This window comes from Myroides sp. C4067 (genome assembly GCF_038039665.1).
In the GTDB taxonomy this organism is placed as follows: domain Bacteria; phylum Bacteroidota; class Bacteroidia; order Flavobacteriales; family Flavobacteriaceae; genus Flavobacterium; species Flavobacterium odoratimimum.
The window spans coordinates 57672-115342 of the sequence record NZ_JBBPHJ010000008.1 but is presented as its reverse complement, the minus strand read 5'-3'; the positions used below and the strand labels follow the sequence as shown (position 1 = coordinate 115342).

The window sequence follows — 57671 nt, the reverse complement described above, 5'->3', positions numbered from 1 at the left end:
GAGCGTGTACGTTTTGCACAAGGGGCTTTTGCTCCTAAAGGACAAATCTATTATCCTATAGAACTACCTCAATCCATAGATTGGGAAAAAGCAATCAAAAAAGCGATCAGAAAGACTTGTACAGATATGCTTGCTCCTGTACCTATTGTTGGTGTAAAGGGAATGCGTATGGTAGCAAGAGCTATTGTGAAGTGGCCTAAGAAGGTCGGTGGAGCTAAAGCAAATCATTACTTAGCGCAAATGGTGCGTATGCAAGAAGAAATTGGTACTGGAGGAGGAGGTTTTAGATTTATCTATGCTGCCTTTTTACAAGAAGCAGGGAACAAAATCAGCAATACTAGATTAATAGAATTGTCTCAAGAGATGACTGCTATCGGTGATAGTTGGCGTGACTTTGCAGTTAATGCTGCTCGGGTATACAAGAAGAGAAAGAATGGAGATGATGTATATATCGCGCTATCTAAAGAACTATTAAGTTTAGCAGATAGAGAAGAACAATTCTTTAAAAAATTGAAAAAAGCAATATAATGCAACAGAAGATAATAGATATCGAATGCCTCTATAAGAAATATGAAGGGAGTGAGTTCTTTTCTGTAAAGGACTTGACACTTTGTATTGATAAAGGAACATTCTTTGGTTTCTTAGGGCCTAATGGTGCTGGGAAGACCACATTGATATCTATGTTATGTGGTTTGATTAAACCTACATCAGGTAAGTTACTAGTTAATGAATTGTCATATCGTACACATGCTAGTATTATCAAACAACAGATAGGTGTAGTCCCTCAGGAGTATGCCTTATACCCTACCCTCACTGCTTACGAGAACTTGTGTTTCTTGGGGAGTATGTACGGACTTAAAGGGAAGGCACTCAAAGAAAGAATTAATTACTACCTTGATTATTTAGGACTAGAAGCTTTTAAACACAAAAGAGTTGATACATTCTCTGGTGGAATGAAGCGACGTGTTAATCTAATAGCAGGAATATTGCATAAACCGAGTATCTTGTTTTTGGATGAACCAACAGTAGGTGTAGACTTACAATCAAGACTCGTTATTGTTGACTTCTTAAAGCAACTGCACCAAGGAGGAACGACAATATTATATACTTCACATCATCTGGCTGAGGTAGAAGAATTGTGTACAGAGATTGCTATTATTGACAAGGGAACTATCTATGCACTAGGTACCAGTGAAGAATTAAAAGAACAAACCAATACAGAGACTTTAGAGCAAGCTTTTTTATCTCTAACAGGAACGAATTTAAGAGATGATGTATAAACTGTGGATGACCATACGCAAGGAATTCTTGTTGTTGATTCGCGACTTTGGTGGATTGGCAATACTCTTTGTGATGCCTGTATTTTTGGTAATTACAGTTACCTTAATTCAGAATAACACCTATGAGAACATCACTAACCAAAAGATGGAAATTCTATTGGTTGATAATGATAAAGGCGAGATATCTAATAAGCTAATCACTGAAGTAAAACAGTCTGGTACATTTGAGTTTATTAGTGAGATGAACAATAGGCCTTTGACAGAACAAGGAGCAAGAGAAGCTGTACTTAAAGGGCAATATCAGTTGGCTATCGTAATTCCTGAGCATCTAAGTAGTAGTTTAACAGAACGCATAGATAGTAATGTTAATCGCGTAGTCGCACACTTTATGGATGGAGATTCGCTTAGTACGCAAGAGACATTCACACCGAAGGAAGTTAAATTATACTTTGACCCTGCTCTACAGACTTCTTTTAAGGAAGGGATTAAAGGAGCAATTGATAAGATAGTTGCTACGATAGAGAATAAGACGATATACAGTGCTTTTGCAACTCAGTTGAGCGAGAGTTCAGAACCACAAGAATTATTCGCTCAGGAGAGCTTAATTAGCTTCAAAGAAATAGCGCCTAAAGATGAGGAGTTTAATAAAATCCCAAATGCAGTACAACACAATGTACCTGCATGGAGTCTATTTGCTATTTTCTTTATCATCGTACCCTTAGCGATGAATATTGTCAAAGAAAAGAATCAAGGAACAAATATTAGATTATATACCATGCCTACCTCACCTATCGTTACTTTAGGAGGAAAGGTATTTACTTATTTAACCATATGTTTATTGCAGTTTTACCTTATCATTTTAGTAGGTAAGTATTTCTTTCCGATGATAGGTTTAGCTTCATTTGAGTTTAGTAATACTCTATTTGGACTTACTATTGTTACACTGTTTTCAGGATTAGCTGCAGTGTCCCTAGGTGTATTGTTAGGGATAATAGCTAAGACACAAGAGCAGTCCTCTCCTTTTGGAGCTACATTTGTAGTTATACTTGCAGCAGTGAGTGGTGTATGGGTACCTACATTTGTGATGCCAAGTTTTATGCAGTATATCGCTAGTGCCTCACCTATGAATTGGGCATTAGAAGGGTACTATACTATCCTACTAAGGGATGGAGGCTTATGGCAAGCACGCTATATGATTATTTTGCTACTTTTGTTCTCATTATTAATACTTTTAATTGCTCTGTTTTATGATAAGAAAAAAAGATCTTTATAACGAGGTATCTCCGTTAGTGGAGATAACAGAAGTAAGGGTTCGTTTTAATGAGACGGATGCTTTAGGTATTGTGTGGCATGGAAACTATCTAACCTATTTTGAGGATGGTCGAGAAGCATTCGGTCGCAAGTATAAGATATCGTACTTAGACGCTATTGATAATGGGTATGTGACACCTATTGTATCTTCATCTTGTTCACATAAGCTAACAGTAAAGTATGGGGATGTATTGCGTATAGAAACGAGTTATATCAATACACAGGCGGCTAAGATTATATTCAGATTTAAGATATTTAATCAGAAGGATGAAATAGTCTGTACAGGCGAAACCGTACAGGTATTTTTAGATAAAGAAGGGAACTTGTCTTTGCAGTTGCCTGCTTTTTATGAGGAGTGGAAAAGAACAGTAGGTTTGTTGTAATATGAAGAAAGTATATATCACATCTACTTCTTGTCTGAGTAGTGTAGGCGCTGATAAGCAATTAACATGGCAAGGAATACAAGAAGGTCGATCAGGAATAAAGAAAGTCAAACAACTTGGCTTTATAGAGGATATCTATGCAGGTCAGATAGAGGATACTAGTATAGAAGTACAGTGGAGTAAGCTGAATATATCAGGTGTATATACACGCTTAGAGAAGATGCTTATCCTTGCACTTAAGCCTATTATAGACAAAAAAAAACCTTCTGCTAAGTCACAGCTGATTCTAGCTACGACTAAAGGTAATATTAGCGACCTAGCTCATACAGGTGCTACAGGTGCAGATATCAATGTGATGATACAGCGCATAGCAGATTTGTTTGGATTTAGTACACTACCTATTGTCGTTTGTAATGCTTGTGTATCGGGTATCTTGGCAGTGTCAGTCGGTAAGAGAATGATACAGATGGGAGAATGCGACGATGCTTATATTCTAGCAGGGGATGAATTAACGCCATTTGTAGTATCTGGCTTCAATAGTTTTCAGGCGATGAGTGATGAGCCATGTAGACCTTTTGATGTTACTCGAAAAGGAGTTACACTAGGTGAAGCTACAGCAGCGATACATTTATCATCAGAGCACAAGGAGCACACAGTAGCATTCGAAGTGATAGGAGAAGCTTCTATAGCAGATGCAAACCATATATCAGGCCCTTCACGTACAGGAGAAGGACTGTATCTAAGTATACAAGGAGCATTGCGAGAAGCGGGTATTACAGCTGAGCAAGTTGATTTAGTATCTGCTCATGGTACAGCGACTAACTATAACGATGAGATGGAGTCTATCGCTTTTGATAGATGTGCTTTGGCTACTACACCTATTCATAGTCTGAAAGGGTATTTTGGACATACACTAGGAGCTGCAGGACTGTTAGAACTTGTGATGGTGATAGAAAGTATGCTGCACAATCAATTGGTTGTCTCTAGAGGTTATGAAGTATCAGGTGTATCTAGAGTCTTGAATATGATTACGACGAAGAGTACATTACCTTTAAATATTGCCTTGAAGACAGCGTCTGGTTTTGGGGGGTCTAATACTGCTTTATTAATTGCTAAACGAAATTAAATATGACTGAACAATATAAATATAGCATCAGCAAATGGTGTACTGTATCAGACGAAGTAGTTAGCCTTAATGATAAAGTCGTATTTACTGGAGATAAAGGTGACTTTGCTGCCTTTGTTAAGGCATATTATAAAGCAAATGAAATAGATTATTCGAAGTTTTTCAAAATGGATCCGATGAGTAAGCTAGCGTTTATTGGAGCAGAATGTTTATTGATGGATGAGGTATTTGAAAAACCGACCCATGATATTGCACTGTTGTTTAGCAATGCTAGTTCTAGTCTAGATACAGACTTGAAACACAGTGAGACTATAGTTGACAGAGATAACTTCTATCCTAGCCCTGCCGTATTTGTCTATACATTGGCTAATATATGTTTGGCAGAGGTTAGTATAAGACATAAACTACAGTCAGAGAACACGTTTTTTATTTCGCCTCGTTTCGATATTGATTTGATGTATGCACAAGCATCGTATTTACTAGAGACTAATAGAGCGAAGAAGGTTGTCTGTTCTTGGGTAGAGTATTTAGAAGGAACGTATCAGTTCTTTGGGTATGTCGTAGAACCTCAACAAGAAGGAAAAATAGAACACACAAAAGAGAATATTAAAGAAATATATAAGATATAATGAAAGATTTAAAGATTGAATTAAAAGGAAAAATCATTGAAGTATTAAACTTAGAAGATATTGCAGTGGAAGATATCCAAGATAACGATCCACTATTTGGTGATGGTCTAGGGTTAGACTCTATTGATGCTTTGGAATTAATTGTATTAATGGACAAAGATTACGGGATTAAGTTAAGTGATCCAAAAGAAGGACGCAGTATCTTCCAGTCAGTTGAAACAATGGCAACATATATTGCTGCTAACAGAACTAAATAATTTGCTATGCAGAAGCGTATCGTTATTACAGGTATGGGAATTATCTCTGCGATAGGTAATACTGTCGAAGAGAACTACAATGCCCTTATTTCAGGTCAATCTGGTATAGATGAACTGACTTTATTCGATTCTATTCACCGTGGAGTAATTAAAGTAGGTGAAGTCAAAATGACTACTGAAGAATTAATTACTGCATTAGGATTGAGCAGTGATAATAATTATACGCGCACAGCTTTACTAGGAGCGTATGCAGCTAGAGAGGCTATTGCCAATGCAGGAATACGAGATATCAATGACCGTAAGACGGGATTGATATCTTCTACTTCTGTGGGGGGGATGGATTATACAGAGAAGTTCTTTCACGAATTTGAGACTAAAGTAGAGAGTAGAAAGTATATTGATACGCAGGGTGCTGGAGATTCCACAGAGAAGATAGCAGATTATTTAGGACTTCACGGATTAGTGACTACGATTAGTACTGCGTGTTCTTCTGCTGCGAATGCGATTATGCAAGGATCTAGATTGCTCAAAGCTGGTAAGCTAGACCGTGTCATCGTAGGAGGTACTGATGCATTGTCTAAGTTTACAGTCAATGGGTTTAATACTTTGATGATTCTTACGGATGGATACAATACGCCATTTGATCAGAATCGAAAAGGATTAAATCTTGGAGAAGCTGCGGCTTATTTAGTACTAGAGTGTGAAGATATCGCTATAGCAGACGGTAGAACTATACTAGGTGTAGTAAGTGGATATGCTAATGCCAATGATGCATACCATCAGACAGCCTCATCAGAGAATGGTGAAGGTGCTTACTTAGCGATGCAAAAGGCATTAAAAATGGCTAATCTATCTCCTAAACAAATAGACTATATCAATGCTCATGGCACGGCTACTCCGAACAACGATTTATCAGAAGGAAGAGCGATGCAACGCATATTCGAAGATGATATGCCTATGTTTAGCTCTACAAAGCCCTATACAGGGCATACTCTTGCAGCAGCAGGAGCTATAGAATCGGTATATAGTATACTTGCAATGACACATGGTGTAGTATTTCCGAACCAAAACTTCGTTACTCCAATGGAAGAACTTTCGATAAGACCACAGACTACTCTAATGCACAAAGAGATTAATACTGTATTATCAAATTCTTTTGGTTTTGGAGGTAATTGTTCGACTGTTATATTCTCTAAAATCTAAGCTATGAAAGTGTATGTAAATGGACTAGGGTCTGTCTCTTGTCAAGAGGGATCTAGAAACTTTAAAGCTACATCTTTAACACAGGTGTCTCAGGGTATTAATCTAGCGAAACAACCTTCTTATAGAGATCTTATCCCTGCTGGGATGATTAGACGTATGGCTAAGGGGGTGAAGATGGGGATATTCGCTTCACATACCGCATTAGAAGAGGCTAATATAACGATACCTGATGCTGTGATTACTGGCACAGGATTAGGGTGTCTGATAGACTCTGAGAAGTTTTTATCTACGATGTTAGAGAACAACGAGAGTTACCTTACTCCTACTTCGTTTATTCAATCTACCCATAATACAGTAGGTGGGCAGATAGCTCTACAGCTACAGTGTATGGGATATAACTTTACTTATGTACATCAAAATACTTCTTTTGAGTCTGCTCTTTTGGACGGTATTTTACAGATACAGTCAGGTGAGTTAAATAATGCTTTAATCGGAGGTGTAGATGAGATAGGAGATATTACGATGAGATTTCTTCAATTGGCGAAGAAGATAAATACACCAGAAGAGATATTCTCTAAAGGGGTTAACTATGGGGAGGGAGCTACTTTCTTAGTATTAGATAAGCAGCAGTCTGAGCAGTCTTATGCGGAGATTGTCGACACAGATATTTGCAACAGAATAGATTCAGTACAAGACTTTATCGAAAGCTTCTTGTCTCGAAATAACTTAACTACTGAGCAGATTGACGTTTTAGTACTGGGTAGTAATCTGACTTCGAACGATGGAGATTATTACTTACATGCGCAAACTACGTGTGCAAATAGCGCCGTAGAGACGTTCAAAGAGTTTAGTGGAGAGTATCATACTGCTTCGGCATTTGGTCTTTTAAATGCCTGCGAAATGCTTAAATACCAACAACTATTTAGCACAGGTGAGTCCAAGTCGATAACGTATGTTTTAGTGTATAATCAGTTTGACGGAAAAGACCACAGTTTAACTTTACTTAGAAAATGCTGAGATTTAAACGTATCAACTTCTTTGGAATCTTGTATTCCACAGTAGTTGTTATTCTTATTTTTACAGATTCAGTTCGCAGTTGGTGGTTTATCTTAGGTGGAGTGCTTTGGATAGGCTTACTTGCTTGGGGTGCATTTGATATGAGATTAAACGTGTTTACAAAGGCTGTATCTCATCAAAAACAGGAGAAGCGCAAGCGCATAGCCCTTACCTTTGATGATGGTCCTACCCTATTCACTCCTAAAGTACTTGAATTATTGACACAGTATAAGGCAAAAGCAACTTTCTTTTGCATTGGCAATCAAGTAGCACAGCATCCTGACATTCTTCTACAGGTGTTAGCACAAGGTCATCTTATTGGCAACCATACCCAGACACACACTACACGTATGGGGTTTCTCTCAGCAGATGAGGTTTATCAAGAGATAATAACAGCAGAACAGACGATAGTAGATACCACCGGTATTAGACCGAGGTGGTACAGACCTCCTTTTGGGGTGACTAATCCTAATATCGCCAAAGCCTTGGCTAGAACAACTTATAAAATAGCAGGATGGAATATTCGGTCTTTAGATACCGTTATTGAAACAGAACAACGTATTTTTGAACGTATAAAACACAAGATTAGACCTGGAGCTATTATCTTACTACACGATACGACAGATAAGAGTGTACAGGCGCTAGAGCTACTGCTTATCGAACTGACTAAACAGGGATATGAGATGGTCACTCTAGACCAATTATTAAATGATTAAACGTATGAAAAAGGTATTAAGTACATTGTTTTTACTGGTGATGACAACAGTCTCATTGGCACAAGAAAAAGCAATGAGTCAAGCTGAGATTGCTTCATTTAAGAAAGAGGTTGTCTCTAAAACCAAAGAAATAACAAGCTTATCTACAGACTTTACGCAGTATAAGCACATGAGCTTTATGTCAAAAGACATCGAGTCAAAAGGTGAAATGCTATTACAAGTGCCTAATAAGCTACTGTGGAAATACAGTACGCCGTTTGAGTACAGCATTGCCTTTAAAGACAATAAAATAAGCATCAATGATCAAGGCAAGAAAAACAAGGTAGATATAGGAAATAACAAGAAGTTCGCTAAGATCAATAACCTTATTGTAGGCAGTATCAGTGGGAATATGTTTGATGAAAAGGAGTTTAAAATTTCTTATTTCAGAGATAATAAACGCAGTATAGCGAAGCTTATCCCTCTAAGTAAAGATATATCTCAGTATATCTCACAAATCGTTTTATACTTCGATGAAGGGCAGAGTACTGTATCTGAAGTGAAGTTAGTGGAGCCTTCGGATGACTACACACGCATCGTATTTAAGAATAAGAAAACGAATATCAAACTAAATGATTCGAGTTTTACTAATTAGTCTGTGTAGCCTTTTAGCGGTATCGTGTAAGAGTATTAAGCTCGATGGTATTTATACAGATAGCTTTATTACTCAGGAGAGTGTTATCGAGAATAACTATTTTGCTACCCTAGGTGAAGAACACATCTTTAGGGCAAATATGACAGTGTTTAAACACGAACTAAGTGGGCTCTTAGTGGTTAAGCGCATGGATGAGAATCAGCACAGAGTGGTTATGACTTCTGATTTTGGAAACACATTATTTGATTTTTCTATTTATTCGGATAAATATGCTGTTAATTATGTGATGAGTGATATAAATAAGAAGCTAATATTAAATATCTTAGCTAAAGATTTTCAGTTGTTTACTGCTGTTCAGTTACCTGTGAAGAAACTTAGTCTAAGAGAAGGCGATACAGTCTTCTTAGGAAGGTATAATAAGTTAGAGACTGTCGTGTTTTGGGACAATGCCTTAGGCAGAGTTTCTCGCCTAGTCTATGGTACACCGAAGAAAGCTAAAGTATCATATAATTATGTACAATCAGAGAATGATAAGCCTATCTTATCGATAGAACATTACAATTTTCCGATGCGTATAATACTTACCCCTATGACTGATGAGTAAATAAGAAGTATGAACCACACAGATACTATAATTATGAAAAAACTATTACTTACACTTTTATTAATCATGGGTATAAGTCAGTCTTATGCACAAAAGAAACAAAGAATACTAACGCCTGGTGTTCGTGGAGGATGGAACTTTAGCAGTGTTGTAAACTCTGGGGGGGACTCCCGTACAAACTTCTATGTAGGGGTGCAACTTCCTATACGCTTAGCTAAGTTTTATTCGCTTCAACCAGAATTAGTGTACTCTCGTCAAGGGGCAGATAATATCGTTGACAGAATCTATTATGAGAATGGACATGGTCGTTCAGTTGATTTAAAAATGGGGTATATTGATATCAATGTGATTAATAAGTTTCACTTTGGTCGATTGAATCTTCAGGTAGGACCAGGTATTGCCATCCAAGCTCATAATAACGTATCAGAAATGACCCCAGTAGACCTAACTATTAATTTAGGTGTCGGTATTGATATTACCAAGCGCATCGGGATAGAAGCTCGCTGGATGCCTGGTCTGATTGGTATTAATGATTATTACTATGATAGTGATAATGGCGAAATGCGCAACAATATACTTCAAGTAGGAGCTTACTTTAGATTCTAATCTCTTTTGGCTACTATAAACACACTATAATTATGAAAAAACTATTACTTACACTTTTAATAGTCATGGGGGTAAGTCAGTCTTATGCTAAAGAGAAAAGAAAGATACTTAATCCCGGTATACGCGGTGGTTGGAGTATTAGTAATGTAACTAATATAGGTGGAGATTATCGCACTGATTTTTACGCAGGGATACAATTGCCTATTCGTTTTGCTAGATTTTATGAATTACAACCTGAGCTGATATACTCACGTCAAGGAGTGAAAGGAACAAATAATAATCCACATTATGATCCGTATCAGCGAGATGCAGATGAATTAAAACTTAGTTACATAGACATTAACGTGATTAATAAATTCTATTTTGGTAAGATTAATTTACAAGCAGGACCTGGTTTAGCTATAGCAACAAATAGCAGTAAGTATAATGTCACTCCTATTGACTTAACACTTAACCTCGGTATCGGTATCGATATTACCAAGCGCATCGGGATAGAAGCTCGCTGGATGCCTGGTATAGTGAGTATTAATGCATCTGCTGATGAGTATCACTATAGTAGTCGATATGATGATTCGGATTATATGCGTAATAATACATTTCAGATAGGAGCCTATTTGAAGTTCTAGTACACAGTATATAAATATATTCAAAGTCGATTAAACGCAATAACATTGCGTTTAATCGACTTTTTTTATGGCTGTTTTTTCATGATTATTTACTCGATATACAGAGCTAATAGTATTTGTAGTTTTTGAAATTTCGTTCGTATTAGGAAGCCTAGTGTGACATTGTATAAGGGAGGATCACATCCTAAAATTAGGAGAACAGATCATAAAATCGTTTTATTCAGACAGATACTAGTATTACATTATTTTAGTGTTTGCCTCCTTTCTAGACAGTTTAGCGTGTCAATTTTATCCCTTTTTTAAGTATATAATTTTCTTGATTACCTACTTTTTATTTACAGATAAGTAGTGCAATGTGTGCTATTTAAGATACAATAGGTGTAAAATACGATATGTTTAGCTCACTATGTTTCCAGTATGCTAGGCTAGTGCTGGGTATGTGGTCGGCTTAAAACAATATTTTTAAGCCGACCAAATGCCTATCATATGCCGACCACAAGCCGACGACCCCGATTTTGTATACTCGGAAAAATAGAGAAATTAGGGCGAAATATGAATTTTAGTCTGTTTTTTACCTTTGTGTTTCTAGTCTGCATTGTGGAGTGTTGTTATTTCTGTGATGAATATTGGGTGATGCAGTCAGTAGAGAAGTAGCTACGTATTGTTTTGAAAGGAGGAGTTTTAGTGTGTTAATCGTTTTGTAATTAATGTGTTATATTCTGTATAGGAGTGGTGAAAGGATGAATAGAGGTGATATAATGAGTTTCTATTATATATTTATTTCTTTTGTGTATAATTAAAAATTAACCTAATATGCAGGGAAATTTTATTGTTATTTGCTGAAGAATATAGATTAAATAAGAAAATAAATGCTAGAACTTCTGTTTTTTTTGTGAAGAAGTTAAATGGCGTTTAAATAACAGTATGTTTTTTTTAATTAGTTTTGCATTAAAGTTTTTTTAAGAAATAATATAGGTATTTATGCTTATCGACAATTTTTATGAAGTAGTTAATTTAGAAGAGACTACAGCGAATCAATATACTGCCTTAGTACGATTAAATACCACGCATGATGTATTTAAAGGACATTTTCCAAATAATCCTGTAATGCCTGGTATATGTATGATGCAGATCATTAAAGAATTGTCTGAATCAATCTCGAAGTGTGAACTTTTTATGGAACAGGTAATCAATGTGAAGTTTATGGCCTTGATTAATCCTGAGAAGTGTAATGAACTAACGTTTTCGCTACAGGTAGATGAGGTAGACGAAATCGTAAAGGTGAAGAGTACTATCGACTTTGTAGGTACTATCGCTTTAAAAATGAGTAGTACTTATAGCAAGAAATAGATATGAAATTCTTAACTGTTATTTTCATTAGTGCAATGATGCTGTTTCAGACTTCGACGACTAGTATCAGAGAACGTTTTGAACACGCGGGAGAGTCTGTAGAACTAGCAGAAGCGTTCTATAATCAGACTCTAAAATTAGATAACACAGATTTGGGCAATGCTTACAAAGGAAGTGCGCTAATCACGAAAGCTAAATTCGAGAAAGGTATTAAGAATAAAAAAGCGCTAATCGTACAGGGGGCTGCACTGCTAGATGGAGCAGTAGCTAGTAAGCCAAAGGATGTAGAAATAAGATTAATCAGGCTCATTATACAAGAACACGTACCGAATATCGTGAAGTATAAAGCGAATATACAAGAAGATAAACTGGTAATACTAGAGAACTATAGCAATCAGTCTGCTGATGTAAAGAAATGGATTAGTAGTTATGCGAAACAATCAAAAGCATTTACTACTGATGACAGAAATAAACTTCTGTAATGGAAGATGAATAAATGAAAGAAGACCTTACCTTACCTAACATACATAATACCATAGGCGAATTGGGCATTTGTGTCTTGATTCCCACTTATAATAACCACAAGACTTTACGGCGTGTTATCGATGGAGTATTGTCTTATACGAATAAGATAATTGTCATTAACGATGGCTCTACAGATGATACCTCAGCTATTTTAGCAGATTATAACAGAGAGTTGCATACTATTCATTTACCAGAGAATAAGGGGAAAGGAAATGCACTGACTGTTGGGTTTAGAGAAGCTATACGCCAAGGGTATCAATATGCTATCACAATAGATAGTGATGGACAACATTATCCGAGTGATATTCCTGTGTTTGTCCAGGCGTTGATGGAGAGTGAAGAGAAGAAACTATTGCTTATTGGTTCTCGCAATATGGAGCAAGAGGGTGTACCGAAGAAGAGTAGCTTTGGCAACCGATTTTCTAACTTTTGGTTTTGGTTTGAGACGGGTATTACTTTGACAGATACTCAATCAGGGTATCGCTTATATCCTTTGCAGTCTTTGGCAAAGAAATATTACACAAATAAATTTGAATTCGAAATAGAGGTTATTGTGCGAGCAGCATGGAATGATGTAGCTGTGCGCAATGTACCTGTACAAGTACTCTATGATGAGTCTGAGCGGGTATCTCACTTTAGACCATTTAAGGACTTTACGCGTATTAGTATACTGAATACAGTTTTGGTAACCTTACTGTTGGTCTATATTATCCCAAGGAATTTTTTTAGACGTTTCAAAAAAAAAAGGTTTAAAGATTTTTTGAGAGAAGATATACTAGGAAGTGATGATTCGAATAGGGTCAAAGCGATATCTATAGGACTAGGGGTATTTATCGGTATAGCGCCACTGTGGGGACTACAGTCGTTCTTATCTATTTTTTTAGCTATCACATTCAGGTTGAATAAAGTGTTGGCATTTACGTTTTCGAATGTGAGTATACCACCGATGATACCTATTATCGTATTTGCATCTTTGCAGCTAGGATATTATTTGGTTCCACATGGGACGAAAGATATTATCTTAGATGAGTATTCTATAACCTCTATGTCTGCACACTTAGTACAGTATCTAGTGGGAAGTATCGTCCTAGCAAGTGTAATGAGTGTACTGTTCGGAACAGTGAGTTATGTATTATTATCTGTATTCAATAAAAAAAGGAAGTAATGTCAAGTGTATTTTATCATATTTATAAATGGGGAGAGAAGAAGAAAGTAATGTTCTTTATACTATCCTTACTTTTTGTGGTATTAACAGCTTATGGGGCTTTAAATATTAAGTTTGAAGAGGATATCACTCGTATATTACCAAAGAATGAAAAGACAAGCATTACTTCGAAAGTACTTAGTCAGCTGCGTTTCTCAGATAAGATATCAGTTATCATAGAGAAACAACAAGAGGGAACTACAGAAGACTTAGTGACGTTAGCTGATCAGTTCTTAGATTCTCTAGCGGTGAAGAACGAATATGTCAAGTCTATACAAGGCAAGGTAGATGATGAGAATATCAATGAAGCAATTAACTTTGTCTATGCACACTTGCCCCTGTTTTTAGAAGAAAGTGACTATGAAAAAATAGCTGTCAAACTGAATAATGATAGTTTAAAGCAAGTCGTAGAAGCCAACTATAAGACACTAATCTCTCCTACGGGAATGGTAGCGAAGCAGTTCATACAGCGAGACCCAATGGGGATAGGCTTTATGGCACTACAGAAGCTGCAACAACTCAATATCGGTGATGACTTCCACCTTGTGGATGGGTATATCATGAACAAAGATGAGGATAAGCTACTCTTGTTCATTGATCCTGTATATGACGGTACAGAGACGGAGCACAATACTATTTTTATCAACTATTTAGAAGAGGTAAAAGAGAGCTTGAATGGAACGTATGCTGATAAAGTAAGTGTAGATTATTTCGGAGCTTCTTTTGTAGCTGTAGCTAATGCTAAGCAGATCAAGAGTGATATACAGAAGACCGTAGCTATATCTGTGACAGTGCTCATGGTTCTATTAGTAGCCTTTTATCGCAAACTATTTATTCCAGTCATACTGTTTATCCCGACTATATGTGCTGCATTAGTAGCCTTGTTTGTCTTGTATTTTATCAAGGATTCTATATCTGCTATATCGTTGAGTGTAGGGGCTATATTGATAGGAATTACGATAGACTACGCCCTGCATATTATGACACACTACAAGCATAGTGGAGATATAAAAGAAGTGTATAGAGAGATCACTAGACCTATCATAATGAGTTGTGCTACGACAGCCATTGCTTTTTTATGTCTAGTATTTGTGCATTCAGAAGCCTTAAAAGATTTGGGAATATTTGCGTCTATTACAGTGATGGCAGCAGGTCTATTCTCCTTGCTATTCATACCTCATCTGTATAAACCGTCTGAGAAAGATTTGGTAGGCAAGTCGAATACACTAATAGATAAAGTAGCTAAGTTTCCCTTTGATAAGAGTAAGTGGTTGTTTGGACTATGTCTTTTAGCGATTGTAGTAAGTTGTTTTACTTTTGACAAGACTACTTTCGATAAGGATTTGTCTTCGATGAACTACTTTCCAGAAGAATTAAAACAAGCAGAAGAAAAGCTCAATAGTACCTTAGATAGCAATAGTAAATCCTTGTATATAACGTGCTATGGAGAATCTGTAGATGATGTGGTAGAAGATAATGCACGACTAGCTCAGCACTTAAAGAGTGAGAAAGCAGATGGACATATCTTGCAGTATAGTTCACTAGGCAATATTGTATTATCTAAGAGTCAACAAGAGCAGAAGATTAAGCTTTGGGACACATTCTGGGCAAAGCAAAATATATCAAGTATAAAGCATACACTGATCAGAGAAGGACAGCGATATGACTTTATGGAAAGTACGTATGAGGGGTTCTATGATTTATTAGATACGAGCTTTGGTGTTATTCCAATTCAAGAATATACAAAGTTGAATCCTCAGATTATGGATGAGTTCTTCATAGAGAAGGATGGATTCTATACAATTAATACGTTGGTCAAAGTACAAGAAAACAATAGAGTTGCATTTGTCGATGAGTTAAAAGGGCCAGAAGAGTATTTGGTGATTGATAGGAAGGCTATTAATGAGACTTTCTTGAGTAATCTGGTGAAAGACTTTACGAGTTTGGTCAATTATTCTTTGATTGCTGTATTGTTGATTCTATGGTTTTTCTTTAGACGTATAGAGATGGTACTAGTGAGTATGGTACCGATCATTATTACCGGATTTATTACTACAGGTCTGATGGGACTGTTTCACATAGAGTTTAATATCTTTAGTTCGATCGTGTGTACCTTGATATTCGGTCAGGGAGTGGACTTCACTATATTTATGACCAGTGCCTTACAGAAAGAATATACAACGGGTAAGAATGAGAGTGTGATGTATCGTTCGTCTATTATCTTGGCTGTATTGACAACACTATTAGCTATAGGTACACTGATATTTGCGAAGCATCCAGCCTTGCGTTCTATCTCTGTAGTGTCTTTGATAGGATTGTCTGTATCGGCTATTTCGGCATTTGTATTATATCCTCGTTTATATCGCTTCTGTTTTACAAATAGACAGCAGAAAGGAAAGTCACCTATTACGTTGCGTTTATTATTGTTTAGTATTGTATCATTTACCTATTTTGGGGTATGTGGTGTATTGTACTCTTTTATTGCAAGGATATTGATGTTCATATTGCCTATGCGAAAAGTAGTTAAGTTGAGGTTGTTTGGCAAGGGAATGTCTTTGTATATGGCTTCTGTATTATACTTAAACCCATTTGTGAAAAAAGGGATTATCAATAAGCAAAAAGAAGACTTCAAGAAGCCAGCAGTTATTATAGCTAATCATACGTCATTCTTAGATTCATTGACGATAGGAATGGTTAACTCAAATATAGTCTATCTAGTGAATGACTGGGTGTATAAGTCACCTATCTTTGGTAGAGCGGTACAGATGGCTGGGTTCTATCCTGTATCTAATGGGGTAGATAATAGTGTAGAGCACTTAGAGGAACGTGTGAAACAAGGATTCTCGTTGATGATATTTCCTGAAGGAACACGCTCATTGACCAATGATGTACAGCGCTTCCACAAAGGAGCTTTCTTCTTAGCAGAGACCTTGAAGTTAGATATTATACCTATGTATATACATGGGAATGCTGAGGTTAATGGAAAGAGAGATTATATCATATATGGAGGGCACATTATTACTACAGTAGGAGAACGCATTACTTATGAAGATAGATCGTATGGTGAGGATTACTCAGAGCGAACAAAGAAGATAAGTAAATTCTACAAAGAACAGTTTAGAGCTATTAGAAGACAACTAGAGGATAAGAATTACTTTAGACGTAAATTGTTCTTAGGATATTTCTATAAAGAAGGCAGTATATTGAAAGAGGTGAAAGATGATTTTAAGCATTATGCAGAGGACTATTATGAATTGGATAATCACTTGTCTGACAAAGAGAAGATATTGCATGTGGGAGAGGACTATGGACAGATTAATTTCTTGTTAACTTTACAACAGAGCAAGCGCAAAGTGTATGCTTATATTCAAGATGATTACAAGCGTAGCGTAGCACAAACCAATTATGTAACAAAGTGTAGAACGGTAGAATATATAACTGATGTATTTGAAATAGATGGTAGTGTCAATACGCTGTTAGTATCTACAATAGTAAGTAGTGAAGTACCTACTACTATCCATAAGATAGTAGTGTTACATAGAAAAGTAAAGGAGTATGTACCTGATAGAAGTTTCAAATTATCTGTACAGAATGAATATATCAGTGTGTATCTAAGAGAATAAAAGTTATGGAGAAGAAGTATGATGTAGTTGTGATAGGAAGCGGTCTGGGGGGATTAGCTTCTGCTGTAATATTAGCAAAAGAAGGAAAGAAAGTCTGCGTACTGGAGAAGAACACACAGTATGGAGGTAACCTACAGACGTTCGCTCGTGATAAGTCTGTGTTCGATACAGGGGTACACTATATCGGAGGTTTAGATGTCGGTGAGAATCTGTATAAGTATTTCTCTTATCTAGAGATTATGGATAAGTTGAAACTATATCGCTTAGATGAGAATGGATATGACTTTATCTCCTTTGAAGATGAAAATATTGACTATCCACATGCCCAAGGGTATGAAAACTTTGTGCAACAATTACTTGTGTTCTTCCCTGAAGAAGAAGAGGCACTGCGCAAGTATTGTGATACTATCAATGATATCTGTCACCGCTTCCCGATGTATTACCTCGAAGGAGGGAAAGGATATGACGAGAATATCGTAAGTATTAAGTTGATCGATTTCTTAGATGAAATAACAAGTAATGAAAAGTTAAAAGCAGTGCTTATAGGTTCTAACTTTTTATACGTAGCAGATAAGGAGAAAACGCCACTGTATGTACATGCCTTGACAGTCAATTCTTACATACAGAGCGCATGGAGATGTGTGAATGGAGGAAGTCAAATCAGTAGAGCGCTTATTAAAGTGCTGAAGAACTATGGAGGAGAGATCTACAAGAATAAAGAAGTTGTAAGTTTTGTTTTTGACAACCAACAAATAGCTTTGTGTAAAACGGCAGATGGAATGCAGTATGCAGCAGATCAGTTCGTCTCTAATATTAACTTGAAACACACGATACGCATGGTGGGTGCAGAGAGGTTTTCTAAACCATTTGTAAAGCGTATTATGAGTCTAGAGGAGGTACCTTCGGTATTCTCACTTTATATTGTATTTAAAAAAGAGTGCTATCCTTATCAGAATAGCAACATATACTATTATAACAGTATAGATGATGTATGGGATACACATCAAAAAGCTGAAGGTAGATGGCCTAATTTGTTAGTAGCTTCTATGAACTGTACTTCTCCTGCACAAGAATGGGCAGATAGTATGACAGTGATGACCTATATGGATTTCGAGGAAGTCAAACAATGGGGAGAGACATACAATGTATCGACTATTAAGAATCTAGGAACTAGAGGAAATAGCTATGAGGATTTCAAACGAGAAAAAGAGCAACTTCTATTAGCTAAGTTAGAGTCTAAATATCCTGGTATCTGCAGGGCTATAAAGAGTGTTCATTCCTCTTCGCCCTTGACTTATAGAGATTTTATAGGGTCAGAACGAGGAAATATGTACGGATTTATCAAGGATGCTAATAGCCCTATGAAGACATTTATCTCTCCGAGATCGAAGATAGGCAACTTATTCTTCTCAGGGCAGAATGTGCGTATGCACGGAGTAATGGGAGTGACTATAGGTGCATTTGTAACTTGTCTAGAGATGGTAGATAAAGATTCTTTGCTAACGAAACTCAATAAGTATAGAGATGATGAAGCATTGGTATAGATATATTGGGACTCTAATTATATGTGCCTTATTAGGAAGTTGTGGTGTAAAGAAAGGATTGAAAGATATTCCTATTCTTGAAGGATGGGATGCCGCTACGCCAGAAGTTAGTATCATACAGGATAGTATTCGCATAACTGATAAAGGCTTTTTAAGTAAGAATAAACAACAATTATGGGAATTGTATGTTAGTGGTGATCCTTATCAAATTGGATTAAATACAGGAGCTCTAACAAAGGATTTGTATCAAAAGCAAGAAACAATCTTCTTCTCAAAAGTAGAGGAGTTTGTACCACCTGGATTTAAACAGAGGATGTTGATCAAGCTATTGAAATATTACAATAGAGACTTGTATCAATATATCCCGAATGAAAACAAAGCTGAAATATACGGGCTAAGTAAGTATGCTACTACTCGATTTGACTTCTTAGGACCAGCTTACCAGCGCAATCTTTATCTTCACGGAGCACATGATATTGGACATGCTTTTCAGGATCTTGCTTTAGTAGGTTGTACATCGCTTGCAGTATGGGATGAGAACTCTGCTGACGGTGGTTTGTTGATAGGGAGAAACTTTGACTTTTATGTAGGAGATGATTTTGCAGAGAATAAGATTATTGCTTTTATACAACCTGATAAAGGAAATGCGTTTATGTCTGTGACATGGGGAGGTATGACAGGTGTGGTATCAGGAATGAATGAAAAGGGACTTACTGTAACACTAAATGCTGGAAAGTCTTCTATCCCACTGAAGGCAAAAACACCTATCTCTGTAGTAGCTCGTGAAATATTACAATATGCTGATAATATAGAACAAGCGATCGCCATTGCTAAGACAAAGAAAGTATTTGTATCTGAGTCTATCATGGTGGGAAGTGCGGCAGATAGAAAGGCAATATTGATAGAGATAGCACCTAAGAACTTTGGGGTATATGACGTAGTGAATAGCAGTGCATTAATCTGCTCGAATCACTTCCAGAGTGACGCCTTTAAAAAGGATAAGCGAAATACCAAACAAATTGAGAAGAGTCACTCGCAATACAGATGGGATAAGGTCAATGAGTATGTACATAATGCTGAGGTGTTGACTCCTCAGAAGATGGTAGAGATACTCAGAGATACAAAAGGACTAAATGGAAAGGAAATAGGATATGGAAATGAGAAGGCATTGAATCAACTCTTAGCACACCATGGTATTGTCTTTCAACCTGAGAAAAGACTCGTATGGATATCTTCTAATCCTTATCAACTAGGAGAGTTCGTTGCGTATGATTTGAATGAGATTTTTAGTAAAGAAAATAGAGGTTATCATTTAGGGATTGATAGTTTAACGATAGCCAAAGACCAGTTTATCGATAGTAATGCGTTTAAAGATTATGAACGCTTTAGAGTAGAAGACCAAGTCTTTCAGCAAGTGATAAAGGATAAGGAAAAAGTCTCAGAGGAATACATTAAAACGTATCAGGCGTTGAATCCTGAGTATTGGTTAGTCTATTACCGTACAGCATTGTATTATATGCAAAAGAAGCAGTATTCTTTAGCTCGTGAGGAGTTTAATACAGCGCTGACTAAAGAAGTGACAACCTTACCTGCCGAACAGAAAATAAAGAAGTATTTAAAGAAAATAAGAAATAAGTAATGGAAAGTTCTCGTATAGATTATCAACCTAAAGAAGATATTCTGAAATATCAAGAGCAAAGGCTACAAGAAGTCTTAGCTTATGTCAATGAATACTCTCCTTTCTATAAAACTTTGTTTAAAGAGAAAGGTATTGATATAGCTACTATTAAAACAATAGAAGATTTACAGCAATTACCTTTGACAGCTAAAGATGATTTGCAGAGACAGAATGATGCTTTCTTCTGTGTACCTAAAACTTCTATTATTGATTATGCCACTACTTCGGGAACATTGGGAGACCCTGTTACATTTGGGTTGACCGATGGTGATTTGGAGCGATTAGCAGAGAATGAGTATCAATCCTTTAAGTGTGCAGGGGTACAACAGGGGGATGTGGTACAGCTGATGACAACAATCGATAGACGGTTTATGGCAGGATTAGCTTATTTCTTAGGGTTGAGAAAGCTAGGGGCTGGAGTTATTCGTGTAGGAGCTGGTATCCCACAACTACAATGGGACTCTATCTTACAGTATCAACCAAAGTATTTAATAGCTGTTCCTTCATTTTTATTGAAGTTGATAGACTATGCCGAGAAGAATGACATAGACTATAATAAAAGTAGTGTAAAAGGCGTAATCTGTATTGGAGAAGCGCTTCGTAAGGATGATTTGACACCTTCTGTTTTGGCTCAGCGAATCACAGAGAAGTGGGATATTAAATTATATTCAACATATGCTTCTACAGAGATGGGAGCGGCATTTACAGAATGTGAGTTTACACAAGGAGGACATGTGAATCCGGAGTTGATTATCACTGAAGTATTAGATGACGAGAATCATGTAGTAGCAGATGGAGAATTAGGAGAGTTGACGGTGACTACATTGGGGGTTGAGGCGCTGCCTTTAATCCGTTTTAAGACAGGTGACATGGTGCGTAAACATGTATCTCCTTGTCGTTGTGGTAGACATACTTATCGCTTAGGACCTGTAGAAGGACGCAAGAGACATATGATAAAATATAAAGGGACGACATTATATCCACCTGCAATAGTAGATTTGTTGAATTCTTTTCCTCAGATTAAGTTACATCTTATAGAAGTTTCTACAAATGATATCGGAACAGATGAGATAGTAATTCGCATTGTGACTGAAGATACGAGTCAAGAATTCTCTAAGAATATCAAAGATACCTTTAGAGCTAAACTACGTGTAGCACCTAAAGTAGTCTTTGAAGCATTTGATACACTGCAACCTATCGTGTTTAATCCAATGAGTCGTAAACCTATTACATTTATTGATAAACGCGTTTGATCTATTTAGAAATAGATAGAGTAGTAAAATATTATACTAAATATCAGTAGATAAATGGCCTTAGTATTTATCTTTGTAAAAAATTTTAAACAAAATGGCTAAGCAAGTTCGCGTGCGTTTTGCACCAAGTCCAACTGGACCATTACACATTGGTGGCGTAAGAACCGCATTATTCAATTATTTATTCGCTAAAAAGCACAACGGAGTATTCTATATCAGAATAGAGGATACTGACCAAAATCGTTTTGTACCAGGAGCTGAGGCTTATATATTAGAAGCTTTAGAATGGTTAGGGATTTCACCTGATGAGACTATCGGTAAGAATGAAAAGTTCGGACCTTATAGACAGAGTGAACGCAAGGAATTGTACAAACAATATGCTGATCAACTAATCGAGAGTGGATGGGCATACTACGCTTTTGATACTGCTGAAGAATTAGACGAATTAAGAAAAGTAGCTGAAGCTGAAGGAAAGACATTTATATATAATCATACGAATAGAGAGCAGCTGAGTACTTCTCTTAAATTAAGTAAAGAAGAAGTGGATACTAAGATAGCTAATGGTGAGGCTTATGTTATCCGCTTTAAGACTCCTGTAGGTGAGACTTTACATCTAAAAGATATTATCAGAGGTGATATCAAGTTCGAAACGAGCTTATTAGATGATAAGGTGTTGTATAAAAGTGATGGGATGCCGACATATCACTTAGCTAATATCGTGGATGACCACCTAATGGAGACATCACACGTGATTAGAGGTGAAGAGTGGTTACCTTCTCTTCCACTACACGAGTTGTTATACAAAGCATTCGGATGGGAAGCTCCTGAGTTCGCTCACCTTCCTCTAATCCTTAAGCCAGTAGGTAACGGTAAGTTATCTAAGCGTGATGGAGATAAACTAGGATTCCCTGTGTTCCCATTAGATTGGCAAGATCCTACATCTGGAGAGAAGTCTTCTGGATATAGAGAGAGAGGATTCTACCCTGAGACAGTGGTAAACTTCCTTGCTTTATTAGGATGGAATGACGGTACAGATCAAGAGATTTTCTCTTTAGAAGAGCTAGTAGAGAAGTTCGATTTAACACGTGTACACAAGGCAGGTGCTAAGTTTGACCCAGAGAAGAACAAATGGTTTAACCAACACTATCTGAAACTACAGAGCGATGCTGACTTAGCTAAGGCATACCAAGTAATCTTAAAAGATAACGGTATCGAAGCGACAGATGCTTATGTAGAGAAAGTAGTAGGATTAATCAAAGAGAGAGCAACATTCGTAGCTGATTTCTATGAGCTGAGTGATTTCTTCTTTGTAAAACCAACAGCATACGATGCTAAGGCATTAAAGAATTGGAAAGAAGATACATCTGATATTATGACACAAGTGTCTGAAGTAATAAAAGGTATCGAGACATTCGAAGCGAAGAATATAGAGTCTATCGTGAAGGATTGGATCAATGAGCAAGGCATCGGAATGGGGAAAGTGATGCAACCACTTCGCCTTAGTCTAGTAGGTGCTGTGAAGGGACCAGACTTATTTGACATCATCGAGATGATCAGTAAAGAGGAGACTATAGAGAGAATAGCTATCGCTGTAGAAGCGAATAAATAAGATATAGAAGAGGTATGAACATCGTTCAAACCTCTTTTTTTATTATTACATATTCTGTGATATTTTGGATATAAATGCCTAAATTTAGGTGTGTATTAAAACGTAATGCTATGAAAAAGGTCGGTTATATTATTTTATTTCTATTCACAGGTTTAGTATTTAATGGATGTTCTAGTGATGATAATGGTGGCTCTAGCGCTGAGAGTGAATGGATAAAATTTGTTCAAAAGCACTTGATTGGGGAATGGACACCTCAGCAGATAGAGGTAAAACCCATTATAGGACAGGCAGTATTTAGCTCTCCTTATCCTCATACTCCTAACTGTAACAAAGATCTATTAGTCCTTCAAAAGGACTTTACAGGTAACTTCGATCACTATGTACAGGGCTGTCAGGTGAGCAAAACCAACTTCAAATGGAATCACAGATTAGGCGAATTGAGTTTTACACTAGATAACGGTAGTGAGATACCGATGATCTTATTAAAAAAGTCAGAGAAGGCTCTCGTACTTGCAGTTCCGGCTAAGGCTGTAAAAGAGTATCTTATCCCTTTATTTCCAGACATAGAGTATATAGAGGATAGTCAATTGAACCTGCTTTTTGCTAATATTATACTGACAAAGTAATAAATAATGAATTATTCTTTTAAATAAGGATATAAATATTTATTTTAACAGAATAATTCATAAAAATTGCACTATGACACCAATGTACTTTATAGTCGGAGCGGTAATTATACTATTACTTCTTGGCTTTTTTACGGTGAAGCAGCAGTCAGCTGTGATCATTGAACGATTCGGAAGATTTAATAGTATTAGACATTCTGGATTACAAATTAAGATACCTTTTGTGGATAGAAAGGCAGGAGTGGTAAATCTTCGTATCCAACAATTAGATGTATTAATCGAGACTAAAACGAAAGATAACGTATTCGTTAAACTGAAAGTTTCTATTCAGTTTAAGGTTATCCAAGATAGAGTAGAAGATGCGTTCTACAAGCTAGAATATCCTCATGATCAGATTACTTCGTATGTATTTGACGTAGTACGTGCAGAAGTACCTAAACTGATCTTAGATGATGTGTTCGAGCGAAAAGATAATATCGCTATCGCGGTGAAACGCGAATTAAATGAAGCAATGACAACATACGGATATGATATCATCAATACACTAATCACGGATATCGACCCTGATATCCAGGTAAAAAATGCGATGAATCGTATTAATGCGGCGGATAGAGAGAAAGTAGCTGCAGAATATGAAGCAGAAGCAAGTAGAATCCGTATCGTAGCAAAAGCAAAAGCTGAGGCTGAATCTAAGCGCTTACAAGGACAAGGTATCGCTGATCAACGTAGAGAGATCGCACAAGGGCTAGTAGAGAGTGTGGATGTATTAAATAAAGTAGGTATTAACTCACAAGAAGCTTCTGCGCTAATCGTGGTTACGCAACACTATGATACGTTACAGTCTGTAGGTGCAGATAGCCGTTCTAACTTAATCCTATTACCAAATGCACCATCAGCAGCGAGCGATATGCTTACGAATATGGTAGCTTCATTTGCAGCTAGTAGCAAGATAAAAGAAATGAGTACTGTAGAAGGTGTTCCTAAGCGTTCTGAGGACTTTTCTTCTAAAGAATATAATGATTACTCATCAAGCTATGAAGATGGCTTAGAAGATGAATAAATACAAAAAGGGCTCCATCTACATGGAGCCCTTTCTTATTAAAAAAACTATTTGTTTTTAGTTCTATTCTTAAAGAAGTATTTTAAAGCAGTTGTTATTAAAAACGCTTGAATATTACTCGAACCTTTTACATAAGATGTAACTGAGCCTAATGTATTTCTAACGACTCTATCAGGTGATAATTCTGTTTTTATATTATCTACTGCTCTAAAGACTTTGTGATAGTGTATATCTTTTTTCAGTTTTAGAACTTCTAGATCATATTTGATTTCTTCAAAAGAAGAATAAGACTTTCTCATCGTACCAGTTTTAATCGTTAAATATTATCTCAGATAACTTTCTAAGAAATGGTTTCTCTACTAGAGGTTTTCTAAATAGATAAGCTAATACAGCTATCAGCATATAGAATGCTGCTACTAGTAAAAAACCTAGAGCTGTACTCTCAAGACAAGCTGCTAAAGCATAAGCTGCAAATAAAGATAAGAAAAGTAGAGACATCATAACAAACAGACATACTAGAAGTAAAGTCATAAACTTACTCCCAGCTTTGGCTGTAATTTTAAACCCCCATAAGCGATAGTAATCTAAACTTGTATTGATAAACTCTTCAGAGTTACTCTTAATGTCGTCTAGATTCTCTTTTATATCCTTAAATGCCATTTCTTATATACTACTTGATTACTTCTTAGCGTTTTCAGCTATACTGTTGCCTTTAGACTTTAACTCTGCTAATTTTTTTTCTAAAGCAGCGATTACGTCATCTTTTTTGTCTTCTGTATGAGCTAAAAATTCATCAAATCCAGCTTCGAAATCTTGTTTCTTTTTTGCTACAGTTTGACGTACTTGTTTTTTTAATTCATCAATTTTATCACTTAAATCATCTTTTGACTCATTAAATGTTTTTTTGATTTTTTTACGTGTTTTTTTTCCTTCGTCAGGTGCAAATAATATTCCTAAACCTGCTCCTACTACTACTCCAGCTAATACTGCGATAGCTGTATTTCCTAAACGATTTGACATAGCTTTTAATTTTTAAAATGATTAATACTCTAAGATATAAAAAAAGCAGTGTTTTAACCGTTAATTTTTAGTTAAAACACTGCTTTTGTGTAATTTTTATAGAAGTATTACTTTTGTTCTACTTTTGCCCAAGTATCTCTTAAACCTACGGTTTTATTGAATACTAGCGCTTCTGGAGTACTGTTTTTATCTACACAGAAATAGCCTAAACGTTGGAATTGGAATTTATCTCCTTCTACCGCTGTACTTAGACTTGGTTCTAGATATCCTTTCACTACCTCTAATGAGTTAGGATTGATAAAATCTAAGAAGTCTACCTCCTTATTACCATCAGGGTTTTCATCTACGAATAGACGGTCATAGATACGCACTTCTGCTTCTACTGCATGAGGTACAGATACCCAGTGTATAGTTCCTTTTACTTTTCGCTTGCTCGCTTCAGATCCACTACCACTTCTACTGTCAGCATCATAAGTAGCGTGTATCTCAGTAATGTTGCCATTCTCATCTTTTACTACGCTTTCACCTTTGATGATATAAGCATTTTTAAGGCGTACTTCTTTTCCTAAAGTCAATCTAAAGAATTTGCTATTCGCTTCTTCTTTGAAGTCTTCTCTTTCGATATAAAGCTCTTTAGAGAAAGGTACTTTGCGGAAAGTCATTACTTCTTCTTCAGGGTTATTCTCTGCATCTAGCCACTCTTCTTGTCCTTCTGGATAGTTAGTGATTACTAGTTTTACAGGATCTAATACTGCCATCACACGAGGAGCTATCTTATTAAGGTCTTCTCTAATGCAGAATTCTAATAGAGATACATCGATAAGGTTATCACGCTTAGCGATACCTATCGTATCAGCGTAGTTTCTAATAGAAGCTGCTGTGTATCCTCTTCTTCTCAGTCCTGATATCGTAGACATACGTGGGTCATCCCATCCTGTCACGTGTCCTTCGCTTACTAGACGAGCTAGCTTACGCTTACTTACTACTGTATGTGATAAGTTTCTTCTAGCGAATTCGCGTTGTTTAGGTCTGATATTATTCTCATCTACCACTTGATCTAAGAACCAATCATATAACTCTCTATGAGGTAAGAACTCTAATGTACAGAATGAATGTGAGATGCTCTCTAAGTAGTCACTCTCTCCATGAGCCCAGTCATACATAGGATATATACACCAGTCATTATTCGTTCTGTGGTGTGCTTTTTTCATGATTCTATACATGATAGGATCACGCATAAGCATATTCGTATGTGCCATGTCTATCTTAGCACGTAAAATATGAGTTCCTTCTTCAAATTCGCCATTCTTCATTCTCTCGAATAAATCAAGGTTCTCTTCTACAGATCTATTTCTATATGGACTATCTACACCTACTGTAGATGGAGTACCTTTTTGCTGAGCCATTTCTTCTGAAGTTTGGCTATCAACATAAGCTTTACCGTCCTTAATCATTTGGACAGCCCAGTCGTATAGCTGTTGGAAATAGTCAGATGCATAAACTTCATTTGCCCATTTGTACCCTAGCCACTCTACGTCTTGCTTGATTGCGTCAACAAACTCCTGTTCTTCTTTAGAAGGATTGGTATCATCAAAGCGCAAGTTCACAGGCGCATTGTATTTAAGACCTAATCCAAAGTTTAAACAAATAGAACTCGCGTGACCTAAATGCAAATAACCATTAGGCTCAGGCGGAAAACGGAAATGAAGTTTTTCTGTTGGCAAACCATTCTTGATATCTTCTTCAATGATTTGCTCAATAAAGTTTAATGATTTCTCTTTTGTTGACATGGAAATAATTATTATAACTACAAAGGTATCAAAAAACTAATCAAAAGCTGATAGTCTTTTAGCATATTATGAATTATAGGAGGCAAATAATTTGTACTTTTAGCCATTATTAAACAAACAAATGTGTTATGGGAATAATTAGATTAAACAATATTAGAACGTTTTCTTTTCATGGATGTATGGATGAAGAGGCAAAAATAGGTTCGGATTACCGAGTAGATTTAATTGCGAAAGGAGATTTTACGATGGCTGCTTCTACAGATGATTTGAAACATTCTATAGACTATGTTCACTTAAATACAATCGTGAAGGAAGAGATGGCTATTCGATCTAAGTTATTAGAGCATGTAGCACAACGAATCATCGATAGAGTAATCCTAGAAATAAGAATGGTAGAAGAAATAACAGTATTAGTTTCTAAAATAAACCCTCCTGTAGGTGGTGATGTAGAATATGTAACGGTTGAAATGCAAGGAGTTAGATAATATCGTCTTGAATTGTTGTAAAAAAGTACATTAATTGGTTTTGAAATATCAAAATATTTAGTAAGTTTGCAATCCAATTCAAGGACAAGGCTTCGTGTCCGAGTGGCTAGGAAGCGGTCTGCAAAACCGTCTACAGCGGTTCGAATCCGCTCGAAGCCTCAACTAAAGGATAGTGATTTCACTATCCTTTTTTTATGCATTATAGTTAACGTTATATCTTATTATAAAAACAAAGGGATTAGTAATTCACTAAGCCCTTTGCTTTATCTCTTACTCTCTAGATTAGGGAGAGGGAGATTAATATGATTATCTGCAGATTTTGGAAGTATTCCTTTAATCATAATGACTAGCCCGAATACCATAATAACGATACTGCTTATTTTTTTTATCTTTAAGATATTGGTTGCTGTGAGCTTTTCGCGTAGTTTCTTTGCTAAGAATATTTTGAAAAGATCTGTAACGAAGTACGCTAGAATAGTGAACCCAAAGAAGGTAAACATCTTATTAGGATTCATATCCATCTGCGGGCCTAATGTTATAATAATCCCTAACCAAAAACCGAGTACTCCTACATTGATAAAATTAAGTAGGAACCCTTTTGCAAATAAGTTTAAGTATTCTCGTCTTAGATTAGGTGGGGCTATTTGTAAGGTTTGTACTTGTACCTTTTTTAGTTTGATAAAAGAGATAATCCCATAAGTAAGCATAATCATTCCCCCAAAGAGGAATAGTGCAGGGTCATCCTTTATCGCATTGATTAATTTAAAGCTACTAAAGAACGCTATAGCGAAGAATACCGCATCAGCTAATATAACACCTATATCGAAGGCTATAGCTGCCTTAAACCCTCTTGTAATACTTGTCTCAATAAGAATAAAAAAAACAGGTCCGATCATAAAACTCAGAAAGAATCCAAGAGTGACACCTGTTAATAAATCATCAAACATCTTATATAATTAAAAAATGCCAATTCTAGAATTGGCATTTATTCATAATCTTTTGCAAGATACATTTTTTTGTATAAAAACGTATTATTACTAATCTACTTTTTTAATTACTCCACCTAGAACATTCTTTTCACTAATTGTTTTAGGGGTTCCATGAACTCTGATTTCTCCACCTGCTCTCACCTTTGCTTCTACGAGTTCAGTAGCTCTTACTTCTGCAATACCACCAGCATTTACAGTAACGATAGTTTGATTTGTTTCTAAGTCTTGACTCTTTACTTTAGCACCAGAACTATTCAGTACATCTTGTACATTTGCTTTTCCTTTTAGTGTAATAACTGAACCCGCACTTGACTTAACAATTGCTTTGTCTACATCTATATTTAGATTAATCATTCCACCAGTCTTCGCATTTATAATTAGTGTAGTTGCCTTGATAGGAGTTTCTCCTTTTATGCTAGCCCCTTCGCCTGCTACTACTTCAGATAGCTTGTTGTAGTATAGTTTTACTTTGATATCATCTCCTTGAAAACTATTAATGAAGTTCATCTTTATTTTTAGAACTCCGTTCTTGTTTACTACGTTTACATAGTCTTCTTTATCTCCTTCAATTTCTATTTTACCTTCTTCTCCAGGAACTAAAGTTACTGCAATTTGATCAAAAACATTAACTTTTGAAAAGTCTCCTATTGATTTCGTTTTTTGTGCAAAAGAAATTGTACTTGCCATTACGGCAATGAATAAAACGATTTTTTTCATCTTAGTTTACCTTTTTAATATAGTTGAAATCTAATTGTTTTTTTACAAGATCTGCATTCTTAACAGTAACGATAACTTCATCACCTAGTTGAAGCATCTTTTTCGTTGCTTGTCCTACTAATGCATATTGTTTCTCTTCGAATACGTAATAGTCTTCTTTTATTTCTCTAATACGCACCATACCTTCACACTTGTTATCTACTATCTCTACATAGATACCCCATTCTGTAACACCTGAGATAACACCCAAGAACTCTGTACCTTGTTGATCTTGCATGTATTTCACTTGCATATATTTGATACTATCTCTTTCTGCGTTGGCAGCTAGATTCTCTCTAGAAGAACAGTGTGAACATTTTACTTCATATAACTCCGGATTTACATTATCACCATGGTCTAGATAGTGTTGTAATAATCTATGAGCCATTACGTCAGGATAACGACGAATAGGTGAAGTAAAGTGAGAATAGTAATCAAACGCTAATCCATAGTGCCCGATATTGTTCGTAGAATAACTCGCTTTACTCATACATCTAATCGCTAGAGTATCTACTAAGTTTTGTTCTTTTTTACCTTCTACATCTTTTAGAAGTTTGTTGATAGACTTAGAGATACTAGACTTAGACTTGAAGTTAATATTATGTCCAAAGCGTGCAATCACAGTCTGTAGACCAAATAACTTCTCTTGATCTGGTTCGTCGTGTATACGGTATACGAATGTTTTCTTTTGTTTACCAATAAACTCAGATACTTTTCTATTCGCTAATAACATGAATTCCTCAATCAAATGATTAGCTTCTTTTGATTGTTTGAAGAATACACCTACTGGCTCAGCTGCTTCGTTTAGGTTAAACTTAACCTCTACTTTATCAAAAGAAATAGCACCATCTGACATACGGTTCTTACGCATGATCATTGCTAATTCATTTAGCTTTAATACTGCATCAGCTACTTCTTCACTTACTTCTTGATCTTCTCCTGTAAGCGAGATATCAGCAGGAATAACTCTGTCTTTAGAGTCAATGATATACTGAGCTTCTTCGTAAGCCATACGTTGGTCAGAATGCGTTACAGTACGACCAAACCATTTGTTTCTGATTTCTGCTTTATCGTCTAATTCAAATACGGCAGAGAAAGTATATTTATCTTCATTAGGTCTTAACGAACAAGCAAAGTTAGATAACACCTCAGGTAGCATAGGTACAGTTCTATCTACTAGATATACAGAAGTAGCTCTGTTATAAGCCTCTTCATCTAGGATAGTTCCTTCTTTTACATAGTGAGATACGTCAGCAATGTGAATACCTATTTCGTAGAATCCATTTTCTAACTGACGGAATGATAAGGCATCATCGAAGTCTTTTGCATCTTTAGGGTCAATCGTGAACGTAAGAATATCACGCATATCTCTACGCTTCGCTATTTCCTCTTCAGTGATAGAAGTATCTAAGTGATTAGCATATTCATCTACTTCTTTAGGGAATTCAGCTGTTAATCCATATTCAGCTAAAATAGCGTGTATTTCAGTATTGTGCTCTCCTTGTTTACCAAGTACTTTCATCACTTTACCGAATGGGCTATCTGCTTTCTCTGGCCAATCTTCTATTTCTACTACGACTACATCTCCATCGCGTGCCTCTCCTACTTTTTCTTTAGGAACGAATATATCTGTGTACATCTTAGCATCTGCAGTAGATACGAAAGCAAAGTTTTTTTGAATCTCGATAACTCCCACAAATTGTTTTTTGTGTCTTTCTAAGATTTCTACTACTTCTCCTTCAGGTTTTTTACCTTTTCGTTTGTTGTAGATATATGCTTTAACGAAGTCACCATCTAAAGCCTTGTTTAGGTTATTTGTTGGGATAAATACATCATCCTCTACTCCTTCTACTACTAGATAAGCAGTCTTACGAGAAGTCATATCGATATAACCTTCAACATAGTTTGCTTTAGGAATGAATCTGTATTTACCAGTTTCAATCTCTTCTATTTTTCCTTTCGAGATAAGGTGTTTAAGCTCTTTGATAATCTCATTTCTACCTTGAGTATCGTTTATTTCTAATTGGGCAGCGATCTGTTTATAGTTATACGTTTTAGTCGTATTCTTTGATAAGAATTTTAATATTTTTGGAGCAAAGTCAAATGATTTACTCTTTTTATGTTTAATTTTTTTTGCCATTTTCTAATTCATTATGTTTACCTAAAATAGGGTTGGTAATTATCCTTAAATGTACGAATTACTAACTGTTTTATCCTATTTTTAGTAATATTTTAATTTGATTGTTTTAATCAGCGATAGTATTTCTTCTTTTGTAGCTAAGTTTTTGAAGAAATAGGTCGAGAAATAACTCTTTTAGAGAAAGGAAGGTAGAGTTATTTAATACTTATATTTTATCGTTGATCAGTACACTGTACTTTCATTTCATGAAGTACGTTTGATCCTGCAAATTTATAATGTTCTAGTTTATTTTCCAAAAACTCCCTAAAAAGAGAGATAAAATAATACAAAAAGCAAGAATAAGGTACTTCAGTATCCTATTCTTGCTTTACAATTTATTCCTTTAACGTAGTGTAAAAGTGGATTAGTCAAAGTTTAACCCATGTGAGAACTTCCCATTTTCGTAATAGTCTATTTTGATTACTTTTCTATTTTTATAGTAACTTCTTTGATCAAGTTTTCCTCTAGTTGTAAACTTATCTTCTTGTGTAATAATACCTTCTACATAGGTTGTTGTATATTTTATTTTACCGTTGTCATAAAAGCGGTGGTGTAATTCTTTCTTATCGTTTCTGAATAATGTCTCATATTCTATCTTTCCATCATCATCATAGAACTTACTTATCCCCTCTTTTAATCCTTCTTGATAGGCATATATTCCCTTTGTTTTACCATTCTCATAATAGGTTCTGTATTCTCCTTCTAGCTTACCTAGTACATATTTGCCTTCAGAAAAAAGCACTCCATTGCGATAGTAAGTTTTTCTAATCCCAGTACGCATGCCTCCTTTATAAGTGACATCCTCTACTTTTATATCATAATCATTGTATTGTTGTATTCTGCCATCTAGTGGTTTACCATCTAGTTGATACAATACAGCTTCTTCTTGTCCATATACAGTTGTTATTGAGCAAGTAAGCAAAGTACATAAAATTGAAAATAGAGCTTTATTATTCATCTTCATCAGGATTAAAGGTTTGCATTGCTTTTATAACTAGTGGTTCATATACCTTCTTATAGATGATATCAGATTGATCTATTAGCTTACCTTTCCCATTGTGTAGAGTAGGTCTATCTACTTCATATCCGTTTTGGAATGTTCTTCTAATGTATAGATCAGCAGCAACATATTGTTTGTACTCCCCATCTAGCAGACCGTTGATATAGTTCATTTCTTTGACAGGATTACCTTTAGTATCTGTCACTTTTCTTAAACCACTCCTCTTACCATTTAGATAATAATTGTCTTCTAGTAACGTTCCTGCTGGAGCGTATATCTTCTCAGGTCCATCTTTTTTATCATTCTTATAAAGTGTTTTAATCTTTACTTTGCCATTAGGGTGATAATAGAAGAATTCTCCATCGAGCTTATTCTGGATATAGGTAGATTTCTGAAGAAGTTTACCATCTAAGTAATCTTTAGAGATACCATTAAGTACTCCGTTTTTATAATTGTACTCATCTTCTAGCATTCCATTTTCTGAGTAAGACTGAGCTAAACCTTCTCTATCTCCATTAACGTAGGTTGCAGAATAGGTTAGTTTTCCATTAGTATAGTATTCTTTAAAAGTTCCGTTTAGCTTATTGTCTTTGTAGGTACATTCTTTTTTTAGCTTTCCATTATCGTAGTAACTTTTATTAATACCTTCTTTTTTACCATTTACTAAGGTTGCTTCTTCCGCTAATTGGTTGTTGGCATAAAAGCATTTTAGTTTCCCATTTAAGGGCTTATTTGTATCCGCATATTTGTAAGTACCATCGTCTATTTGTGCATATATACTTATAGAACAGAAGACTGTGCATAGTATTGCTATTAATTTAAGAGGTCTCATATTCAGCTGTTTTAATTATACATATAGGTGTACTATAAAGTTACTGATTTATAGTCTATTAGTCGTTTTAGCGATGCCTCTATTTATGGTAGTAATTACTTGTTTGTTTGACTAAAAGAAGGGAGTTAGAGAATAGGATAATTTTTTGAGGATAATGATGCCTTTTATCTAGTATAGCTAAGATTCTTTATAGCAATTAATTATATAAACCGAATTGTATTTAAAATTTCGTACTTTAGAAAAACCAACAAAAAACTATATTTATGAATACTATTTCTTATGTGCATGGTGCATCTGATACACCATTGTTAGGAGAAACCATAGGACAGAATCTAAAAAAGATAACAGATCAATACCCCAAAAATGAGGCATTAGTCAGCGTTCATCAAGGATTCAGAGCAACGTATCAAGAGTTCTATCACTTGACGACTCAAGTTGCAAAATCATTATTAGCTCACAATATACAGAAAGGAGATCGTGTAGGGATATGGGCACCCAATTGTTATGAGTGGGTGCTTATGCAGTATGCTACGGCTCGTATAGGCGTGATATTAGTTAATATTAACCCTGCTTATCGAGCACATGAGATCGAGTTTGCGGTTAATCAATCTGAAATATCCCTTATTGTATCTGCTCCAAGTTTTAAAAGTAGTGATTACCGAAAGATTATCTCCTTGATTTTTGAAGATTGTCCTTCGTTAAAAGAAGTTGTTTTCTTAGGAGAAGAATGGGATACTTTCTTATCAGATAGCGATCAGATAACAGATGGAGAACTAGCCATCATAGAAGACTCTGTACAGTTCGGAGAAGCTGTTAATATACAATATACTTCAGGGACTACAGGTTTCCCTAAGGGAGTAACCCTTACACATCACAATATCCTAAACAACGGTTATTTTATTGGTAAGCGTTTAAAGTACACTACTACAGATAGAGTCTGTATTCCTGTGCCTTTTTATCACTGTTTCGGTATGGTTATAGGCAATCTGTGTTGTACTTCTCATGGAGCTACGATCGTGATTCCAAATGACGGATTTGACCCTGCTAAGACCCTTCAGGTAGTACAAGACGAGAAATGTACTTCCTTATATGGAGTGCCTACTATGTTTATTGCAGAACTACAGTTGCCTAACTTTAAAGAGTATGACCTTACCTCTTTGAGAACGGGAGTGATGGCTGGCTCATTGTGTCCTGAGCAAGTGATGCGTCGCGTGAAGACAGAGATGAATATGGAGGAAGTGAGTATCTGTTATGGTATGACAGAGACTTCACCTGTATCTACCCAAACACATATCGGTATTGATATTGTCAAACAGACCACGACAGTAGGAACTGTACAAGACCACCTAGAAATCAAAATTATAGATCCAGAAACAGGTAGAATAGTTCCTAGAGGAGAAGCAGGCGAACTGTGTACACGTGGGTATTCAGTGATGTTGAAATATTGGAATAACCGCACATTGACCTCTGAGGTATTAGATGAGAATAGATGGATGCATACAGGAGACTTGGCTACTATGGATGATCAAGGGTATATTTCGATTACAGGACGTATTAAAGACCTTATTATTCGTGGAGGGGAGAATATATCTCCGAAGTGGATAGAAGACTTCTTATACACTCATCCCTCTATTGCAGATGTGCAGGTTATCGGGGTTCCAGATGAGAAATATGGAGAAGAGATTATGGCTTGGGTAATCTTAAAACCTGGAATAACCTTGACAGGTGAAGAATTAAAAGGCTTCTGTACCGAGAAGATAGCCCACTTCAGAATACCGAAGTATTGGAAGTTCGTATCGGAATTCCCAATGACCATATCAGGTAAGGTAAGAAAAGTAGAGATGAGACAAATAGCAGTGGAAGAATTAGGGCTGTAGAAAAGATTTATTCTTAACTTTGTACAAAATTATTCAACACAACACACAATGAAAATAGCAATCGGAAATGATCACGCGGGACCTGAATACAAAAAGGCTATCGTTAAGTATCTAGAAGAAAAAGGATTTACAGTAACTAACTATGGGACAGATGATTTTTCGTCTGTTGACTATCCAGATTTTGGACATAAAGTAGCTACAGATGTAGAAGAAGGTAAAGTTGATTTTGGTATCGTAATCTGTGGAAGCGGAAACGGTATAGCTATGACTGCTAATAAACATCAAGGTGTGCGTTGTGCCCTTTGTTGGACAAAAGAGATTGCTGAGTTAGCAAGACTGCACAATGATGCTAATGTGATCAGTATACCTGCTCGTTATACTTCTATAGAGCAAGCTGTAGCGATGGTAGAGACTTTCTTAAACACAGCTTTCGAAGGTGGAAGACACCAGAATAGAGTGAACAAGATTACTTGTGCCTAAACAAGTAAATACTATAATGTAAAAAGAACAAAAGCACGTAGTCTCTAGATTACGTGCTTTTTTATTTTATAACAGTCTTGTTTTTTATTATCAGTAGTAAGTTATTGAATAACTATTCTTGTGCTTTTTTTTCTGCTCTATTTCTTTCTAACATTTCATTAAAACGTTGCCATTCTCCAGAAGCTTTTAGTTCATTGATTAAAGCAATTGTACCTTCTAGCTTCCCTGTATTATCAATAATAACCTCTTCTCTATCAGAGTATGTAACTTTATGTAAGATAGGTTCTTCGTTTTTATTAAAATCAATTTCTTTTTTCATAATGCATTACTTTATACTGTTCATATTAGGTGTGATTAGAAAGCCTTGATATTCTTTATTCTTAGCAAAGAATATTAACTTTCCTTCTATATCAAATCCATAGATATTAAAATATTTAGACAGTTCCTCATAGTTATTTGATATAGCTATTCTGTATAATCGTGTTCGTGAAGGGGTACTACCTCTAAAGACTATTTTATAAACTTCTTTGTCTTGCGTGAATAGTAAAATTGCTTGAAATAGTGTAGCTAATATCTTAACCATATCACCATTATTACTAACGACTTTGTCATCTATAGCATTACTATTTACTAGGTCTTTGTTCTTATCTCCAAAACTTAGATTATATAATTCGTCTTCTATATCTAATAGTGTAAAGTTAATTATTTTTTCGATTACTTGAGTATCAGAGATACTTGTAAATTCATAACTGTAATTCCTGTTAAAAGCTGTAAGTGAATAAGATGGATACTGCATATCTAACCTATTAGCGTGTTAGAAATGACAAGTTAGGGATTATCTATAAGACGAAATAACAGTATTCAAAGACTGTGTATATCCAGAGAAGATAGATAGTAGATTAGTTAGTGATCAGAAGTATTATTAGGCGAAATAGTGAGAACTAAAAGTCCTTAGTTATTGTTGAAGGAATATTAAGATTCCTTTTGTGCCTTTTCGTATTCTTCTTTTCGTATTCTTTCTCTTTCTTCGAAAATGTCTAATTCCCCTGAAGCTCTTAGCTGTGCAAATAGATTATTTGCATATTCTATTTTACCTGATTCGTCAATGACTCTTAGGTTGTTATTAATAGTAATAATTTTAGGTTTAGTATCAGTCTTTACTTCGTTTGAATCAATCTTTTTTTTCATAATGCCTTATTTTATACTGTTTGTATTTGGTGTGATTAAGAAACCTTGATAGTTTGTATTCTTTGCAAAGAACACTACTTTTCCTTCCATATCAAATCCGTATATACTGAAATGTTTAGATAGTTCAGCATAGTTATTAGATACAGCCATTCTGTATAATCGTGTGCGTGAAGGAGTACTACCAGTAAAGTATATTTTATAAAAATCTTTGCCTTCCGTAAATTTGAGTACAGCTCTAAATATAGTAGCCAATACTTTATTCATATCACCATTATTACTGACAATTCTATCGTTTATACGCAATAAATCACCATCGTAATTGGTTCTATCTCCAAAGCTTAAGTTATAAACTTTATACTCACCTTCGACAGGTGTAAAGATAATTAATTTTTTGATTGCTTGGTTTTTGCCTATGCTTGTAAACTCATAGATTGAGTTTTCTCTATCTGTTGTAAATGAATAAGATGGATACTGCATGTCTAACCTATTAGCATGTTAGAAATGACAAGTTAGGGATTATCTATAAGACGAAATAACAGTATTCAAACACCTTTTTTGATTACTCTATCTCGAAGATAGCTTGTATCTCTACCGCAGAGTTGACAGGTACAGAAGTAGCACCTAGAGTACCTCTAGCATGTTTACCTTTTTCTCCAAATATTGCTACAGATAGATCTGATGCCACATTCATTAGATTAGCGTGTTGAGAGTAGTCAGGAGTCGTGTTGAATATACCTGTTAGTTGTACGGTTTTCTTTACTCTGTTGAGGTCACCATCAACAGCTAGTTTAAGCACTGCGATTACATTCAACATTGTCTGTTCAGTCGCTTGCTTTGCTTGTTCTTCTGTAACATCTACCCCTACCTTACCAGGATATAATATTTTACCATCCTTTAAGGCTACCTGATTGATGAATACTAGATTTCCACTGCGTGAGTAAGGCGTGTAGTTCCCCACAGGATTTGGTGCTACAGGTAGTATGATGTTTTTTTGTTTAAGCGTAGTTTCTACATCAGTGACTACTTGTTTAGGTGTACTTTCCTCTTTCTTCTGAAAAGTTCCTTTTAAGGCTTTGGCAACTTTGGCGAAGTTTTGACCTTGCGTATAAGCGATCAGCAGTTCACTTTCGCTAGGACGTTGCACCGTTTTGTTTGAAGCAAGACTACTTGTACCTAGTACACTATTGCCTTGAGGGATGCTATTATCTAGCTTCTCCGTAGCTCTGATGCCATTCGATACGAGTATCATCCCATGTACTGCTAGACTGTTCCAGAACGACTGTAAGGCTAGCTCCTTCCCTGCTCCACTACCAGCAGACATAAATACCGCCGTAGGCATTCCCTCTAGAGCATGAGTAGTCCATAGATCTACTGTCTTCGCAAGAAAGGCACTCGTCGGAGTACTGATATTGCCAAAATATACAGGAGACCCCCATACGATGCCATCATAAGTCGGTAGCTCCTCAGGAGTAGCTATCTGTAGATCATGTAACAGTGCGTTTTTTGTAGGTTGTACTAGTTTTATAGTCGCCTCTGTGTGAGGATTGTTTTCTATTCCTTTAGCGATTTCTTGCGCCATTTTATACGTACCTCCCGTATCAGAATGGATAAGTACTAATATTTTGGTTAAGGTATCTTTTGCCATAATCTGTGATGTTGTGAAGAGTAGTGCACAAGTGATTAGTGCAGTATATAATGTTTTCATATTATTTATTTTAAGTATAATCACAAAGGTATGCTTGCAGTTTATATTATATTTGTCAAAAAATATATGCAAAACGCCAATATCAAATGTGGATTGACCGAGAAACTCTTAGGAGTATATGATGATACTAATGAGGTACAGGCGTATGTATGGTATGAGGACAACTTTGTTCACGATGAGTATCAGCACGCTCATCAGCGATATCAGCTCACTTATGTAGAACAGGGCTATCAGTACCTTCATGTAGATAACTGTATCTATCTAGTCCCTCAGTATCACGTAGCATGGATACCTTCAGGACAGCAACACGCAACTACCTCTACAGCGAAGGATATCAACCTAAAAGTACTGTTGTATAAAGATGTGCCAGCTGACTCATTCTATAATCAAGTACATATCTTCCCTGCTCCTACTGTGCTGAGGGAGATGCTACAGTATGCGACGAAGTGGAATAGAGTAATCCAACTAGAGCTAGAGAAAGAACAGTTCTTACAAGCTATTCTCATTAGTTTAAAATCGTTCTGTGAAGAGAATCAATCGCTTCAATTACCTATCCCTACTGATCATAGGTTAATACCTGTATGTGCTTATATCAACGATCATTTTACCTCAACGCTCGACTTAGATGAACTAGCCAGTATCTCTACCATGTCTGTGCGCAATCTACAGCGCCTATTCAAACTAGAGACGGGTATCACTCTACAGAAGTACCTTCAGATTATCCGTATCTTGAAGAGTATAGAGCTAGTAGATACAGGAGAATTTACCTTGAGTGAAATCGCTTTTAAAGTAGGTTATAAGAGCTTAGTTGCTTTTAGGAACTCCTACTTCGACATTATGAAAGTGTATCCTAAAATTAAAAAATAAGCGTATACACCCCTGACAAAAGGTTGTAACTACCCTATTCTACTTTTGCTCCACAATCTTAACAATAGAAAGTATGATACGCTTAAGTAATGCTCCAGTGTGTGCGATGGAGTTCACCAGTTTTAGAAAGAAAACCACAGTAAGTGACGACGAATTATTATTTGCAGTAGCTCGATTTGAGCGACAGCTGACCCAAGTAGAAGGGCTAGTATATCATTGCTTAGTGCGCAACTATGATAACGAGTATGCTAATGTGCTGTTTGCTAATTCTATGGAGGTGATTAAGACATTAGAAGCAGTGATAGGAAACACAAAAGAAACCCAAGATTTCTTCAGTATGGTAAATATGAGTACAGTGCAGGTGGAGTATCACGAGATAAGCAAGTCTAACTTCACAGTGCCTTCCTACTTTGGTTGTATAGAGAATGGTAAGTTTTCTCTTAAAGATACTGCCCAAGCCTCTACTCTATTATCTGCTTCGGATGCTGTAGAAGAATCTTATCTCAATGCTTTTGACAATACGAAAGGACACTTTATCTCTGTGCGTAACGAGAATGAGTATTCAGAAATAGTTTTGGGTCATACCTTAGGCAATACGAAGGAGATTTGCTATGGTTATTTTGGGAACGAGGCTTGTCTTTCTCTTCTAGGTTTAATAGACGAGAGCAGTATGCATTTAGGTTTTTGGTATGTAGTGGGATAAGTGAACTTTAACTACTTTATTATTTGAATTTTAACTGACATTGAGTTATTTAGCTGTCGCTGACTAAATGAGGTTGTCACTGTCAATATCAGTTCAATAGCAACTAAAATGAACGGATGTGTTCAGTAATTGTACAGGTACAGATTGTCTTAAATTAGGGGTTACCTCTCTTTTTTGTGCTATTATTATTTGGGTGGTCGGCTTTTGGTCGGCTAGTGATGGGCATTTGATCGGCTTAAAACATCGCAAAATAGCCTATCACTACCCTATCACCTACTAATCATATACCGATAAGGTGGAATAGTCTTTGTGCAACTTTAGAATACCAACCTATAAAATTAAAAGTTATGGCAAAGATGTCACCAAAAGGAAAAATTACAGGAGTAAGTGGGCCTGTGTATTTTCGGTCTTTAAACAATGTACAGATCGTGCAAAGCAGGCCTAATCGCTCAAAGCAAGATAAGGGCAAGAACCCTTCAGCTAGGCTGTTTAAGCACACAGCACAGAGCCTGAAACATATACGTAAGCATGTCGAATATTTCTTAGGGATGAGGTATGAGTCTACTGCTCATCTGCGATTAATGGGGCTAGTGATGACGGCCTTGCGCAAGAATACTGTACTGCCGATAGCAGAGACTACACTGTACAATACTTCTATTGCTGAGGTAGTCGGATTTGAATGGAATACAACCAAACTATTTACAGATACCTTCTTGGTAGATATAGCTGTAGATGTGTTGGAAAATAAGGAGATAACTGTATCAGTGGCGCCATTTATCCCGATAGAACAGGTAGACTTCCCTCCTATGTGTACACATGCTAGTTTGCGCATAGAAGGTTTCTTCATGACGGATACAGATGAGATGCTCGGTAAGCAAACCAGCACATTATCTATTGATTTCAAAAAGAGTGATGAGGTGATCAGTCCTCACCCGCTATCTGTCCTGATACCTCATCGAGATTGTCTAAAGATGGTGGTGGCAGAGATACAGTTCTTCTATCCAATTAATAACAATCCTGATCAGTTGACACTGTACAATTCTAAGGTGTATAATCCTAGTGTGGTGGTGTATGTGGGGAGGTAATTATTGAATAAAAATTTACTGTATATTTATAGTAATTGTTTTGATAATAAATGGTTTATTAGAATAGTAGCTAAAAATAAAAGAGTAAGTCATGAATAGACTAATAGTTATGCTGATACTAGTTTTCGGCTTGAATGCTTGTGGACAACAGCCAAATAAGGTTCAAGATAAATTGAATCCAAGCTTTGTAGAGAAGACAAAAGAGCTGTTTAAAGAAGTAAAAGTGTATGATGATGAGTTAGAGTACATTCTTGAGGTTAAAGAATCACACGGTTGTACTTATGAAGTATTAGTGAATGGTTTTCCTGTTTTGAGTCATTATGCATCAGGAGTTTTTACTGGTAATATTCCTATTAATCAAGCTATAGTAAAGAGTGGTGTACAGAAAGTAGAAGTAATAGTCACTCCATCTGTAGATGTAAACTATGTTAGTGAGAAGAGCTTAGATCTAAGTAAGACTAAATTTGATTTTAATATTGTCTGTCAAAATAAAAACAGAGAATCTACTACTGTTCATACCTATTCTTTACCAAAGCATGAGAGCTCTTTAATGGTATTTGAAGACAGTTTTGTTTTTGATGCTCCTTATGTTTATTACGAACACGATGTACAACATTGGATGAATAGTGTTGATCTTCAGCCAGAGGACAGGGGTAAGTTATTAAAGGAGGTAGAAATCTTTTACAACGAGATTATAGAACTTCTTAGTAAAGGGGAAGCGGAACATTTGGCGCGTATTGCCTATCAAAGCCAACGGGATTATCATCGCTATTCTTATCTAAAAAGTAGTAGTTATGCTAGTTTCTTAATTGATTTTTGGAAAAATAGCTATAAAACCAAAGAGATAGAACCTTTAAAAGATTATGAAATGAGGTTCTATGCCAATGGTCGTATAGTAAGGTTAGTAAGGATAGATAAGGAGAATTATAATAAATCACCCTTGATATTGGTAACTCGTGAAGGTGGTGGAACTAGTTTTTATGAGATTAGTTTACATAGACCTAAAGAAGGAGGTGCTTTAGAAGTGATTAGATGATAAGAAAAATAGAAGGTTTTAAAATATGAAGAAGTTAAATTACTTTGTTTGTGCAAATAGGGGATATTATATTGAGTTAGATTGGAGCTGGGAAGTAAGCCATAGTTTTAAAGATTTTGAATCAGGCTTAATATATGTACATACAGTAGATCAAAATGAAGATAGATGGGTATCTGGTGCAGGTATGATTAGACAACCACAAAAGAGTTATATCCTTGAACCAAAGTATGGTAAAATAATGACATATAAAGAAAGGAAGGCTTTCTTTAATTATGATATGCAAACTATTTATACTGAAGACGGGATGTTTAAATACACAAGACAGCGTAAATATGATGATAAAGTAGATTGTGATTATATAGATGAAACGTTAGTCTTTTTAAAAGGAGGTCATGTGACTACAAGTCAAGGTGTTGCTTTTTATGGAGAAAAAAAGGATACTTTATTAGAAAGTACGATTAAAGAAATAGAGGAACGAATTAGAATTAAACAGGAGTATGCTAATAGACCATCTATAGTTGATTTTAGTAAGGGATATGAGGATAAGTTAGAGGATTATGACATATTATTTGCTTATTATAAGCAGACTAATGTTGTTCTGAATATTTTTGATAAGGGCGTTTATAAGGTTTATGAATTAAATAAATCGAAACAATTTGATTTTAGAGAGTTAGTGAGAGCTGGAACAATAAGTCCTATTATTGAATTTTCAAGTATTAAGAACTTATGGGAATCTTTTGTACAAGATGAAGATTGGTACCTAAAGTATATTCGTTGTTATAATATTAAAACAAGTCCATTTGCTTTAGCGAGTGTTGTGTTGGGGACTATAAATGAACTACATAGGCAACAAAGTTTTACCTTTAAAGAATATGAACAAATAAACAGTTGGATAAATTTAGTTTATAGTGATGAATATAGAGGAGAAGAAATAAAACAGTGGTGCTCTAACTGTCATAGTTTAGTTAAGTTTTATAGTAGGTATCCTAAACATATCTGTAGAGAATGTTCAGATAAAAAGATGTATGATAAGGATGGATTACTTTTAGACATTGTTTATTTAGGATATGATGGAATAGAAGTAAAACATTTAAAGAGTAATAATGTAGTTGAGAAAACAGAGACTACTTTTTATTTTGATGATTGTCATTTAGATGGAAAAATATTTACAGCACAGCCTGCTAGATTTGGAGGTATAGTTTTTCAATTGAGAGAAGACTCAATATGAAGTTGCTTTGGCTTAAAACTGCAGAAGAGTAATATACAAGAGACTTATGACTGCGGTTATAGGTCTTTTTTTATGGATATTATCGTTTAAAGACGATAAAGAATAAGGCTACCTGTATGGCTAGGATGGCATAAAACTTTAGTTTAAAAGAGTCTTTAGAGATTTTATGTCTAAGTTTCTTCATCGCAATCCATGCACCTAGTGTTCCTCCAAAAAAGCAAAGAGACAGGAGGTTCTTCTCAGAAACACGTCTTTTGTTTTTAATCGCTTGTTCTTTGTCAAAGGCAAACATGGAGAAAGCTAAATAGTTTATTATAAGTAGATATAGGAATAAAAACTTCATGAGATTTATTTATTGTGACAAAGGTAGTATTTTAGCTATTCTTAAAATAATAAAATATGACGTTGATAGAGTTTATTCAACAGGCTGTGAGTGCTAGTGCAAAAAGTATAGAGAATACGCTGTCTCTGTTAGGAGAGGGATGTACTATACCGTTTATCGCTAGATATAGAAAAGATAGAACTGGTAATCTAGATGAGGTGATTATCGAAAAAATAGCAAAGTATAGCGAGCTGTACGAAGGGATAGTGAAGAGAAAGGAGTCTATATTAGGTTCTATAGAAGAACAGGGGAAGCTAACAGATGAATTGCGCAATAAGATTACAAATAGCTTTGATCTAATAGAGATAGAGGATTTATACTTGCCCTATAAGAAGACTCGTAAGACGAAGGCTGATACGGCTAGAGAGAATGGTTTAGAACCATTGGCTAAAGTGATTATGGCTCAGAATGCTCATGATATAGAGTCTATCGCTGCTAAATATCTTAATGATAAGGTAGGAAGTGAAGAAGAGGCTATACAGGGGGCATCTGATATCATTGCTGAATGGATTAATGAAAATATGTATGTGAGAAAATCACTGAGAAGAAAGTTCCAACGCAGTGGGGTGATCAGTACTAAGGTAGTAAAGGCAAAAAAAGAAGAAGAGCATGCGCAGAAGTTTGAGCAATATTTTGATTGGGCAGAACCTGTGTATAAGATACCTGCACATCGATTATTAGCTATTCTAAGAGCAGAGAAAGAAGGTTTTATCAAGTTTAATGTAGGTATTGATAAGAGTGAGGCTATTAGCTTCATAGAAGATAATGTAGTTAAAGGTAAGAATGAGTGTGGTAAGATAGTAGAGAAGGCAGTAGCGGATAGTTATAAACGTCTGTTAGAACCTGCATTGTCTAATGAGGCCTTGGTAGAAGCGAAGGAGAAGGCAGATTTAAACTCTATACAGGTATTTGCGGATAACCTTACTCAGTTGTTATTAGGTTCGCCATTAGGAGAGAAACGCATATTAGCTATCGACCCAGGGTTTAAGACTGGGTGTAAGGTGGTTTGTTTAGATGAGCAAGGTGATTTGTTATACAACGAGACTATATTTCCTCATGCTCCTCAGAAGGATACTACTATGGCGATGAAGAAGATTCGCTCTATGGTCAATGCATACAATGTAGAAGCTATCGCTATCGGTAATGGTACAGCCTCTAGAGAGACGGAGTTCTTTATTAAGAAAATAGCTTTTGATAAGCCTGTACAAGTATTCGTAGTGAATGAGGCTGGAGCATCTGTGTACTCTGCGTCTAAGATAGCGAGAGAAGAGTTTCCTACTTATGATGTGACAGTGAGAGGTGCTGTGTCTATCGGGCGTCGTCTGTCTGATCCATTAGCAGAGCTAGTGAAGATAGATCCTAAGTCTATCGGAGTAGGACAGTATCAGCACGATGTAGATCAGTCTATGCTTAAAAAAGAGCTAGATAATGTGGTGATGAAGTGTGTGAACTCAGTAGGAGTTAACCTAAATACTGCTAGTAAATCGTTATTGAGCTATGTGTCTGGGATAGGTGAGAAGATGGCTGAGAATATAGTGCAATACAGAACTGAGAATGGACCATTTGAGAGCAGAACAGAACTTAAGAAAGTACCTCGACTAGGAGATAAAGCCTTCCAACAGGCAGCTGCATTTGTGCGTATTAAGAACGCTAAGAATCCATTAGACGACTCTGCTGTACATCCAGAGGCTTATGGTGTAGTAGAGAAGATCGCTAAAGATATGAAGGTGTCTATAGGGGATATGATCTCTAATAAAGAGCTTATCGCTAAAGTAGATGCTAATAAATATACTACGGGTGAGGTAGGAGCATTAGCGCTTCAAGATATCTTAAAAGAATTAGAGAAGCCTGGTCTAGATCCTAGACGTAGTGCTAAGGTATTTGAGTTTGATCCTAGTGTGAAACAAATTACAGACTTAAAAATAGGTCAAGTATTACCTGGTATTATCAATAATATTACCAACTTTGGTTGTTTCGTTGATGTAGGGATTAAGGAGAGTGGTCTAGTGCATATCTCTCAACTTAAGGCAGGCTTTGTATCAGACGTGAATGAAGTAGTGAAGTTACACCAGCATGTACAAGTGAAGGTGACGGATGTAGATGTTGCTAAAAAGAGAATACAGCTGTCTATGATATTAGATTAAACCTAGATTCCGCATTCGCTTAATACTACGATAAATACTACTTCACATCTCTTTCATTTCTTCTAAAACTATACTATAGTATGCTTTTTTGATAAGTTGAGAGCTGTTTTTGTAGAATTTACTCTATCGCGTATTCTAGGCTGAAAAAATAAATAAAAAAACATTTCTAAATCTTGTTTTTGGCACGATACTTGTTTTTAAATTGGTACTTGAGTTTGAAAACAATAATGTTGTTATTGAAAAAGAAAACAAGCAGGTAAGTAGTGTTTTTATTATGTTTTATAAGTGAAGTGCCTATCTTTTATTGTCAAGATAGGTACTTTTTTTTGAGCTATAGTGATGTATAGAAACAAAAAAAGCGTTATACGGCAAGCCATATAACGCGTAAAATATATAAGTTTAGAACAGAATTATTCTGTCTTAGAGTTATCTTGTGTATTCTCTTTTTTAGTTGTCTGTTGAGCGTTTTCGTCTCTAGTAGCATCTTTAAATTCTTTGATACCAGAACCAAGTCCTCTCATTAATTCAGGGATTTTTTTACCTCCGAATAACAATAGAATGATAGCTACAATAACTATAATTTGCCATGGCCCAACCATTCCTAAAAATATGTGTAATGAGTTCATAATAATCTTTTTGAAACATTAAGTAGCGACAAATATAGTAAGAAAAATGTAAAACGTTTATTCGTAATAGGTTTTATTTAACTTTTAACGTTTATGTAGTAAGGAATTTTCTTTTAAACTGTGAATATTTAGGTAAAGTGATAGAGTCAAATTTTATAATTATTATATTTGTGTAGTAAAATAGGTACAGATGTTAGGAAAGGGACATAAAAGAAAAAAGTGGAAAAATACACTTTTAAGTAAATACCGTATTGTTATCGTTAATGATAAGACGTTCGAAGATGTAAAGTCTTTTAAGCTTAATTTACTTAATGTTTTTGGTGCCAGTACTACATTGGTATTTTTATTTATTCTATCAACTGTTTTGATGTTGGTATTAACTCCGTTAAAGGAATATATACCTGGGTATTCTTCTGCTGAGCTAAAACAAAAGGCAGTTGAATTAGCTCTGAAAGTAGATTCGCTAGAGAATGAGTCTAGACAGAATCAACAGTATCTAAGTGCAATCAAAAGTGCCTTGTTAGGAGAAATACAGGTGACAGAGGCTAGTATAGACTCTTTAAAGTTAACTCAGAAACCATTAAATCAAATCGAGCATAAAGATCCTAGTGAAACAGATATGAAGCTAAGAGAAATGGTTCGACTAGAGGATAAGTATAATCTCTTCGAAGAGAGTAAACCTAAAGTTAGCCAAGTCCTGTTTAGCCCAATTAATGCAGAAATAGTTAGAAAATACGATAGTAGAGCAATGCACTTCGGTGTGGACTTTAGAGCCCCTGCTAATACACCTGTAAAAGCGATTAGTAAAGGCACAGTGTTATTCGTAGACTGGACTATAAAAGATGGTTATACAATCATCTTGCTACACGATGAAGGTTTAATATCTGTATATAAACACTTAACTTCTCTTACTAAAGGAGAATATGAAAGTGTAAGGTCAGGAGAAGTAATCGGTCTTTTTGATGGAAGTAGTGAGGCTACCGCATTAAATGCTTCTACAAAATACTTCCACTTCGAATTATGGAAAGATGCCTATCCATTAGATAGCTCATTATTTATAGATTTAGAATAAGAGAATATGTCAATAAAATCATTTGGGGCTAAAGTATTTGCTTCAATTATACATAAGAAAACACAGAAGTGGGTCAATGATCCTATTAATACGCAAAAGAAGGTTTTTGAACAATTGTTAGAGGATGCTAAGCATACGGCATTTGGAAAAGACCATAATTTTGCTTATATTAATAGCTACGAAGATTTCGTAAAACATGTACCCATCAGAGATTATGAAGGATTAAGACCTTATGTAGATAGAGTAGTAGCTGGTGAGAGTGATGTGTTGTGGAAAGGTAAACCTTTATATTTCGCAAAGACTTCGGGTACAACTTCGGGGGCTAAGTATATCCCATTAACCAAAGAGTCTATGCCGTATCATATAGAAGCTGCTCGTAATGCAATATTAGCTTATGTATATGAGACAGGTAAAGCGGACTTCGTAAATGGTAAAATGATCTTCTTACAAGGGAGCCCTATACTAGATGAGAAAAATGGTATAAAATTAGGTAGATTATCAGGGATAGTAGCTCACTATGTTCCTGCTTATTTACAGAAGAATAGACTGCCTAGTCTAGAAACAAACTGTATAGAGGACTGGGAGACTAAAGTAGATGCTATCGTGGAAGAGACAGTAGATCAGAATATGAGTGTGATCTCTGGTATTCCGAGCTGGGTACAGATGTACTTCGAAAAACTAAAGGAGAAAAAAGGTAAACCTGTAGGGGATATATTTCCTAACTTTAATTTGTTCATTTATGGAGGTGTAAACTATGAGCCTTATAGAGGTAAATTTGAACAAATGATCGGACGTAAGGTACCATCTATAGAGTTGTTCCCTGCTTCTGAAGGATTCTTCGCTTATCAAGATACACAGACAGAGAAAGGGATGTTATTGTTGCTAAATGCAGGTATCTTCTATGAGTTTATAAAAGTAGAGGAGTTCTTTAATGAGAATGCTAGAAGATATACGATAGGAGAGGTAGAGCTAGGTGTGAATTATGTATTAATTATCTCTACCAACGCTGGACTATGGGGATATAATATCGGTGATACGGTACAGTTCGTTAACCTGAAACCTTATAGAGTAGTGGTATCTGGGCGTATAAAGCATTTTATCTCTGCATTCGGAGAACATGTGATCGGTAAGGAGGTAGAGTCTGCTATACAAGAAGCAATGGAAGGTACGTCAGTAACGGTTAATGAGTTTACTGTAGCACCACAGATTAGTCCAGAAGAGGGATTGCCTTACCATGAATGGTTGATAGAGTTCGGCAATGAACCTGAGGATTTAGAAGCTTTTGCTTTAAAGATAGATAATGCTCTAAGAAAGCAGAATATGTATTATGATGATCTAATTGTAGGAAAGGTGTTGAAGACATTAGTCATCTCTAAAGTAAAACAAGAAGGCTTTAATAATTATATGAAAAGTATAGGAAAGCTAGGAGGGCAAAATAAGTTGCCTAGATTAAGCAATGATAGAATCATCGCTGATCAATTAAAATTATATTAGTAAAAAGAAATAATAAGACGTAAAAAGGAGAAGTATATGAAAGAGATAAAGAATATATCTAGAACGAGAGCGCAAGTGTCGTCTGCAGCTGTGGAGCGTATGTATATTACAATGCGCCATTTGTTTAACAGAGGTTTTTATAAACCGATGGGAGTGTCAGGAGATACATTAAGAGAAGCGCTATTAGAATTGCGTCCAGAAATATATGGTACTATCGCAGAAGAAAAAGTAGAGTTAAACGGATTGTTATATGTTATCGAACGCCTTCCGATTGGAATAGAGGAGTGTCGTTATATTAACTTGACATCTGATGAGGGGTATTCATTCTCTCACTTTACAGCTATAGTACCACCTAAGAGAAGAAGAAACTGTTATCGAATAGATGAGGAACAGATGAATATCGAGATCACTAGAGGTAGATCTGATATCTATGATGTTTTGACTCACTTGACATTTATATTCATCGAATCGCATAAAATTAAAGATCGTGTATTGATAGGAGAAGATGGTAAGGTAACTCGCGATTGGAAAAAGATAGAAACTGCAGCTAAAAAAGAAGAGTTTTTAGAATTAGAGGAGAAAGAGGTAATCATGTCTCACCTAGCTAATGTATTAGGACGTTCTTTTGCTGAGGTTCTAGATGTATATGAGAAATTCGCTATTCCTGAGAATCCAGACCGTTTCTTAGACGTGATTTACTGGTTAGGAAAGTTAGCGATAGAAGAGGATGTGTATAACGATAAACGTACAATCACTTTTAGCCCACTACTTAGAGAACGTCTAGGACACCATATCTATGGAGAAATGTGGTCTGATAGAATTAAAGAGGTGCTCACAGCTAAAGGATTATTAGAACGTCCAATCCATATCATCAGTGCGAATATGCACAGTGTTATGAATTCTATCTTTGCTCCTTCAGTTGTAAAGAGTGAAGTAGAGGTAAGTTCTGAGCTAGAGGTATACGAAGAGCTTAGCAAGCCTGAGAACAAACACCTTAGAGATTTGGTTAATGAACGCGCTGAAAATGAAGGAATGACTTTCTTAAGAGATGAGTCAGGAACGAACATTGACGTACAAATCTTCGATACTGCTAAGATAGATTTCGCTACTACAAACTTTAAGGCTCAGCAAATAGAAGGAGAGTATCCTGTGATTATCGTTATGGATTACGCTTTCGGTGAGCAGGCTTATGAGACGATTGATGAGCTTTTAAAGCCTTATAAAAAGACAACGATGATAGATGTGGAATCTGTATCTATCATGGGTAAAGCAGGTATCTTAGTGGGAGGTAAAGGAGATATCATGATTCCATTCGCTCATATTAATGAGGGAACAGGGGATAATTATCCTTTTGACAATGAATTGACAGTAGATATGTTTAAGAATGATGATATCCCTGTATTTGGAGGAACAATGGTAACTGTATTAGGGACATCACTTCAAAATAAGGATTTATTAAAGTTCTTCCACGATTCTACATGGGGTGTAATCGGTCTAGAGATGGAAGGTGCTCACTACCAAAAAGCAATACAGTCTGCTTCTAAGATCAGAAAAAGTATTAATCCTGATGTGAAAGTAAGATATGCTTACTATGCTTCTGATAACCCATTAGAGACAGGTAGTACATTAGCTTCAGGAGGGTTAGGTACAACAGGAGTAAAGCCTACTTACTTAATTACCATTAAAATACTAGAGCAGATATTTAATATTAAGTAATTAAATTCTAAATAGTTTAAGATAAATGAGCCATCACAGAATATATGTGGTGGCTTTTTATTTTGATTTATATGTTAAATTGTGAATTTAAGTGTAATTTTATAGTCTTAGAATTTAGTTGAAAAGATGAAGGTATTTACTACTCCTATACAAGATTGTGTTATCATAGAACCAAAGGTATTCTTCGATGAGCGAGGATATTTCTTAGAGAGCTTTAATGAGGCTGTTTTTGCGAAAGAAACAGGGTTAGCTGTACGTTTTATTCAAGACAACCAATCTAAGTCTTCTAAGGGCGTTCTAAGAGGGCTTCATTACCAAAGAGGAGCTTATCAGCAAGCTAAGCTAGTAAGAGTATTACAAGGTGAGGTATTAGATGTAGTAGTGGATCTTCGCAAGGACTCTAGTACATATGGACAGCAGTTCACTCAAGTGCTATCAGCAGATAATTTTAAACAGGTGTTTATCCCTAGAGGGTGCGCGCATGGTTTTTTAGTAAAGAGTGAGACGGCAATATTCGCTTATAAGTGCGATAACGTTTATAATAAAGAATCTGAAGGGGGTATCATCTATAATGATCCAAGTTTAGGGATTGATTGGGAGTTTAATCTTGATGAGGTTATCGTTTCTGATAAAGATAAGGTATTACCATTATTCGAAAATGCTTTACCTATATGATCAAGATATTAGTTACAGGGGCTAAAGGACAAGTAGGACAATGCTTACAATCTATAAGTCATGAATATGATGGAGTGGAATTCTTTTTCTTTGATTCTAGTCAGTTAGATATAACGAATGAAGTTTCGATAGATGAGGTTTTCAGTAAAGTGTACCCTGATTATTGTTTTAATTTAGCTGCTTATACTGCTGTAGATAGAGCAGAGGATGAGGAAGAATTAGCGTATAAAGTAAATGCTGAAGGAGTAATGCACTTAACAAGAGCATGTAATCAATACAATACTACGTTAGTGCACCTGTCTACTGACTTTGTATTTGATGGTCATAAACAGACTCCTTATACTGTCTCTGATATCCCAAATCCTATTAATGTGTATGGTGCTTCTAAATTAAAGGGAGAATTATACATAAAAGCGAATATGAAGCGTTACTATATCGTGCGTACTTCATGGGTGTACTCTGATTATGGTCATAATTTTAAGAAGACGATGTTGAGATTAGCAGAGACTAAAAGTGAAGTAAGTGTTGTAATGGATCAAATAGGTTGTCCTACTCATGCAATAGAATTATGTCATTTTTTAATGTCTCTGATGCAAGGAAATCATGATTATGGGGTTTATCATTATAGAGGCGATGTAATTTGCTCTTGGTATGACTTTGCGGTATCCATATTTAAAGAGAATAATATTAATATAAAAGTGAATCCAATCACTACTGAGGAATATCCTACTAGGGCTAGTAGGCCGAGGTATAGTGTGTTGGGTATGTAGATATGATAAATAACTTAGTAAATAAATTTAAAAATAACGCATTTTTAGTTGCTAGTCTGTATTCTGGGGTTGCTGCTATTTCTAAGATATTATCAGCTGTTGTTATTGCAAAAGTTGTTGCTGTATTGTTAGGACCTGAAGGATTGGCACTAATAGGACAATTGAATAACTTTGTATTGTTGTCTGTTACTTTAGCAGGAACAGCAATTAGTCAAGGTATTGTAAAATATGTAGCTCAGTATGCTAAAGAAGATGTTACTCGATTAAATTCTATTATAGGTGTAGGTTTAAGACTTGTCATATACAGTAGCTTGATATTAGCTGTATTAATAGTTTTAGGAGCATATTATTTATCTACTTATATTCTATTAGATAGTAAATTTTATTATGTATTTATAGTGTTGGGAGTTACACTCATTTTAAGTGGTTTAAACTCTTTATTTACTTCTGTTCTTAATGGATTTAAAGAATTTAAAAAGTTTAATTTAATATCCATTGTTAGTAATCTTTTTGGTTTACTTATAACAGTGTTATTAATTTATAGTTATAAAATTGAGGGAGTTTTAATTAGTTTGGCTTTAAATCAAACTATTATATTTATAGTAACTTATTTCTATATTAGAAAACAAGAATGGTATTCCATAAAAAAGTATCTTTTTTTACCCTTTAATAGAGGTTTTGCTATTGATTTATCTAAATATGCAGTTTTGTCTTTGTTCTCTACTGTTTTAGTACCTATAGTAACTATCTTGATTAGAAAGATAATTATAAGAGAGGATAGTCTAGCCGCAGCTGGATATTATGAGTTTGTTTTAAGAGTATCTAGTGTTACTATTATGTTTTTTTCTATAATTATTTCTACATATTATATTCCACGTATTTCAGAAATAAGTTTAGTAGAAGATTTGAAAAAAGAAGTTAGAAATACTTATAAAATTGTAATACCTATTTCAATAATTGTTTTAACCGTAATTTATATTGGTAGGTATTTTATTATTAAAATTCTTGCTACAGATGAGTTTGCTGTAGTGGGATCAGTCCTTTATTGGCAATTAATAGGTGACTTTTTTAAAGTATTAGCGCAAATTTTAAGTTTTATACTTGTTGCAAAAGCATTAATTAAATTAGCTATTGTTATTGAAGTTATTTTTAATTTAACGAACCTGTTGTTATGTTTTTTACTAGTACCATATTATGGATTTGAGTCTGTTCTAGGAGTTTATAGTATATTGTACTTTTTGTATTTTATTAGTTTTGTATTAATTTACAAGTATGTACTTCTCAATGTAAAAAAATATAATTTCTTTAAAATGTAAATTATGATACCAAAAATTATACATTATTGTTGGTTTGGAAAAGGAGAGTTTCCAGATTTAATAAATAAATGTGTTGAATCTTGGCGAAAATATCTACCAGAATATGAACTAATGTTTTGGACAGAAGATAATTTTGATTTGGATAGATATCCTTTTGCTAGGCAGGCATTAGAATGCAAAAAGTACGCGTTTGTTTCAGATGTATGTAGATTGTATGTTCTAAAGCAATATGGAGGTATTTATCTTGATACAGATGTTGAGATTTTGAAAAACTTAGACTGTTTTTTACATCATGAAGCATTTTCTGGCTTTGAAGATAATAATAGTGTTCCTACAGGAATAATGGCAAGTATTAAAGATGGAAGATGGGTTAGTGATATGTTAGAATATTATGAGAATAGAAGCTTTATAAAATCTGATGGTGAGATGGATATGACTACTAATGTTAATGTAATTACTGATATTATGAAGATTAAGGGGCTTGTTCTGAATAATTCTTTTCAAATAATACCAAATTATATAGCATTTTATCCGAGTGATGTATTTTGTCCTAAGTCCCATTTAGATGGTAAGATTAGAAAGACTGATAATACTGTAGCAATTCATCATTTTGCGGGCTCTTGGCTTTCTAAAACGGAGAGACGTAATAAAAAGATAAAAGTTTTTTTGAGAAATATTATAGGGAATAAGAATTTTGAGAGAATTAAATTATTAAAAAAGAAGGGATAAATGTATTTGTTTATAAAAAAGTGGTATACTTTATTTTTTTTAACAGGTATATTTTTAATACCGTTTAATCAGATTGCAGGACTTTCTATCCTTAGAGAGTATTCACATGAGTCTGCTATTTATTGCTGGTTATTAGGTGGGATATTAGCAATAATAGAGGATGTGTTTTTAAATAAAAGAATTATTTTTCCTTATAAGAGTAAAGTGATTTGGTTGTGGTCTTTGTTTTTTGGCTGGAGTTTATTAACGTATTTTTTTAATTATAGTGAAATACAGGTTAGTTATTTTAAACATAGGAGTGGTAATAATAAATTTATATTTCAGGCAATCTCTATTATTTTAACCTCATATTTTCTAATTTATTACTTCAGTAAGGTTTTAAAAAACTCATCAATTATATGTTTTTTTTATAAAATTAGAAGAATAGTTTTTATGTCTTTTATTATTGTATTTGTATACGGACTTTTAGAATTCTTAGTTAATATGTATAGTATAAGATGGGTCAAAGATTTTATAGAGTGGTTAAATTTTATGCCAATACTAGATAAGAGGGAATTTTATGGTGAAAGGTTGTCTTCAGTAAGCTTTGAGGTTCCAGCTTTAGGCAATTATCTCATATTTGCTTTTGGCTGGATGTTTAGTTATGTGTTTACAGAAAATAATTGGTTTAAAAGAATATTGCCAAGTATTGCTATAGTATTACTCACAATTTTAAGTGGAGCTCGAGCTGCTTTAGTAATAATTTTTATTCAAGTCTTAGTTGGTATATTATTGTATATTAAATATAAAGGGATAAAAGTAAATCTAAAATATTTGTTAGGTATTGTTTTTTCTTTATTGGTAATAGGGAGTTTAAATTTTAATAAAATAGTAGAAATTAGTTCTAAGAAATTAAACTTCTTTAATGTAGAGAGTAATATTTCTAATAAGACGCGATTTGGTATGCAATATGCAACAATACAAGTGTTTAAAGAAAATCCGATTGTAGGTGTTGGTTTAGGACAAAATGGTTTCCATAAAAGGAACCATTATCCTAATTGGGCAATTGAAAATAATAGTGAATTTACTGATTGGTATTTAAATGAAGAAGTGTATAGTTTTGCCCCGGATTTTAATCTCTATTTAAAGGTATTAGCTGAAACAGGAATTATTGGATTTGTTTTATTTTGTAGTTTCTTATTTCTTTTGATAAGAAAAGTATTTGTTGTTGCGACTGGTTCAAGTTTTGATATAACTGTTATAAGTGTTGTGTTATTTATAAGTATAATAGGGTACTTAATTAATTGGTTCCAATTAGATTATTTTAGACAGTTAGGTTTTTGGTTATGTGTAGTTATGTTAATTAGGATAGAAAATGGAGAAAGTGTTTAATAAGAATAGATTAGCATTATTAATCCCTTTTTATAATGATTTTGAAGGGTTGCTGAAGTCTTTAAATTCAATAAAGGATAAACTTGTTGTGGATGTAGTAATTGTAGATGATGGTAGTAAAGAAGTTTTAAAACGGAGTCATCTAGAAGGAATAACTTTTGAAGGGAATGTTAATATAATTACGATGATAGAAAATGTTGGTATTGAGAATGCGTTAAATGCTGGATTAGAGTATATAAAAGATAATGATTACGAATATGTTGGTAGGTTGGATAGTGGAGACACTTGTTTAGAGGATAGATTCTTTAAACAGGTGACATATTTAGATCAGAATCCGGACTTATTGTTGTTAGGATCTTGGGCGAATTATATAGATGAGAAAAGTAATAAGTTTTTATATATATTACAGCATCCTTGTTCTAATGATCAAATAGTAAAAAAGATGCGCTATAATAGTTGTTTTGTCCACCCTTCAGTTGTTTTTAGATTAGAAGTTGTAAAAGATGTTGGTTATTATCCTATTGATTGTAAATACGCTGAAGACTACGGTTATTTTTATAATATAATGAATTTTGGAAGGGTAGAGAATTATCCTGAACCTCTAATTAATTACTATGTAAATGAGAAGTCAATAAGTACTTTGAGAAGAAAAGAACAGATAAGGAGTCGGATAAAGGTGATTAAAAAAAACGTACCTTTTTCTCTTGTGAAAATACTTAGTCTTGGAAGAAACTACTTACTATTATATACTTCAAGGAATCTAATATTAAAAATCAAACAGTATGTTAAGTAAAATACGAAGTTATTTATACCCACTCAGTGTTTCTTTATTTTTATTCTTCCTTTTCTTTGATTTTAGAATAGTGAACATAGCTTTAGTATTACTATTAATTACTTCTTTTTTGAATGTAAAAGAGGGGTGGAATGACTTTAAGAATTATTACCAAGAAAATAAGAGCATTGTATTTATTCTTTTTACTATTGTAATGTATCAATTGATAAGAGCCTTTATAGGCGATGATTTAGGAGATAAAAGGATAGGTTTTTTAGGTTTACTATTAGTTTCTTTTTTTGGGTTGTTTAATATAAAAGATATTAAAAAGCTCTTTTCTGCGATTATACTAATCTTATTCTTTTTAGTTGTAGGAGGTGGATTTAATATATATAAATATTTTATTAGCAGTGACGAATTCAATATGAGTACAGGAGGACATATTGATCCTATGCTTATTGTTGCTAGACCTTATTTAGGG

General features: G+C 35.1%; 59 protein-coding genes and 1 tRNA gene (2 of these 60 cut by a window edge). 44 read left to right on the top strand and 16 right to left on the bottom strand.

Going from position 1 to position 57671, the window contains the following annotated elements:
• From AABL87_RS08045 to AABL87_RS07930, 24 genes are all read left to right on the top strand, one after another.
• Positions 1–528, top strand: partial view of a BtrH N-terminal domain-containing protein gene (locus tag AABL87_RS08045; RefSeq protein ID WP_006260481.1) — the 3' portion only. 468 nt of this gene lie to the left of the window's left edge; the window shows 528 of its 996 coding nt (coding positions 469–996); its start codon lies beyond the left edge, outside the window; it ends in the stop codon at positions 526–528.
• Positions 528–1280, top strand: a complete 753-nt coding sequence (locus tag AABL87_RS08040) for an ABC transporter ATP-binding protein (protein ID WP_006260480.1) — start codon at positions 528–530, stop codon at positions 1278–1280. The genes AABL87_RS08045 and AABL87_RS08040 overlap by 1 nt, the downstream gene beginning before the upstream one ends.
• Positions 1281–1287: 7 nt before the next feature.
• Positions 1288–2553 carry an ABC transporter permease gene (locus AABL87_RS08035; protein ID WP_082213976.1) on the top strand — a complete coding sequence of 422 codons (1266 nt, stop codon included), beginning with the start codon at positions 1288–1290 and terminating at the stop codon, positions 2551–2553.
• Positions 2528–2974, top strand: coding sequence for an acyl-CoA thioesterase (locus tag AABL87_RS08030; protein WP_006257923.1), 447 nt, complete (start codon positions 2528–2530; stop codon positions 2972–2974). The genes AABL87_RS08035 and AABL87_RS08030 overlap by 26 nt, the downstream gene beginning before the upstream one ends.
• Position 2975: 1 nt before the next feature.
• Positions 2976–4100, top strand: a complete 1125-nt coding sequence (locus AABL87_RS08025; protein ID WP_006260478.1) for a beta-ketoacyl synthase N-terminal-like domain-containing protein — start codon at positions 2976–2978, stop codon at positions 4098–4100.
• Between the two features lie 2 nt (positions 4101–4102).
• Positions 4103–4729 (top strand): 3-oxoacyl-ACP synthase, encoded by a 627-nt coding sequence (locus AABL87_RS08020; RefSeq protein WP_341277155.1) that lies wholly within the window; start codon positions 4103–4105, stop codon positions 4727–4729.
• Complete coding sequence (locus AABL87_RS08015; protein WP_006260476.1) at positions 4729–4986, top strand: phosphopantetheine-binding protein; 258 nt, start codon at positions 4729–4731, stop codon at positions 4984–4986. Before AABL87_RS08020 ends, AABL87_RS08015 begins: the two co-directional genes overlap by 1 nt.
• Before the next feature lie 6 nt (positions 4987–4992).
• Complete coding sequence (locus AABL87_RS08010; protein WP_006260475.1) at positions 4993–6189, top strand: beta-ketoacyl-[acyl-carrier-protein] synthase family protein; 1197 nt, start codon at positions 4993–4995, stop codon at positions 6187–6189.
• Positions 6190–6192: 3 nt separating this feature from the next.
• Positions 6193–7206: a beta-ketoacyl synthase N-terminal-like domain-containing protein gene (locus AABL87_RS08005; protein WP_006260474.1), complete on the top strand. Its 1014-nt coding sequence runs from the start codon at positions 6193–6195 to the stop codon at positions 7204–7206.
• Complete coding sequence (locus AABL87_RS08000; protein ID WP_006260473.1) at positions 7200–7961, top strand: polysaccharide deacetylase family protein; 762 nt, start codon at positions 7200–7202, stop codon at positions 7959–7961. Before AABL87_RS08005 ends, AABL87_RS08000 begins: the two co-directional genes overlap by 7 nt.
• Positions 7962–7965: 4 nt before the next feature.
• Positions 7966–8595 (top strand): outer membrane lipoprotein carrier protein LolA, encoded by a 630-nt coding sequence (locus AABL87_RS07995; RefSeq protein ID WP_006257930.1) that lies wholly within the window; start codon positions 7966–7968, stop codon positions 8593–8595.
• Positions 8573–9199: a hypothetical protein gene (locus AABL87_RS07990; protein WP_006260472.1), complete on the top strand. Its 627-nt coding sequence runs from the start codon at positions 8573–8575 to the stop codon at positions 9197–9199. Before AABL87_RS07995 ends, AABL87_RS07990 begins: the two co-directional genes overlap by 23 nt.
• A 33-nt stretch (positions 9200–9232) precedes the next feature.
• Positions 9233–9805 carry a porin family protein gene (locus tag AABL87_RS07985; RefSeq protein ID WP_225581444.1) on the top strand — a complete coding sequence of 191 codons (573 nt, stop codon included), beginning with the start codon at positions 9233–9235 and terminating at the stop codon, positions 9803–9805.
• Positions 9806–9837: 32 nt separating this feature from the next.
• Positions 9838–10431 (top strand): porin family protein, encoded by a 594-nt coding sequence (locus tag AABL87_RS07980; RefSeq protein WP_006257933.1) that lies wholly within the window; start codon positions 9838–9840, stop codon positions 10429–10431.
• Between the two features lie 981 nt (positions 10432–11412).
• Complete coding sequence (locus AABL87_RS07975) at positions 11413–11781, top strand: 3-hydroxyacyl-ACP dehydratase (protein ID WP_006257934.1); 369 nt, start codon at positions 11413–11415, stop codon at positions 11779–11781.
• 2 nt (positions 11782–11783) lie between these two features.
• Complete coding sequence (locus AABL87_RS07970; RefSeq protein ID WP_006257935.1) at positions 11784–12263, top strand: hypothetical protein; 480 nt, start codon at positions 11784–11786, stop codon at positions 12261–12263.
• 14 nt (positions 12264–12277) lie between these two features.
• The gene (locus tag AABL87_RS07965; protein ID WP_006260470.1) at positions 12278–13471 is read left to right on the top strand and encodes a DUF2062 domain-containing protein; all 1194 of its coding nucleotides are present in this window, start codon (positions 12278–12280) and stop codon (positions 13469–13471) included.
• Complete coding sequence (locus AABL87_RS07960) at positions 13471–17133, top strand: 1-acyl-sn-glycerol-3-phosphate acyltransferase (protein ID WP_341277154.1); 3663 nt, start codon at positions 13471–13473, stop codon at positions 17131–17133. The genes AABL87_RS07965 and AABL87_RS07960 overlap by 1 nt, the downstream gene beginning before the upstream one ends.
• 5 nt (positions 17134–17138) lie before the next feature.
• Positions 17139–18677, top strand: coding sequence for a phytoene desaturase family protein (locus AABL87_RS07955; protein WP_341277153.1), 1539 nt, complete (start codon positions 17139–17141; stop codon positions 18675–18677).
• On the top strand, positions 18661–20316 hold the full coding sequence (locus AABL87_RS07950) for a C45 family peptidase (RefSeq protein WP_341277159.1): 1656 nt from the start codon (positions 18661–18663) through the stop codon (positions 20314–20316). Before AABL87_RS07955 ends, AABL87_RS07950 begins: the two co-directional genes overlap by 17 nt.
• On the top strand, positions 20316–21608 hold the full coding sequence (locus AABL87_RS07945) for a phenylacetate--CoA ligase family protein (RefSeq protein WP_016649914.1): 1293 nt from the start codon (positions 20316–20318) through the stop codon (positions 21606–21608). Before AABL87_RS07950 ends, AABL87_RS07945 begins: the two co-directional genes overlap by 1 nt.
• A gap of 94 nt (positions 21609–21702) precedes the next feature.
• Entirely contained in the window at positions 21703–23217 is a 1515-nt protein-coding gene (gene gltX / locus AABL87_RS07940) for a glutamate--tRNA ligase (RefSeq protein WP_071307023.1), read from the top strand.
• A gap of 110 nt (positions 23218–23327) precedes the next feature.
• On the top strand, positions 23328–23843 hold the full coding sequence (locus AABL87_RS07935) for a hypothetical protein (protein ID WP_058700016.1): 516 nt from the start codon (positions 23328–23330) through the stop codon (positions 23841–23843).
• A gap of 73 nt (positions 23844–23916) precedes the next feature.
• Positions 23917–24903 carry an SPFH domain-containing protein gene (locus AABL87_RS07930; protein ID WP_259637983.1) on the top strand — a complete coding sequence of 329 codons (987 nt, stop codon included), beginning with the start codon at positions 23917–23919 and terminating at the stop codon, positions 24901–24903.
• A 47-nt stretch (positions 24904–24950) separates the two neighbouring features.
• On the opposite strand, the gene AABL87_RS07925 is transcribed toward AABL87_RS07930, so the two are convergent.
• From AABL87_RS07925 to AABL87_RS07910, 4 genes are all read right to left on the bottom strand, one after another.
• The gene (locus AABL87_RS07925) at positions 24951–25202 is read right to left on the bottom strand and encodes a DUF6327 family protein (protein WP_006257944.1); all 252 of its coding nucleotides are present in this window, start codon (positions 25200–25202) and stop codon (positions 24951–24953) included.
• 10 nt (positions 25203–25212) lie between these two features.
• Positions 25213–25563 carry a hypothetical protein gene (locus AABL87_RS07920; protein WP_286402020.1) on the bottom strand — a complete coding sequence of 117 codons (351 nt, stop codon included), beginning with the start codon at positions 25561–25563 and terminating at the stop codon, positions 25213–25215.
• Positions 25564–25581: 18 nt separating this feature from the next.
• The gene (locus tag AABL87_RS07915; RefSeq protein ID WP_025125991.1) at positions 25582–25923 is read right to left on the bottom strand and encodes a YtxH domain-containing protein; all 342 of its coding nucleotides are present in this window, start codon (positions 25921–25923) and stop codon (positions 25582–25584) included.
• 107 nt (positions 25924–26030) lie between these two features.
• Positions 26031–27713 carry a glutamine--tRNA ligase/YqeY domain fusion protein gene (locus AABL87_RS07910; protein WP_006260462.1) on the bottom strand — a complete coding sequence of 561 codons (1683 nt, stop codon included), beginning with the start codon at positions 27711–27713 and terminating at the stop codon, positions 26031–26033.
• 128 nt (positions 27714–27841) lie between these two features.
• Here AABL87_RS07910 and folB point away from each other — a divergent pair, with 128 nt between their 5' ends.
• Both folB and AABL87_RS07900 read left to right on the top strand, forming a co-directional pair.
• A complete protein-coding gene (gene folB, locus AABL87_RS07905) occupies positions 27842–28198 on the top strand; it encodes a dihydroneopterin aldolase (protein WP_006257948.1) in 357 nt (118 codons plus the stop codon).
• Between the two features lie 88 nt (positions 28199–28286).
• Positions 28287–28357, top strand: a tRNA-Cys gene (locus tag AABL87_RS07900).
• A 104-nt stretch (positions 28358–28461) separates the two neighbouring features.
• On the opposite strand, the gene AABL87_RS07895 is transcribed toward AABL87_RS07900, so the two are convergent.
• The 5 genes from AABL87_RS07895 to AABL87_RS07875 form a co-directional block, all read right to left on the bottom strand.
• On the bottom strand, positions 28462–29145 hold the full coding sequence (locus AABL87_RS07895; RefSeq protein WP_006260461.1) for a LysE family translocator: 684 nt from the start codon (positions 29143–29145) through the stop codon (positions 28462–28464).
• A gap of 90 nt (positions 29146–29235) precedes the next feature.
• Positions 29236–29904, bottom strand: coding sequence for a head GIN domain-containing protein (locus AABL87_RS07890; protein ID WP_006260459.1), 669 nt, complete (start codon positions 29902–29904; stop codon positions 29236–29238).
• A 1-nt stretch (position 29905) separates the two neighbouring features.
• Positions 29906–32083 (bottom strand): ribonuclease R, encoded by a 2178-nt coding sequence (gene rnr, locus AABL87_RS07885; protein ID WP_341277152.1) that lies wholly within the window; start codon positions 32081–32083, stop codon positions 29906–29908.
• A gap of 403 nt (positions 32084–32486) precedes the next feature.
• Complete coding sequence (locus tag AABL87_RS07880) at positions 32487–33080, bottom strand: toxin-antitoxin system YwqK family antitoxin (protein WP_006257952.1); 594 nt, start codon at positions 33078–33080, stop codon at positions 32487–32489.
• The gene (locus AABL87_RS07875) at positions 33073–33954 is read right to left on the bottom strand and encodes a toxin-antitoxin system YwqK family antitoxin (protein ID WP_039328699.1); all 882 of its coding nucleotides are present in this window, start codon (positions 33952–33954) and stop codon (positions 33073–33075) included. The genes AABL87_RS07880 and AABL87_RS07875 overlap by 8 nt, the downstream gene beginning before the upstream one ends.
• 263 nt (positions 33955–34217) lie before the next feature.
• On the opposite strand from AABL87_RS07875, the gene AABL87_RS07870 reads away from it, so the two are divergent.
• A complete protein-coding gene (locus AABL87_RS07870; protein WP_006262450.1) occupies positions 34218–35831 on the top strand; it encodes an AMP-binding protein in 1614 nt (537 codons plus the stop codon).
• A 48-nt stretch (positions 35832–35879) separates the two neighbouring features.
• On the top strand, positions 35880–36311 hold the full coding sequence (rpiB, locus tag AABL87_RS07865; RefSeq protein WP_006257955.1) for a ribose 5-phosphate isomerase B: 432 nt from the start codon (positions 35880–35882) through the stop codon (positions 36309–36311).
• Positions 36312–36423: 112 nt separating this feature from the next.
• On the opposite strand, the gene AABL87_RS07860 is transcribed toward rpiB, so the two are convergent.
• The 5 genes from AABL87_RS07860 to AABL87_RS07840 form a co-directional block, all read right to left on the bottom strand.
• Positions 36424–36630: a hypothetical protein gene (locus AABL87_RS07860; protein WP_006257956.1), complete on the bottom strand. Its 207-nt coding sequence runs from the start codon at positions 36628–36630 to the stop codon at positions 36424–36426.
• Between the two features lie 6 nt (positions 36631–36636).
• The gene (locus tag AABL87_RS07855) at positions 36637–37107 is read right to left on the bottom strand and encodes a DUF6934 family protein (RefSeq protein WP_006260453.1); all 471 of its coding nucleotides are present in this window, start codon (positions 37105–37107) and stop codon (positions 36637–36639) included.
• 176 nt (positions 37108–37283) lie between these two features.
• A complete protein-coding gene (locus AABL87_RS07850) occupies positions 37284–37499 on the bottom strand; it encodes a hypothetical protein (RefSeq protein WP_006257958.1) in 216 nt (71 codons plus the stop codon).
• Between the two features lie 6 nt (positions 37500–37505).
• Entirely contained in the window at positions 37506–37976 is a 471-nt protein-coding gene (locus tag AABL87_RS07845; RefSeq protein ID WP_006260452.1) for a DUF6934 family protein, read from the bottom strand.
• Positions 37977–38058: 82 nt separating this feature from the next.
• Positions 38059–39204 (bottom strand): Atu1372/SO_1960 family protein, encoded by a 1146-nt coding sequence (locus AABL87_RS07840; protein WP_341277151.1) that lies wholly within the window; start codon positions 39202–39204, stop codon positions 38059–38061.
• A 66-nt stretch (positions 39205–39270) separates the two neighbouring features.
• Here AABL87_RS07840 and AABL87_RS07835 point away from each other — a divergent pair, with 66 nt between their 5' ends.
• The 5 genes from AABL87_RS07835 (at position 39271) to AABL87_RS07815 (ending at position 44123) form a co-directional block, all read left to right on the top strand.
• Positions 39271–40071, top strand: a complete 801-nt coding sequence (locus tag AABL87_RS07835; RefSeq protein WP_341277150.1) for an AraC family transcriptional regulator — start codon at positions 39271–39273, stop codon at positions 40069–40071.
• Between the two features lie 73 nt (positions 40072–40144).
• Positions 40145–40774: a hypothetical protein gene (locus tag AABL87_RS07830; protein ID WP_341277149.1), complete on the top strand. Its 630-nt coding sequence runs from the start codon at positions 40145–40147 to the stop codon at positions 40772–40774.
• 347 nt (positions 40775–41121) lie between these two features.
• On the top strand, positions 41122–41859 hold the full coding sequence (locus AABL87_RS07825) for a hypothetical protein (RefSeq protein ID WP_341277148.1): 738 nt from the start codon (positions 41122–41124) through the stop codon (positions 41857–41859).
• A 91-nt stretch (positions 41860–41950) separates the two neighbouring features.
• Positions 41951–42895, top strand: coding sequence for a hypothetical protein (locus AABL87_RS07820; RefSeq protein WP_341277147.1), 945 nt, complete (start codon positions 41951–41953; stop codon positions 42893–42895).
• Between the two features lie 25 nt (positions 42896–42920).
• Positions 42921–44123 carry a hypothetical protein gene (locus AABL87_RS07815; protein ID WP_341277146.1) on the top strand — a complete coding sequence of 401 codons (1203 nt, stop codon included), beginning with the start codon at positions 42921–42923 and terminating at the stop codon, positions 44121–44123.
• Between the two features lie 79 nt (positions 44124–44202).
• Here AABL87_RS07815 and AABL87_RS07810 read toward each other — a convergent pair whose 3' ends face one another.
• Entirely contained in the window at positions 44203–44466 is a 264-nt protein-coding gene (locus tag AABL87_RS07810; RefSeq protein ID WP_006257968.1) for a DUF1294 domain-containing protein, read from the bottom strand.
• Between the two features lie 56 nt (positions 44467–44522).
• Here AABL87_RS07810 and AABL87_RS07805 point away from each other — a divergent pair, with 56 nt between their 5' ends.
• The gene (locus AABL87_RS07805) at positions 44523–46649 is read left to right on the top strand and encodes a Tex family protein (protein WP_006257969.1); all 2127 of its coding nucleotides are present in this window, start codon (positions 44523–44525) and stop codon (positions 46647–46649) included.
• Positions 46650–47059: 410 nt separating this feature from the next.
• On the opposite strand, the gene AABL87_RS07800 is transcribed toward AABL87_RS07805, so the two are convergent.
• Positions 47060–47275 (bottom strand): twin-arginine translocase TatA/TatE family subunit, encoded by a 216-nt coding sequence (locus AABL87_RS07800; protein ID WP_006257970.1) that lies wholly within the window; start codon positions 47273–47275, stop codon positions 47060–47062.
• A 190-nt stretch (positions 47276–47465) separates the two neighbouring features.
• Here AABL87_RS07800 and AABL87_RS07795 point away from each other — a divergent pair, with 190 nt between their 5' ends.
• From AABL87_RS07795 to AABL87_RS07750, 10 genes are all read left to right on the top strand, one after another.
• Entirely contained in the window at positions 47466–48347 is an 882-nt protein-coding gene (locus AABL87_RS07795; RefSeq protein WP_006257971.1) for a murein hydrolase activator EnvC family protein, read from the top strand.
• A gap of 6 nt (positions 48348–48353) precedes the next feature.
• Complete coding sequence (locus AABL87_RS07790) at positions 48354–49841, top strand: GH3 auxin-responsive promoter family protein (RefSeq protein ID WP_006257972.1); 1488 nt, start codon at positions 48354–48356, stop codon at positions 49839–49841.
• Positions 49842–49877: 36 nt separating this feature from the next.
• Positions 49878–51557, top strand: coding sequence for a DUF6909 family protein (locus tag AABL87_RS07785; RefSeq protein WP_006257973.1), 1680 nt, complete (start codon positions 49878–49880; stop codon positions 51555–51557).
• A 126-nt stretch (positions 51558–51683) separates the two neighbouring features.
• Positions 51684–52232 (top strand): dTDP-4-dehydrorhamnose 3,5-epimerase, encoded by a 549-nt coding sequence (gene rfbC / locus AABL87_RS07780; protein ID WP_006257974.1) that lies wholly within the window; start codon positions 51684–51686, stop codon positions 52230–52232.
• Entirely contained in the window at positions 52229–53002 is a 774-nt protein-coding gene (rfbD, locus tag AABL87_RS07775) for a dTDP-4-dehydrorhamnose reductase (protein ID WP_006257975.1), read from the top strand. The genes rfbC and rfbD overlap by 4 nt, the downstream gene beginning before the upstream one ends.
• 2 nt (positions 53003–53004) lie before the next feature.
• Positions 53005–54318 carry an O-antigen translocase gene (locus AABL87_RS07770; protein ID WP_006265987.1) on the top strand — a complete coding sequence of 438 codons (1314 nt, stop codon included), beginning with the start codon at positions 53005–53007 and terminating at the stop codon, positions 54316–54318.
• 3 nt (positions 54319–54321) lie between these two features.
• Positions 54322–55047 (top strand): glycosyltransferase family 32 protein, encoded by a 726-nt coding sequence (locus AABL87_RS07765; protein WP_006262442.1) that lies wholly within the window; start codon positions 54322–54324, stop codon positions 55045–55047.
• On the top strand, positions 55048–56418 hold the full coding sequence (locus AABL87_RS07760) for an O-antigen ligase family protein (RefSeq protein WP_071307011.1): 1371 nt from the start codon (positions 55048–55050) through the stop codon (positions 56416–56418).
• Entirely contained in the window at positions 56402–57211 is an 810-nt protein-coding gene (locus AABL87_RS07755; RefSeq protein WP_006262440.1) for a glycosyltransferase, read from the top strand. The genes AABL87_RS07760 and AABL87_RS07755 overlap by 17 nt, the downstream gene beginning before the upstream one ends.
• Positions 57201–57671, top strand: the start of a protein-coding gene (locus AABL87_RS07750) for an O-antigen ligase family protein (protein WP_006262439.1). It continues 750 nt past the right edge of the window; the window shows 471 of its 1221 coding nt (coding positions 1–471); its start codon is at positions 57201–57203; the stop codon falls past the right edge of the window. Before AABL87_RS07755 ends, AABL87_RS07750 begins: the two co-directional genes overlap by 11 nt.

Bases quoted from the DNA above. Each gene is read 5' to 3' on its own strand.
- AABL87_RS08040 (WP_006260480.1), top strand. From the start codon at position 528: ATGCAACAGAAGATAATAGATATCGAATGCCTCTATAAGAAATATGAA.
- AABL87_RS08035 (WP_082213976.1), top strand. From the start codon at position 1,288: ATGACCATACGCAAGGAATTCTTGTTGTTGATTCGCGACTTTGGTGGA.
- AABL87_RS08030 (WP_006257923.1), top strand. From the start codon at position 2,528: ATGATAAGAAAAAAAGATCTTTATAACGAGGTATCTCCGTTAGTGGAG.
- AABL87_RS08025 (WP_006260478.1), top strand. From the start codon at position 2,976: ATGAAGAAAGTATATATCACATCTACTTCTTGTCTGAGTAGTGTAGGC.
- AABL87_RS08020 (WP_341277155.1), top strand. From the start codon at position 4,103: ATGACTGAACAATATAAATATAGCATCAGCAAATGGTGTACTGTATCA.
- AABL87_RS08015 (WP_006260476.1), top strand. From the start codon at position 4,729: ATGAAAGATTTAAAGATTGAATTAAAAGGAAAAATCATTGAAGTATTA.
- AABL87_RS08010 (WP_006260475.1), top strand. From the start codon at position 4,993: ATGCAGAAGCGTATCGTTATTACAGGTATGGGAATTATCTCTGCGATA.
- AABL87_RS08005 (WP_006260474.1), top strand. From the start codon at position 6,193: ATGAAAGTGTATGTAAATGGACTAGGGTCTGTCTCTTGTCAAGAGGGA.
- AABL87_RS08000 (WP_006260473.1), top strand. From the start codon at position 7,200: ATGCTGAGATTTAAACGTATCAACTTCTTTGGAATCTTGTATTCCACA.
- AABL87_RS07995 (WP_006257930.1), top strand. From the start codon at position 7,966: ATGAAAAAGGTATTAAGTACATTGTTTTTACTGGTGATGACAACAGTC.
- AABL87_RS07990 (WP_006260472.1), top strand. From the start codon at position 8,573: ATGATTCGAGTTTTACTAATTAGTCTGTGTAGCCTTTTAGCGGTATCG.
- AABL87_RS07985 (WP_225581444.1), top strand. From the start codon at position 9,233: ATGAAAAAACTATTACTTACACTTTTATTAATCATGGGTATAAGTCAG.
- AABL87_RS07980 (WP_006257933.1), top strand. From the start codon at position 9,838: ATGAAAAAACTATTACTTACACTTTTAATAGTCATGGGGGTAAGTCAG.
- AABL87_RS07975 (WP_006257934.1), top strand. From the start codon at position 11,413: ATGCTTATCGACAATTTTTATGAAGTAGTTAATTTAGAAGAGACTACA.
- AABL87_RS07970 (WP_006257935.1), top strand. From the start codon at position 11,784: ATGAAATTCTTAACTGTTATTTTCATTAGTGCAATGATGCTGTTTCAG.
- AABL87_RS07965 (WP_006260470.1), top strand. From the start codon at position 12,278: ATGAAAGAAGACCTTACCTTACCTAACATACATAATACCATAGGCGAA.
- AABL87_RS07960 (WP_341277154.1), top strand. From the start codon at position 13,471: ATGTCAAGTGTATTTTATCATATTTATAAATGGGGAGAGAAGAAGAAA.
- AABL87_RS07955 (WP_341277153.1), top strand. From the start codon at position 17,139: ATGGAGAAGAAGTATGATGTAGTTGTGATAGGAAGCGGTCTGGGGGGA.
- AABL87_RS07950 (WP_341277159.1), top strand. From the start codon at position 18,661: ATGAAGCATTGGTATAGATATATTGGGACTCTAATTATATGTGCCTTA.
- AABL87_RS07945 (WP_016649914.1), top strand. From the start codon at position 20,316: ATGGAAAGTTCTCGTATAGATTATCAACCTAAAGAAGATATTCTGAAA.
- gltX (WP_071307023.1), top strand. From the start codon at position 21,703: ATGGCTAAGCAAGTTCGCGTGCGTTTTGCACCAAGTCCAACTGGACCA.
- AABL87_RS07935 (WP_058700016.1), top strand. From the start codon at position 23,328: ATGAAAAAGGTCGGTTATATTATTTTATTTCTATTCACAGGTTTAGTA.
- AABL87_RS07930 (WP_259637983.1), top strand. From the start codon at position 23,917: ATGACACCAATGTACTTTATAGTCGGAGCGGTAATTATACTATTACTT.
- AABL87_RS07925 (WP_006257944.1), bottom strand. From the start codon at position 25,202: ATGAGAAAGTCTTATTCTTCTTTTGAAGAAATCAAATATGATCTAGAA.
- AABL87_RS07920 (WP_286402020.1), bottom strand. From the start codon at position 25,563: ATGGCATTTAAGGATATAAAAGAGAATCTAGACGACATTAAGAGTAAC.
- AABL87_RS07915 (WP_025125991.1), bottom strand. From the start codon at position 25,923: ATGTCAAATCGTTTAGGAAATACAGCTATCGCAGTATTAGCTGGAGTA.
- AABL87_RS07910 (WP_006260462.1), bottom strand. From the start codon at position 27,713: ATGTCAACAAAAGAGAAATCATTAAACTTTATTGAGCAAATCATTGAA.
- folB (WP_006257948.1), top strand. From the start codon at position 27,842: ATGGGAATAATTAGATTAAACAATATTAGAACGTTTTCTTTTCATGGA.
- AABL87_RS07895 (WP_006260461.1), bottom strand. From the start codon at position 29,145: ATGTTTGATGATTTATTAACAGGTGTCACTCTTGGATTCTTTCTGAGT.
- AABL87_RS07890 (WP_006260459.1), bottom strand. From the start codon at position 29,904: ATGAAAAAAATCGTTTTATTCATTGCCGTAATGGCAAGTACAATTTCT.
- rnr (WP_341277152.1), bottom strand. From the start codon at position 32,083: ATGGCAAAAAAAATTAAACATAAAAAGAGTAAATCATTTGACTTTGCT.
- AABL87_RS07880 (WP_006257952.1), bottom strand. From the start codon at position 33,080: ATGAATAATAAAGCTCTATTTTCAATTTTATGTACTTTGCTTACTTGC.
- AABL87_RS07875 (WP_039328699.1), bottom strand. From the start codon at position 33,954: ATGAGACCTCTTAAATTAATAGCAATACTATGCACAGTCTTCTGTTCT.
- AABL87_RS07870 (WP_006262450.1), top strand. From the start codon at position 34,218: ATGAATACTATTTCTTATGTGCATGGTGCATCTGATACACCATTGTTA.
- rpiB (WP_006257955.1), top strand. From the start codon at position 35,880: ATGAAAATAGCAATCGGAAATGATCACGCGGGACCTGAATACAAAAAG.
- AABL87_RS07860 (WP_006257956.1), bottom strand. From the start codon at position 36,630: ATGAAAAAAGAAATTGATTTTAATAAAAACGAAGAACCTATCTTACAT.
- AABL87_RS07855 (WP_006260453.1), bottom strand. From the start codon at position 37,107: ATGCAGTATCCATCTTATTCACTTACAGCTTTTAACAGGAATTACAGT.
- AABL87_RS07850 (WP_006257958.1), bottom strand. From the start codon at position 37,499: ATGAAAAAAAAGATTGATTCAAACGAAGTAAAGACTGATACTAAACCT.
- AABL87_RS07845 (WP_006260452.1), bottom strand. From the start codon at position 37,976: ATGCAGTATCCATCTTATTCATTTACAACAGATAGAGAAAACTCAATC.
- AABL87_RS07840 (WP_341277151.1), bottom strand. From the start codon at position 39,204: ATGAAAACATTATATACTGCACTAATCACTTGTGCACTACTCTTCACA.
- AABL87_RS07835 (WP_341277150.1), top strand. From the start codon at position 39,271: ATGCAAAACGCCAATATCAAATGTGGATTGACCGAGAAACTCTTAGGA.
- AABL87_RS07830 (WP_341277149.1), top strand. From the start codon at position 40,145: ATGATACGCTTAAGTAATGCTCCAGTGTGTGCGATGGAGTTCACCAGT.
- AABL87_RS07825 (WP_341277148.1), top strand. From the start codon at position 41,122: ATGGCAAAGATGTCACCAAAAGGAAAAATTACAGGAGTAAGTGGGCCT.
- AABL87_RS07820 (WP_341277147.1), top strand. From the start codon at position 41,951: ATGAATAGACTAATAGTTATGCTGATACTAGTTTTCGGCTTGAATGCT.
- AABL87_RS07815 (WP_341277146.1), top strand. From the start codon at position 42,921: ATGAAGAAGTTAAATTACTTTGTTTGTGCAAATAGGGGATATTATATT.
- AABL87_RS07810 (WP_006257968.1), bottom strand. From the start codon at position 44,466: ATGAAGTTTTTATTCCTATATCTACTTATAATAAACTATTTAGCTTTC.
- AABL87_RS07805 (WP_006257969.1), top strand. From the start codon at position 44,523: ATGACGTTGATAGAGTTTATTCAACAGGCTGTGAGTGCTAGTGCAAAA.
- AABL87_RS07800 (WP_006257970.1), bottom strand. From the start codon at position 47,275: ATGAACTCATTACACATATTTTTAGGAATGGTTGGGCCATGGCAAATT.
- AABL87_RS07795 (WP_006257971.1), top strand. From the start codon at position 47,466: ATGTTAGGAAAGGGACATAAAAGAAAAAAGTGGAAAAATACACTTTTA.
- AABL87_RS07790 (WP_006257972.1), top strand. From the start codon at position 48,354: ATGTCAATAAAATCATTTGGGGCTAAAGTATTTGCTTCAATTATACAT.
- AABL87_RS07785 (WP_006257973.1), top strand. From the start codon at position 49,878: ATGAAAGAGATAAAGAATATATCTAGAACGAGAGCGCAAGTGTCGTCT.
- rfbC (WP_006257974.1), top strand. From the start codon at position 51,684: ATGAAGGTATTTACTACTCCTATACAAGATTGTGTTATCATAGAACCA.
- rfbD (WP_006257975.1), top strand. From the start codon at position 52,229: ATGATCAAGATATTAGTTACAGGGGCTAAAGGACAAGTAGGACAATGC.
- AABL87_RS07770 (WP_006265987.1), top strand. From the start codon at position 53,005: ATGATAAATAACTTAGTAAATAAATTTAAAAATAACGCATTTTTAGTT.
- AABL87_RS07765 (WP_006262442.1), top strand. From the start codon at position 54,322: ATGATACCAAAAATTATACATTATTGTTGGTTTGGAAAAGGAGAGTTT.
- AABL87_RS07760 (WP_071307011.1), top strand. From the start codon at position 55,048: ATGTATTTGTTTATAAAAAAGTGGTATACTTTATTTTTTTTAACAGGT.
- AABL87_RS07755 (WP_006262440.1), top strand. From the start codon at position 56,402: ATGGAGAAAGTGTTTAATAAGAATAGATTAGCATTATTAATCCCTTTT.